This is a genomic window from Halioglobus japonicus (assembly GCF_001983995.1).
Lineage (GTDB): Bacteria > Pseudomonadota > Gammaproteobacteria > Pseudomonadales > Halieaceae > Halioglobus > Halioglobus japonicus.
The window spans coordinates 1,784,935-1,842,605 of record NZ_CP019450.1 but is presented as its reverse complement, the minus strand read 5'-3'; the positions used below and the strand labels follow the sequence as shown (position 1 = coordinate 1,842,605).

At 57.0% G+C, this 57,671-nt stretch carries 51 protein-coding genes and 2 pseudogenes (2 of these 53 only partly in view); 2 read left to right on the top strand and 51 right to left on the bottom strand.

Going from position 1 to position 57,671, the window contains the following annotated elements; all coding sequences use genetic code 11:
* Positions 1-13, bottom strand: partial view of an antitermination protein NusG gene (locus BST95_RS08690; RefSeq protein WP_066058262.1) — the 5' portion only. Its footprint begins 608 nt before the window's first position; 13 of the gene's 621 nt are visible here — the first part of the coding sequence; the start codon lies at positions 11-13; its stop codon lies off the left edge, out of view.
* Between the two features lie 145 nt (positions 14-158).
* On the opposite strand from BST95_RS08690, the gene BST95_RS08685 reads away from it, so the two are divergent.
* Complete coding sequence (locus BST95_RS08685) at positions 159-740, top strand: Fe-Mn family superoxide dismutase (RefSeq protein WP_084198930.1); 582 nt, start codon at positions 159-161, stop codon at positions 738-740.
* Between the two features lie 92 nt (positions 741-832).
* Here BST95_RS08685 and BST95_RS08680 read toward each other — a convergent pair whose 3' ends face one another.
* From BST95_RS08680 to BST95_RS08660, 5 genes and pseudogenes are all read right to left on the bottom strand, one after another.
* A complete protein-coding gene (locus BST95_RS08680; protein WP_084198929.1) occupies positions 833-1,534 on the bottom strand; it encodes a crotonase/enoyl-CoA hydratase family protein in 702 nt (233 codons plus the stop codon).
* 288 nt (positions 1,535-1,822) lie between these two features.
* Positions 1,823-3,469 (bottom strand): chaperonin GroEL, encoded by a 1,647-nt coding sequence (gene groL / locus BST95_RS08675; protein ID WP_084198928.1) that lies wholly within the window; start codon positions 3,467-3,469, stop codon positions 1,823-1,825.
* Between the two features lie 50 nt (positions 3,470-3,519).
* Positions 3,520-3,809, bottom strand: a pseudogene (locus BST95_RS08670) (co-chaperone GroES).
* A 197-nt stretch (positions 3,810-4,006) separates the two neighbouring features.
* The gene (locus BST95_RS08665; RefSeq protein WP_084198927.1) at positions 4,007-4,432 is read right to left on the bottom strand and encodes an FxsA family protein; all 426 of its coding nucleotides are present in this window, start codon (positions 4,430-4,432) and stop codon (positions 4,007-4,009) included.
* A 56-nt stretch (positions 4,433-4,488) separates the two neighbouring features.
* Positions 4,489-5,400 (bottom strand): DUF481 domain-containing protein, encoded by a 912-nt coding sequence (locus BST95_RS08660; protein WP_169843889.1) that lies wholly within the window; start codon positions 5,398-5,400, stop codon positions 4,489-4,491.
* 89 nt (positions 5,401-5,489) lie between these two features.
* Here BST95_RS08660 and BST95_RS08655 point away from each other — a divergent pair, with 89 nt between their 5' ends.
* Positions 5,490-5,885, top strand: coding sequence for an MGMT family protein (locus tag BST95_RS08655; protein WP_338073415.1), 396 nt, complete (start codon positions 5,490-5,492; stop codon positions 5,883-5,885).
* Here the strand turns inward: BST95_RS08655 and BST95_RS08650 are convergent.
* The 45 genes and pseudogenes from BST95_RS08650 to BST95_RS08440 form a co-directional block, all read right to left on the bottom strand.
* A complete protein-coding gene (locus BST95_RS08650) occupies positions 5,863-7,026 on the bottom strand; it encodes a hypothetical protein (protein WP_084198925.1) in 1,164 nt (387 codons plus the stop codon). The two genes, BST95_RS08655 and BST95_RS08650, sit on opposite strands and share 23 nt — an antisense overlap.
* Positions 7,023-8,276 (bottom strand): AmpG family muropeptide MFS transporter, encoded by a 1,254-nt coding sequence (locus BST95_RS08645; protein ID WP_066058239.1) that lies wholly within the window; start codon positions 8,274-8,276, stop codon positions 7,023-7,025. The genes BST95_RS08650 and BST95_RS08645 overlap by 4 nt, the downstream gene beginning before the upstream one ends.
* A 32-nt stretch (positions 8,277-8,308) precedes the next feature.
* Positions 8,309-10,264, bottom strand: coding sequence for a sulfotransferase (locus BST95_RS08640; RefSeq protein WP_084198924.1), 1,956 nt, complete (start codon positions 10,262-10,264; stop codon positions 8,309-8,311).
* A gap of 39 nt (positions 10,265-10,303) precedes the next feature.
* The gene (locus BST95_RS08635; protein ID WP_084198923.1) at positions 10,304-13,912 is read right to left on the bottom strand and encodes a glycosyltransferase; all 3,609 of its coding nucleotides are present in this window, start codon (positions 13,910-13,912) and stop codon (positions 10,304-10,306) included.
* 69 nt (positions 13,913-13,981) lie between these two features.
* A complete protein-coding gene (locus BST95_RS08630) occupies positions 13,982-14,902 on the bottom strand; it encodes a glycosyltransferase family 2 protein (RefSeq protein ID WP_205737358.1) in 921 nt (306 codons plus the stop codon).
* Between the two features lie 2 nt (positions 14,903-14,904).
* Positions 14,905-15,825: a peptidylprolyl isomerase gene (locus BST95_RS08625; protein WP_169843888.1), complete on the bottom strand. Its 921-nt coding sequence runs from the start codon at positions 15,823-15,825 to the stop codon at positions 14,905-14,907.
* A gap of 85 nt (positions 15,826-15,910) precedes the next feature.
* Positions 15,911-17,416 (bottom strand): hypothetical protein, encoded by a 1,506-nt coding sequence (locus BST95_RS08620; RefSeq protein WP_084198921.1) that lies wholly within the window; start codon positions 17,414-17,416, stop codon positions 15,911-15,913.
* A gap of 97 nt (positions 17,417-17,513) precedes the next feature.
* Positions 17,514-17,954 (bottom strand): hypothetical protein, encoded by a 441-nt coding sequence (locus BST95_RS08615; protein ID WP_084198920.1) that lies wholly within the window; start codon positions 17,952-17,954, stop codon positions 17,514-17,516.
* A gap of 254 nt (positions 17,955-18,208) precedes the next feature.
* Complete coding sequence (gene gspD, locus BST95_RS08610) at positions 18,209-20,404, bottom strand: type II secretion system secretin GspD (RefSeq protein WP_084198919.1); 2,196 nt, start codon at positions 20,402-20,404, stop codon at positions 18,209-18,211.
* Positions 20,405-20,433: 29 nt separating this feature from the next.
* Positions 20,434-21,138, bottom strand: a complete 705-nt coding sequence (locus BST95_RS08605; RefSeq protein ID WP_084198918.1) for a hypothetical protein — start codon at positions 21,136-21,138, stop codon at positions 20,434-20,436.
* Entirely contained in the window at positions 21,135-21,692 is a 558-nt protein-coding gene (gspM, locus tag BST95_RS08600; RefSeq protein ID WP_169843887.1) for a type II secretion system protein GspM, read from the bottom strand. The genes BST95_RS08605 and gspM overlap by 4 nt, the downstream gene beginning before the upstream one ends.
* Before the next feature lie 11 nt (positions 21,693-21,703).
* On the bottom strand, positions 21,704-22,714 hold the full coding sequence (locus BST95_RS08595) for a PilN domain-containing protein (RefSeq protein WP_084198917.1): 1,011 nt from the start codon (positions 22,712-22,714) through the stop codon (positions 21,704-21,706).
* 13 nt (positions 22,715-22,727) lie between these two features.
* A complete protein-coding gene (locus tag BST95_RS08590; RefSeq protein WP_084198916.1) occupies positions 22,728-23,585 on the bottom strand; it encodes a type II secretion system minor pseudopilin in 858 nt (285 codons plus the stop codon).
* Entirely contained in the window at positions 23,582-24,187 is a 606-nt protein-coding gene (locus BST95_RS08585; RefSeq protein WP_084198915.1) for a prepilin-type N-terminal cleavage/methylation domain-containing protein, read from the bottom strand. Before BST95_RS08585 ends, BST95_RS08590 begins: the two co-directional genes overlap by 4 nt.
* Positions 24,184-24,561, bottom strand: a complete 378-nt coding sequence (locus tag BST95_RS08580; protein WP_082850218.1) for a type IV pilus modification PilV family protein — start codon at positions 24,559-24,561, stop codon at positions 24,184-24,186. Before BST95_RS08580 ends, BST95_RS08585 begins: the two co-directional genes overlap by 4 nt.
* Positions 24,551-25,015, bottom strand: a complete 465-nt coding sequence (locus tag BST95_RS08575) for a pilus assembly FimT family protein (RefSeq protein WP_084198914.1) — start codon at positions 25,013-25,015, stop codon at positions 24,551-24,553. Before BST95_RS08575 ends, BST95_RS08580 begins: the two co-directional genes overlap by 11 nt.
* A gap of 23 nt (positions 25,016-25,038) precedes the next feature.
* Positions 25,039-25,482, bottom strand: coding sequence for a type II secretion system major pseudopilin GspG (gene gspG, locus BST95_RS08570; protein WP_084198913.1), 444 nt, complete (start codon positions 25,480-25,482; stop codon positions 25,039-25,041).
* 12 nt (positions 25,483-25,494) lie between these two features.
* Positions 25,495-26,703: a type II secretion system F family protein gene (locus BST95_RS08565; protein WP_084198912.1), complete on the bottom strand. Its 1,209-nt coding sequence runs from the start codon at positions 26,701-26,703 to the stop codon at positions 25,495-25,497.
* A 3-nt stretch (positions 26,704-26,706) separates the two neighbouring features.
* Positions 26,707-28,446: a type II secretion system ATPase GspE gene (gene gspE, locus BST95_RS08560; protein WP_084198911.1), complete on the bottom strand. Its 1,740-nt coding sequence runs from the start codon at positions 28,444-28,446 to the stop codon at positions 26,707-26,709.
* A 106-nt stretch (positions 28,447-28,552) separates the two neighbouring features.
* Positions 28,553-29,755, bottom strand: a complete 1,203-nt coding sequence (locus tag BST95_RS08555) for an acetyl-CoA C-acyltransferase (protein WP_084198910.1) — start codon at positions 29,753-29,755, stop codon at positions 28,553-28,555.
* A 26-nt stretch (positions 29,756-29,781) separates the two neighbouring features.
* On the bottom strand, positions 29,782-30,573 hold the full coding sequence (locus BST95_RS08550; protein ID WP_084198909.1) for an SDR family oxidoreductase: 792 nt from the start codon (positions 30,571-30,573) through the stop codon (positions 29,782-29,784).
* A complete protein-coding gene (locus tag BST95_RS08545) occupies positions 30,570-31,772 on the bottom strand; it encodes an acyl-CoA dehydrogenase family protein (RefSeq protein WP_066058196.1) in 1,203 nt (400 codons plus the stop codon). Before BST95_RS08545 ends, BST95_RS08550 begins: the two co-directional genes overlap by 4 nt.
* A complete protein-coding gene (locus BST95_RS08540) occupies positions 31,769-32,941 on the bottom strand; it encodes an acyl-CoA dehydrogenase family protein (RefSeq protein ID WP_084198908.1) in 1,173 nt (390 codons plus the stop codon). The genes BST95_RS08545 and BST95_RS08540 overlap by 4 nt, the downstream gene beginning before the upstream one ends.
* A gap of 74 nt (positions 32,942-33,015) precedes the next feature.
* Positions 33,016-33,903 (bottom strand): SDR family oxidoreductase, encoded by an 888-nt coding sequence (locus BST95_RS08535; RefSeq protein WP_084198907.1) that lies wholly within the window; start codon positions 33,901-33,903, stop codon positions 33,016-33,018.
* A 14-nt stretch (positions 33,904-33,917) separates the two neighbouring features.
* Positions 33,918-35,066: an acetyl-CoA C-acetyltransferase gene (locus BST95_RS08530; protein WP_084198906.1), complete on the bottom strand. Its 1,149-nt coding sequence runs from the start codon at positions 35,064-35,066 to the stop codon at positions 33,918-33,920.
* Between the two features lie 15 nt (positions 35,067-35,081).
* Positions 35,082-36,128 carry an acyl-CoA dehydrogenase family protein gene (locus BST95_RS08525; protein ID WP_084198905.1) on the bottom strand — a complete coding sequence of 349 codons (1,047 nt, stop codon included), beginning with the start codon at positions 36,126-36,128 and terminating at the stop codon, positions 35,082-35,084.
* Between the two features lie 3 nt (positions 36,129-36,131).
* Entirely contained in the window at positions 36,132-37,298 is a 1,167-nt protein-coding gene (locus BST95_RS08520) for an acyl-CoA dehydrogenase (RefSeq protein WP_084198904.1), read from the bottom strand.
* Positions 37,299-37,307: 9 nt separating this feature from the next.
* Positions 37,308-38,063: an enoyl-CoA hydratase family protein gene (locus BST95_RS08515; protein WP_066058179.1), complete on the bottom strand. Its 756-nt coding sequence runs from the start codon at positions 38,061-38,063 to the stop codon at positions 37,308-37,310.
* A gap of 12 nt (positions 38,064-38,075) precedes the next feature.
* Entirely contained in the window at positions 38,076-39,140 is a 1,065-nt protein-coding gene (locus BST95_RS08510; RefSeq protein ID WP_084198903.1) for an NAD(P)H-dependent flavin oxidoreductase, read from the bottom strand.
* Between the two features lie 3 nt (positions 39,141-39,143).
* On the bottom strand, positions 39,144-39,944 hold the full coding sequence (locus tag BST95_RS08505) for a CoA-transferase subunit beta (RefSeq protein ID WP_084198902.1): 801 nt from the start codon (positions 39,942-39,944) through the stop codon (positions 39,144-39,146).
* 17 nt (positions 39,945-39,961) lie between these two features.
* A complete protein-coding gene (locus BST95_RS08500; protein WP_240500283.1) occupies positions 39,962-40,741 on the bottom strand; it encodes a CoA transferase subunit A in 780 nt (259 codons plus the stop codon).
* A complete protein-coding gene (locus BST95_RS20440; protein WP_240500282.1) occupies positions 40,690-40,833 on the bottom strand; it encodes a hypothetical protein in 144 nt (47 codons plus the stop codon). Before BST95_RS20440 ends, BST95_RS08500 begins: the two co-directional genes overlap by 52 nt.
* A 14-nt stretch (positions 40,834-40,847) precedes the next feature.
* Positions 40,848-41,312, bottom strand: coding sequence for an Lrp/AsnC family transcriptional regulator (locus BST95_RS08495; protein ID WP_066058167.1), 465 nt, complete (start codon positions 41,310-41,312; stop codon positions 40,848-40,850).
* Positions 41,302-41,796 (bottom strand): Lrp/AsnC family transcriptional regulator, encoded by a 495-nt coding sequence (locus tag BST95_RS08490; protein ID WP_084198901.1) that lies wholly within the window; start codon positions 41,794-41,796, stop codon positions 41,302-41,304. The genes BST95_RS08495 and BST95_RS08490 overlap by 11 nt, the downstream gene beginning before the upstream one ends.
* A complete protein-coding gene (locus BST95_RS20435) occupies positions 41,793-42,044 on the bottom strand; it encodes an AMP-binding enzyme (protein WP_240500294.1) in 252 nt (83 codons plus the stop codon). The genes BST95_RS08490 and BST95_RS20435 overlap by 4 nt, the downstream gene beginning before the upstream one ends.
* Before the next feature lie 234 nt (positions 42,045-42,278).
* Positions 42,279-43,369 (bottom strand): annotated as a pseudogene (locus BST95_RS08485) (AMP-binding protein); the annotation flags it as partial.
* Between the two features lie 161 nt (positions 43,370-43,530).
* Positions 43,531-44,367 carry an MBL fold metallo-hydrolase gene (locus BST95_RS08480; RefSeq protein WP_308428307.1) on the bottom strand — a complete coding sequence of 279 codons (837 nt, stop codon included), beginning with the start codon at positions 44,365-44,367 and terminating at the stop codon, positions 43,531-43,533.
* A 2-nt stretch (positions 44,368-44,369) separates the two neighbouring features.
* Positions 44,370-45,560, bottom strand: a complete 1,191-nt coding sequence (gene fabV / locus BST95_RS08475) for an enoyl-ACP reductase FabV (RefSeq protein WP_084198900.1) — start codon at positions 45,558-45,560, stop codon at positions 44,370-44,372.
* Between the two features lie 73 nt (positions 45,561-45,633).
* Positions 45,634-47,409 carry a sugar phosphorylase gene (locus BST95_RS08470; RefSeq protein ID WP_084198899.1) on the bottom strand — a complete coding sequence of 592 codons (1,776 nt, stop codon included), beginning with the start codon at positions 47,407-47,409 and terminating at the stop codon, positions 45,634-45,636.
* An 8-nt stretch (positions 47,410-47,417) separates the two neighbouring features.
* Positions 47,418-48,647, bottom strand: a complete 1,230-nt coding sequence (locus BST95_RS08465) for a glycosyltransferase family protein (RefSeq protein WP_084198898.1) — start codon at positions 48,645-48,647, stop codon at positions 47,418-47,420.
* A 16-nt stretch (positions 48,648-48,663) separates the two neighbouring features.
* Positions 48,664-49,494, bottom strand: a complete 831-nt coding sequence (locus tag BST95_RS08460) for an HAD-IIB family hydrolase (RefSeq protein ID WP_084198897.1) — start codon at positions 49,492-49,494, stop codon at positions 48,664-48,666.
* Positions 49,491-50,387 (bottom strand): hypothetical protein, encoded by an 897-nt coding sequence (locus BST95_RS08455; protein ID WP_084198896.1) that lies wholly within the window; start codon positions 50,385-50,387, stop codon positions 49,491-49,493. The genes BST95_RS08460 and BST95_RS08455 overlap by 4 nt, the downstream gene beginning before the upstream one ends.
* Positions 50,388-50,482: 95 nt before the next feature.
* Positions 50,483-52,105, bottom strand: a complete 1,623-nt coding sequence (gene aceF / locus BST95_RS08450) for a dihydrolipoyllysine-residue acetyltransferase (protein ID WP_084198895.1) — start codon at positions 52,103-52,105, stop codon at positions 50,483-50,485.
* 15 nt (positions 52,106-52,120) lie between these two features.
* A complete protein-coding gene (gene aceE, locus BST95_RS08445) occupies positions 52,121-54,772 on the bottom strand; it encodes a pyruvate dehydrogenase (acetyl-transferring), homodimeric type (RefSeq protein ID WP_084198894.1) in 2,652 nt (883 codons plus the stop codon).
* A 230-nt stretch (positions 54,773-55,002) separates the two neighbouring features.
* Positions 55,003-57,671: the 3' portion of an insulinase family protein gene (locus BST95_RS08440; protein WP_229801665.1), read on the bottom strand. It continues 196 nt past the right edge of the window; the window shows 2,669 of its 2,865 coding nt (coding positions 197-2,865); the start codon falls outside the window, past its right edge — the gene reads right to left on this strand; the stop codon is at positions 55,003-55,005.

Here is a 57,671-nt window from a genome sequence, read left to right as displayed (position 1 = left end):
ACTCGAGAATCATGCGATACCCCCCTTTTTAATTGTTGTGGTCGCCCGTTGATTATACACTTGCGCCGGCGCCGCGAAAGGCGCGATTTCTAGCCCCTACGCTTCGTAGGGGTTTTCCTGTTGTACATCCACCACTACCGACATTGAGGACACTGCTCATGGCCTTTGAACTGCCTGCCCTGCCCTACGCCAAAGATGCGCTCGAGCCCCACATCTCCGCCGAGACGCTGGAATTCCACTACGGCAAACACCACCAGACTTACGTCGACAAACTGAATGGCCTGGCCGCAGCCAATGGCCTGGAAGGCAAAACTCTCGAAGAAGTCGTAAAAACCTCTGAAGGCGGCGTCTTCAACAACGCGGCCCAGATCTGGAACCACAGCTTTTACTGGAACTGCCTGAGCCCCAATGGCGGCGGCGAAGCCACCGACGATATCGCTGCAGCCATCGATGCAGCCTTCGGATCTTTCGACGCGTTCAAGACAGCCTTCACCGAAAGCGCCATCAACAACTTCGGCTCTTCCTGGACCTGGCTGGTCAAAAATGCAGACGGCTCCGTGGCCATCGTTAACACTTCCAATGCTGCTACCCCGCTGACTGAAGAAGGCGTGACACCGCTGCTGACAGTCGATCTGTGGGAGCACGCCTACTACATCGACTATCGCAATGCGCGCCCCAAGTACATGGCAGCCTTCTGGGCGCTGGTTAACTGGGAATTCGTCAACGCGAACTTCGCCTGATTTCGCATCGCGAAACAACAGAAAAGGCCCTGCACCGATCCCGGTGCAGGGCCTTTTTTATGAATCAGTGATTTCCCCTGGCGGGAAAATACTCAGGCCATCAGTGCCTTGAGGCTCTCCGCATCCAACTGCTGTGCCTGCTCAAGCGCGGCAAACAGCGGCGCGCGAACGCGTTCCTTGGTGGCCTTGTGCGCAGCCATATTAATGCCAGACAACTGTTCTGCCACAGCAACAGCACGCGCCATCACACCGTCCACATCAACGGCTTCATCCACGTAGCCCGCCGCTACACCACCGTCAGCGTTGTACAATACGCCACAGTTAACGGCCCGATCAAAATGCGCCGGGGCAAGCTTGGCCCGGGCAATCTCTACCCCGAAGTAAGGCAGCGTCATACCGATAGCTACCTCATTCAGACCCAGCTTAAAGGGCCCTGAGGCTCCAATACGGTAATCGGCCGACATCAGCATAATCGCACCCATGGCCAGGGCATGGCCGGTAACGGCCAGCACTACCGGGGTTGGGAAGGTCAGCATACGCCGGGCCAGATCGCCACCACGGGTAACGAGATCCATCATCGCATCGCCACCCTGCCCCATAACGGAGAGATCGAAGCCCGCCGAAAACTTGCCAGCGCGCCCCGCAAGGACAACGACCTTGCCCGCGGCTTCAGCCTGATCGAACGCAGCACCAAGCTGCTCGAGCATCACAAATGAAATGGCATTGGCCTTGCCGTCATCCATCTGGATCAGGCAGTACTTTTCTTCTTCGGTGAAGGTGACGATTTGTGACATGGATACCTCTGGAGGGATTGTTCTGTTCTGAGGGCGTATACCGTAGTGCAAACCGGCGGCAAAGGCCACCAAAACCGGGCCAGCATTCGGGGACAGACCACATTTATTAGGGGACCGACCGCACTCCCCGGGTCGTACCTTGTTCTCTCCCCAAATAAATGTGGTCTGTCCCCTACAGCGCGGTCGATCCCCAAACAATTGTGGTCTGTCCCCAAAAAATGTCCCCCCCAAAAAACGAAAAAGCCCGGCACTGGGCCGGGCTTTTTGGGTTTGCCTGAGAGGCTGGGCTTACATCATGCCGCCCATGCCGCCCATGCCGCCCATGTCTGGCATGGCAGGTGCCGCCGCAGCCGCATCCTGAGGTGCATCGGCAACCATTACCTCGGTGGTGATCATCAGACCAGCCACGGAACCAGCGGCCTGCAGCGCAGTGCGGGTTACCTTAGCGGGGTCGAGAATACCCATCTCGATCATGTCGCCGTACTCGCCAGTGCCAGCGTTGTAGCCGAAGTTGCCTTCGCCATTGCTGACCTTGTCCAGTACCACAGAGGCTTCGTCACCAGCGTTGCCGACGATCTGGCGCAGAGGACCTTCCATGGCGCGCAGCGCAGCTGCAATGCCGTGGTTCTGGTCTTCATTGTCGCCTTCCAGACCTTTGATAGCCGCAACAGCGCGCACCAGGGCAACACCACCGCCGGCAACAACACCCTCTTCCACCGCAGCGCGGGTCGCGTGCAGGGCGTCTTCAACGCGGGCTTTCTTCTCTTTCATTTCGATCTCGGTGGCGGCGCCAACCTTGATGACTGCAACACCGCCAGCCAGCTTGGCAACGCGCTCCTGCAGCTTCTCACGATCGTAGTCGGAAGAAGTGTTTTCGATCTGGGTGCGGATCTCGCCCACACGCGCCTGGATAGCAGCAGCTTCACCAGCACCGTCGATGATAGTGCTGTTGTCTTTGTCCATGGTTACGCGCTTGGCGGTGCCCAGGTGTTCCAGAGTGGCGGACTCGAGGTCCAGGCCCACTTCTTCAGAGATCACAGTACCGCCGGTCAGGATAGCGATATCCTGCAGCATGGCCTTACGACGGTCACCGAATCCAGGTGCCTTACAGGCAGCAACTTTAACAATGCCGCGCATGTTGTTCACAACCAGGGTGGCCAGGGCTTCGCCTTCAACATCTTCGGCGATGATGACCAGCGGCTTGGAAGCCTTGGCAACCTGCTCCAGCAGGGGCAGCAGTTCGCGGATGTTGGAGATCTTCTTGTCTACCAGCAGGATGAAGGGCGCTTCGGATTCGACGCTCATGCTGTCCTGGTTGTTGATGAAGTAGGGAGACAGGTAACCTCGGTCAAACTGCATACCTTCAACCACGTCCAGCTCGTTTTCGAGGCCGGAACCTTCTTCAACAGTGATAACGCCTTCTTTGCCAACCTTGTCCATGGCTTCGGCGATGATGTCACCTACCTGGGCGTCGGAGTTAGCAGAGATAGTGCCTACCTGGGCAATCGCCTTGGAATCTTCACAGGCAATGGAAGCTTCCAGGATCTTCTCAACGGCAGCCGCAACAGCCTTGTCGATACCGCGCTTGAGGTCCATCGGGTTCATACCAGCGGCAACAGACTTCAAGCCTTCGTTGACGATGGACTGAGCCAGTACTGTGGCAGTAGTAGTACCGTCACCAGCCACGTCAGAAGCCTGGGAAGCAACTTCCTTCACCATCTGCGCGCCCATGTTTTCGAACTTGTCTTCCAGTTCGATTTCCTTGGCAACAGATACACCGTCTTTAGTGACGGTAGGAGCGCCAAAGGCTTTGTCGAGGATTACGTTGCGACCCTTGGGGCCGAGAGTTGCCTTAACGGCGTTGGCGAGTGTGTTCACGCCGTTGAGCATGCGAGAGCGAGCGTCGTCGCCAAAAAATACGTCTTTTGCTGACATCGTCTAAATTCCTTAAAACTTAATCTGGTCGTGTTCTATTCGGGCGGGTCTTATTCGACCACAGCGAAGATCTCGCTCTCACCCATGATGATCAGTTCTTCACCGTCGATTTCGATGGTGTTGCTGCCGGCGTACTGGCCGAAGACCACGGTATCGCCAATTTTTACGGCCAGGGGCGTACTTCGCCGTTATCCAGGACCTTGCCTTCACCAACTGCAACGATCTCGCCCTGATTGGGCTTTTCCTTGGCGGAACCGGGCAGCAGAATGCCACCTGCACTGGTTTCTTCCTCTGCGTTGCGACGAACGACCACGCGGTCGTACAGGGGACGGATACTCATTTGTCTGTTTCTCCTAGTGACAATGTTATGAGAGCCCTCAGCGGGGCGCTGCTAGGTTCATGGGGCCGCCCCGGAGCATTTCAAGGGGCGGTTAGCACTCTTTTTAAGAGAGTGCTAATTCTAGTGCGAGTTACGGCGGGGTCAAGGGGCTGGACAGAAAGGCCTGAAAGTAAATTTATACCCTTATTTTCAATACCTTATGGCCTCATATCGTCATCGACACGGCGAAATTGCCCCTCGATAACGGAGTCGGCAGACTGATCATACTGGGGCCGGTAGGGTTCTGGCTCGGGAGCGCCAAAAAAACGGGCCACACGCCGGCGCAAGGGGCCAATCATCACCACCAGGGCGGCAATATCGGTCAATATGCCGGGAACGGCAATCAGAATGCCCGCCAGGCCCATCGCCATATCATCCACCAGTAACCGCGGACCAAGGACCGCCCCCTGCTGGGCTTCGCGCAGCTGCTGGAACAATTGCATGCCCTGACGGCGCAAAATAGCCATTCCAAGCACCAGCGTGGCGAGCACGTAAAAAATAGCCGTGAGCGCGGAAGTTTCAATCCCCAGCTGTATTAATGTGAAAAGCTCCAGCCATGGCAGAAGCAGAAAAAATAGTCGCATTGTGTCCTCTCTCTCGCTGAGAAACTATGGGGGCACTCTACGAATTTGCAAGGTCTCTAAAACGCGTAGTTGACGCCCACAGACCATTTGCGGTCGACCTTTTCGATAGCCTCTTCTGCAGGCAGATTGTCGTAGTTGTATTCCAATTGCACCACCGAGCTGAGCTGGCCGCTAATTGGATACTTGAAGCCGGTGAGGGTATTCACCTCGTAATCCGTACCCTCTTCAAAAGACTGCAGCAAGGCGTGGCGGTGGAACATTTCTACCCCGCCCCCATCGATACGCCAGGCAAAGTCCAGATTCCACAGGAATGCCGGACGGCTGCGGGATTCGCCGGTGGCGAAATCCTCGTTTACGTAGTTCACCGTCCCCTTGCCAAGCAGATCAAAATAAACGGTTTCCAGGAACTGATATCCCATCCCCATACCAACGGAATAACGTTCATCCAGCTCCCTGAATTCATCGGTCTCATAAAATCCGTTCCCGGTGACAAACCACTGGTCGGTGAAAAATTGGTCGTACTGGTAGCTGCCCAGCCAGGACTCACGGGTTTTCTCTCCATCGGCGCTTTCGTCCTGATAGCGCAGCGCCAGGGTATGACGGGAGTCCAACAACCGGAATTCACTGCGTGCATTGACGTCATACTTGGTGATATCGCTGTTGCCAGATGAGTCCTCAAGCGCCAGCGCAACCGAGCCCTTCTGCTGCAACAGTGGCTGAGGATCCATCAGCGTTTCCCCTGCCCCCACCACGAGCTTCCAGTCCAATAAGGGCCGCACACCCTCATCACAATGCAAATGCTGCTCATCCAGCTTCACGAACATCCAGCAATTGTGGAGTTCCTCGCCTGTCAGCTTGAGGTCGAAGTGGTCGCCGCTCTCTATGAAATCCACGTGGCGAAGTTCAATTTGTAAATCGCCGAGTATCGCCGACGTCCAACTCACTTTGCCGTCATCTATGCCGACCATAACGCCGGTGATAGACTCTCCATCAGTGAAATATATGCGATCAGCTAATGCATTGTGGGATGTAAAAAGCACTGCCAACAGCAGCAGGATTGATCGAGTCGAAGACATTGCAGAGCCGATCCGGAGAATTTTATGGTGCATGGATTATCTGTTTTCTCGTGGTGCGGGTCGCACGGTTGAACACTGATATCAATGAACGCATCTGGCAGGTCGTATTACTCATTCCCGAAGGCAAGGTGTCGACCTACGGCGATGTGGCTCACAAGTCAGGACTGCCAGGCGCCGCACGGCGGGTCGGCAGAGCGCTTAAGGGACTCCCTGAGGACACCCTTATTCCTTGGCACCGGGTAGTTAACTCGCAGGGGCGCATTTCACTTCCAGAAGGTTCTGCATCGCAGTATACCCAAAGGGAAAGACTGGAGGCAGAGGGTGTGGGCTTCAAGGCCAATAAATCTATCGATCTTAATCGTTATCGTTGGGACTAGCTGCAACCTCGTCGTCTTCCGGATACAGTTCACGCAAGGCCGCAAGCTCACCCTCCCGTGCCAACATCTCGGTCGATAGCCGCTTCACCTCTCGCGCAAGATGCTGTCGGTCGGCCTTTTCCCGCTCTAACAAGCCCAGCAGGCCATTGACCAGCGCGGCAACATAGCGCGGTGCAACCTTGTCCGGCTCAGGCACATCCGATTCACCATCACTGGCCTGTACCTGTGCAAACTGCGCATCACCGGGCAAGAACTGATTAACCAGTGCAATTTCGTGATTGATTGCAGCCGCTTCTTCATCATTGAACTTCACATCGATGGATAACGGCGTATCTTCGATTTCCCGCATCAGGCGATGCAGTAGTTCCTGATGCTGGGCCATACCCCGCTCCGGGTTATAAACCCCATCCAGATAGAGGGGGTACTGGCCGTTAAGCTGCAATAAGAGTGAAGTGCCGTTGAAACCCAGCGACGTATTGCTGGCGCGCTCAGTTGCTATTGGCAGCGTCAGATACCCCAGGTCGATCGAATGTAAAAAATCATCGACAGGGTTGCCACCCACAAACTGATCGGGGTCAAATGCCCGCACTTTCAGCCTGTCCTCGCCAATCGCGTTTGCCCAGCGTCGCACGGCGGCAAAACGCGTACGGCGCTTGCAATCCTGCAACAGCGCTTCGCCTGATGACAGCGCATCGAGCTGCTTGACTGCCTGCTCCCAACGACTCTTGATAGACGTCAGCGGATGACGCACATAGATAACCGCGACACATTCGTCGAAGAACGGTTCGGCGAAATCCAGAAACGCACGCAACTCATCGACAAAAAATTGCTCTAGCCCCTCTGCGGAGACAATTGCCGTACCCTCGTCGAAGGAGGTAAAGAACGCGCGCCATTGTTCTAGCAATCGCTCTCGCTCTTCTTCCCAGGCCTCATCTGACGGAGGGGCAAATTGGCGATAATAGAACCCGACCTTGGGGTTACGGCGAAACAGGGCTGCCAGTTCATATGAGTGGTTGTAGGGCCGCCAGCCCGGGTAAACCACATTGGCTGAGCGCAGCTCAGAGGCCATCTCGCCCAGGGATTCCTGAATGGTCGTGGTACCAGTTTTAGCCATGCCGGCGTGAATCACCAGACGCTTCACGATCTGACACTCTCATCGCTGCGCCAGGGGGCCACCCAGAACAGGAGTAGCATGCCCGGCAGAGCCAGCACGGCACATAGCACAAAAAATTCTACCCAGCCGATCTGCTCGACAATCCATCCGGTACTGGCATTAGCAAACGTGCGCGGCAATGCAGCCAGCGCGGTAAACAAGGCGAACTGGGTCGCTGCGTACATCTTGGAGGTTTCCCGGGCAATAAAGGCAGTAAAAGCCGCCGTACCCAGGCCGACCCCCAGATACTCAAAACCAATCACCAATGCCAGCAACCAGAGCTTGGCCCCGCTGGCCGCCAGCACGGCGAAGCCCAGAATGCTGACCACCTGAACGACGCCGAACAACCACAGGGCGCGATTAATACCGAGCTTAATCATCAGCCCGCCACCGAGCAGTCCGCCGATGATCGCCGGCCAAAGTGCCGCATTCTTGGCAACAAGACCTATTTCGGTCTTGGTGAAACCGAGGTCCAGATAAAACGGGGTGGATAACGCCGTCGCCATGTTATCGCCGAGCTTATACAGGAACATAAAGCACAGAATAAGCAACAAAGCCTGCCAGCCCTTGCGCTGCAGATACTCCTTAAACGGCGCCACCACAGAGCCATACAGTCCCATCGCCGGAGGGCGCTCCGTTTCAGGTTCAGCAACACACAACGTCATGCCAATGCCCGCCAGCATGAATCCGGCGGTAATCCAGAATACTGACTCCCAGGGCAGAATGTCGGCCAGAATCAGTGACAGCGACCCCGGAATCAGGCCGGACAGCCTGTAGGCCTGAACATGAATAGAGTTACCTAGCCCGAGTTCCTCATCCGGCAGGATTTCGCGACGATAAGCATCAATGACAACGTCCTGGCTGGCTCCGAAAAACGCGACGATCAGCGCTGCCCATGCAATCGTGGCGGTCTGAGAACCGGGCTGGAACCAGCCAAGTAGCCCGATCGACAGCAGTAGGCCGAGCTGAAAGAGCAGTAACCAGCCGCGACGGCGCCCCAGCAGAGGCAATTCCCAGCGGTCCAGGAATGGCGCCCACAAGAACTTCCAGTTGTAAGGCATAAGAATGAGCGCGAAGAAGCCGATCTCGGTGAGGGACACTCCCCCCTCGCGCAACCAGGCCGGCACCAGCTGAATCAGTACATACAGCGGCAGGCCTGAGGCAAAGCCGGTAAAGATACAAATCAGCATGCGGCGATTAAAAATCGCCTCGCGCCAGGGCGTTGCGGGGTTACTCACTGCAACCCTCCCGGTGCCTCAGGGGCCGATAGTCAATCGACATCGAAACCCATCTGACGGACAAATTCGATATCGGCAGGGTCAAACTGCGACAGGTCCTGATCACGGAAACGGCCTGCGGTTGCAGGGGCACGCACCGACGCGGCAATGTCGGCCATGTCTTTTTTACTGATCTGAATCGCCGCAAATTCCCGCAGCGCTTCCAGTTCTCCCTCGGGATCGGCGCACAGGCGATCAAAACTGAGAAAATGAAGACGGTGCCCCAGACGCTTGCGGAAGCCCTGCATCCTCTTGTGGCTCGCCACCCAATAACGCAACGCAGCCGCCGGGCCAGGCTCAAGCTTCTGATCGAGCATCAGCTCACCCCAGAAATACTTGAGCTGGTTCTGGTTGTTACTAAAGGCCATATCCAGACCATTGCGCACCACGAAAACGTATTTCATGTCCTGGAAGCAGCGATCCAGCTGCGGCAGCATGATGTGTGAATTCGGCTCCTTCCAGCCCCAGTGCTCGTGGCGACGATCGTGGGTTGGACTGTGTAACAGCGAATCGCGGGCGCGCTGCAAATGCTCTGCCGGCACGACCGGCGCCCGGTCAAGCGCTGTGGCCTCGTCAAGAAGAACACGCAGCTCTTCGGAAAGTTCCACGCCGTGGCGCATGGCATTGGCAAAAATCCAGCTCAACTTCTCGACTTCGTCATCCGATTTCAGCAATAGCGAGCGACGCAAAAACAGCAGGGTGAACCAGAGATTATCCAGCGAATCATTAAGCTCGCCGCCAAAATGCACACCCATGCGGCGCAGCAATGTCACAACCAGTCGAGTACCACTGCCGCCGAGACCGCCGATAACAACAGGCGCAGCGTCTTCCCGCGCGATGCGGTAAACCGGTACCGCCTCACCAGCTGCCAATACACTGTGGGACAGGAACCGGGCGGAATGTCTGATCTGATAGGCCAGGTCATCCTTGTGCGCGTTAATCTTGTCCGCCAGATGCCGCATTAACTTGGCATCCTGACCTTTGATATAAGTGGTAATCTCCTGCGCATCAGCCCGCGACAAGTCGATCCCCTCCCAGGGCTCATCGCCAGCAGGCTCTTCCTCGTAAAACAGCTTGCCGTCGGCCCGCCCGAAGTAATCTCGGGCAATCACTTCATTGGCATGCGCACTGGCATCGAGGATTTCACGGCGCTGAGCCGGTGACAATAATGACTGACTGGCAAAATAACTGGTGGAAGATTGGTCTTTTTCAGCCGAGAACTGCATGAGCAACTGATTAAAGCGCCCATTCTTCTTGGAGTCAGTCACCAGCGTATTAATCATCCGCTTGTACTCGCCTGCGGCCAGTGAAAGACGCGGGTTAGAGTTGCCGCCTTTCAGGCTGAAATTATCCTCGGCGATGTCCTGACGAAACACGTGGTACATGAAATCGCGGCGGATATCCCCTTTGTGGAACTGTTCACGCTCATAAGGGCGCACAATCAATTTGCCAGGTTCCAGGGAATCAGCCCAGGGGGCCAGCACTTTCAGGTAGTCGAAGCGTTCCTGCTGTTTCCGGTAAATCAGATCGATGCGACGTTTCTGCGGCCCGGCCTTAATCTGCTGGTTGTAGCTGGCCATGATGATGTTGTCCTGTCGGCGCAGGTATACCACCACGTGCACATCAAACCAGGCTGACACCTGTGCACAGAAACGGCGAGCTTTGGATTCCTCAGCCCAGGCCATAAGCTCCGAAGAGAGCAACACATTTCCCTCGGCGCAGTCGGCGAGCTTAGGCGCCCACTCTTCCACCGTCTGGAAATTCCACTGGTCTTCGAGGAAACGGGGGATATGCGGTGACAGCAGGTGGTGCGCGTTGGACATAATGCCCTGACGCGGGTAGCAGATATCCAGCTCCTTGAGAGCCTTGCGGTTATCCCAGAAGAAATTCTGCAATGCCGTGGTACCGGTCTTACCCATGCCGATATGCACGTACAACTTCTTCTTCATTCTTCCTCTCTATAACCCGGATTAAGCACCGGGTTCTCGCTATACGGTTGCGTGTAATCCTGGCTCGAGCAGCGCGAGACGATAGGCCTCGTCATGTTTTTCGGCCAGTACCGCAGGATCAAATTTTTCGGCCGCAGCAGGTACCGCTGCATGCAGTGAAGCGTAATAGTCAGCATCTCCCGCCAGGCGCGCCATTTCACTTGCCAGACGAGCGATATCAATTTCGTGGTCATCCAGGGGGACCACCGCACCCGCTGGCCCCTGACTGCTGTCCAGCATACGCGAAATTTCACCCAGATCAGTGGCCAGATAAGGCACGCCTGTCTGCAGGCATTCAATAATCACCAGAGGGAAACTCTCACCGCGGAACTTCGACGGCAGAAAGCCCACATCGGCCACGGCAAAGTAGCCGCGCACATTGCGCTGAAAACCTTCCAGGTGCACGTAGTCTGGCAGCTCACTGGTCGCAAGACGATCGTATTCAGGGCCGTCACCCACCAGCAATAGATGGATATCACGACCGCTTTGCTCGCGCGCGACGCCGGTGGCGGCAATAGCCTCAGCCCAGCCCTTTTCCGCCATAGCCCGGCTGACGAGCGTAAAGACAAACGCGTCTTCGGGCAGCCCGAGCATCTCGCGGCTCAGCGGCTCGAAGTTTTCAAGCTCCAGGGCGTTGTCGATACAGCTGGTACGCGCGTACTGCAGCAGACCGTGGCTATTAATCGCCTCCAGGTTCTTCTCGGCAACATATATCAAGCGCGCACTGCGCTTGACCAGGCGCGGAAGAATGGGCCTCAGGTCATATTCGTTAATAGTCTCGTACATGCCGTGCAAGGTCACCACGGTCTTGCAATCTACATCTTCCGGCAGCAAATCGAGAATCGTGCTATCCATCCAGGCATGGTGTGAGTGCACCAGATCGATGTCGAAATCCTCAATAATCCGCTCCAGCTGGCCGAAGTCGGATACGATGGGAATATCCTTGCGAAGCTTACCGTACACACCCTCCATCCGCGGTTCACGGGCGCAGTCCAGGTAGGTCACGTTATATCCATACCGCTTCATGATATTCGCCAGACTAACCGGGAAGGTTTCTCCACCACCCGAGCAGAACGCATAGGATGCCATTAGCAGGTTGGGCGCTCTCTGCTCGGCCTCGGACGCTATGCGGGCCAGGCTGTAGCAGTTCTCCAGAGCCTCATCACTATAATCACCGCGTGTTTCGCGCCAGTGAATCTCGAGATTGTCACGCAACTGCTCAAACACGCTGGCCGGGACATCGAAATAGCGCTGCACAGTCTTGGCGACCAGCTCATGCTCACGATAGAAAGCGTCCTGTGAATAGGAGCTGACCGACGTATTCTGCCCGTGAATCCGATAGTAATTACAGGCCTCCGGGGAATAGGCCAGCATCCCGCCACGCATCAGGTGCAGGTACAGTACCCAGTCGCCGCAGGTGCGCATTTTCCGCCACTCGGGATCGTCGAGAATTTCCAACTGCCGCGGAGTACGGAACAATGCCGAGCTAACATTTGGCACGATGTTCTTAACTGCAAAGGCCTCACGCACAATAGCCGGCCCTGTTTCGATAATCGGCGCGTTCCAGCGCTGCGGATCGATATCGTGCAGGTACTCGTTGATCGACCAGATCTGTCTTTCACCGTCACCGTCCATAAACACGGTGCGCGCATAGGCCAGGGTAATGGCCTCGTTTTCGAAATACGGCACCAGCGTTTCGAGAAAATTCTCAGTACACCAGTCGTCACTTTCCGCTATCCAGACGATGTCGCCTTTGGCCAGATTAAGCCCGCGCTCCCACTGGTGGAATACACCGCCAGAGTTCTGCTCGTTGATGACCAGCGTGGATTTATCGGGATAGCGATCGTGAAATTCCCGCAGCACTCTGGCACTGTCATCGCTGGAGGCGTCGTCCAGCAGAATGACCTCAAAGTTTTCGTATGACTGGGAGAAAATGGACTCTAACCGCAGCGGCAAGTACGGCGCGTGATTAAAGTTGGGCACAATCACAGATACCAGCGGCGCATATCCTTCACTCTGCTCCTGCTGCTGGTAGCGCATAGGGGTTAGCAAACCAGGACTCGCAGACGTGTGCATGTCACGCGCTTCCACCTTGGTCAAGCGATTGGCCAGCCGGAAGAACGGCCTTACCAGACGACGAATAGTCCAGGCCAGCGCCGGATAACGCAGACTCATGCGGTGATAGATCAGGATAGCTTTTAATCGGAACTGCACCCATTGACTGGCGCTCCAGGCCCTCAGGCGCTGAATGCGGAAACTCGCGCTCCGCAACGGGCGGGTCAAACGCCAGGAGCTGGAGTGTTCCATCTCGTGAATGCGTTCACCGAGGTAGTCACGCTCTTCACCCAATACGGTGATCTCGTTCCCCAGCTCATCGGCCTTGCGCGACCACTCTTCGACCTTGCCTGACCATTCCGCCCTGCTCTCTTCCAGGGTCGTCTCCAATTTGCCTATGTTCGCCCAGTGCTCCTCGGCAACCTGGTTAACCCGGGTAATTTCAGTGCGCTGCTCGCTCAATTGTGACTTGAGCTGGCGGGTGCCATCCTGCAGGCTCTTTACCTCCACCTCCAGCGGCTCCAGCACTGCCTGGTGGTCAAGGCGCATACGCTCCGTATTGTCATTCAATTCGCGTGCCTGCGCTTCAAGGTCGGCGATGACTTCCTCACCGCGCCTGCGCTCCAGCCTGTCGTCTCTACATGCCTCGCTTAATCGCGACAGTGCAGGGCTGACCGCTGCCACCATCGCCGCCCGGGTTTGCGAATCGCTGGCGATTGCAAGGCAGGCATCTACCAATGCCGGGGCATGCTTACCCGTATCGAGAACCGGATGCAGAGTTGATTCGTATGCAAGCACCTGGGGAAGCGTTGCGCGAACCTGCTCGCGAGCATCGTCACTGGCGCTGCTGCGATACAACGCGCTGTCGACAAACCCTTCACAGTAGTCGCGGACGCTGTCGGAATCCGCCTGCAAGCCGGTGAAGGCCGCCAGCCCTTGCAGCACTTCGTCAGGGCTCGTCATAAGCCCCGCGTAAGACACATAATGAACCGCGTCTTCGCGGGTAGCCGCCATCGCCTGGGCCGTTAGCGCAAGCCACAGTGCAGCGCCCTCGGCCAGTTCTCGGCCGAATTCATAGAAGTCCAGATTCGACTGTGCCCGGCTACGCTGCGAAAGCGCGACTTCAACCGGGTCGCGCAGCGTATGAACGTAGAAGGTATTTTCCGGGGCAACGCCAGCTGCAATGAACACCGGTTTCCAGAAATCCAGCAGCTGGCAAATACGGGGGTCTTTGAGAACGACAGCCTCAGCCGCGCCGTAAATCTCAGTAAACAACGCCCTGGCTTCCTCAGCCCAGTCATCGAGCCTGGCAGCGGCGATAGCCTCACTGCCCTCGAACAAGGGATTGTCCCAGCTCCCCCCCAGGTGATTGAGCAGCCGGTCATTAAAAGCAACGATATCGGGGTGTTCGAAAAAACCTTTGCTGTTCTCAGCATTGGCATAGTGCTCACCCAGGCAGGCACTCGCGCCTAGGGATTCTATCGCAGCTGCACAGAGCGACGTACCAGAGCGGTGCGCGCCCAGCACCACAATCAGCTTTTCTGGGTTGGACATATATTCAGAAACTAGGACAAAGAGCGGGAATTAACCATTAGTTATGCCCACGCATTATACGCAAACTGCTTAGATTTTCTTTAACAAAGTGGCGGCAAGAAGCCCAAAATTACCCCAACTGGTTTGGGCATAGAACCCACCGCTGCGCAATGCCTTCATTCGACTGAGCACTCCACCTTCACGCATCTCAGTGTAGACCTCTAAAAGGCGTTGATTTTCATCGGTAAGCAAGCCCCTGACAGACGAAAGCGCTTGCAGATTGCGCGCATTCCATCCTCGATTGCGGCCTGAGAGAAAGCAGAGGTAGCGTTGGCTGCGGTTGAGCATGCCCGTATTGGCACCAATAGAATTGGCGCTGTGCTGTCGATAGGAAAGAGACGGCGACGGATCGTAGATAACCTTGCCACCAGCACCGGCCACCAGCAGATAGGTCCACCAGTCGTGGCTTACCACGTCGACCACACCAGCGCGCTGCAGCAGTTCATGAGCAGCCCTGTTAAAGACCATAGTGTTGCCGCCACCGATATTGTGGATCAGCGCATTGGCAAAGGACGGCGGACGCGTGAATAGCGGACTATTCCCCTCAATATCACCTCTCTCCGAAACCGTCCTGGTGCGACCGCAGTAGAGCGCGGGTTCTCGCGCGTCCAGCCGGGAGAGATGCTCGAGCGCCCGGGCCAGTTTGTCACTGTCCCAAAGGTCATCCTGGTCGGCGTAGGCAAAGTAGTCAGCATCAATGCCGGGCGCGCATACCAGCGATAGAAAGTTGGCTGCGTGCCCGCGTCTTGGCCCTGCCCTCACCTCGAGCGGCAGCAAGGAACCTCTGGCATAGCGCTCCAGCACCTCAAGTGTGTTATCGGTGGAAGCATCGTCCGACGCAAAGACAGCACCGGAGTAACTGTCCGGGATTGCTATGGAGTGCAGTTGCTCCGCCAGATACCGCCCCCCATTGTAAGTACATAGAAGGACGGCAAGGCGAGGCAGCTCCAAGATCACTGCTGTGGTTGGTAAGGCGCCAGAACGCGAGTGACGACCTCTTCGTCAATCATGACATCGTCACTAAAATTAAATTTGGTAACAAAGTCCTTCATAGAGAGCTTGATGAATTCGTTTTGGAGATCAGTCACGATTTTGCCAGCAACCTCTTCAAAAGGCTTGTAGCTTTTTTCCTGAATACCGTCGAGGCGAATGATGTGCAGGCCAAACTGGGTTTGAACCAGGTCAGAATAGACACCCACGCCCTGAATTGCGAACAATCCTTCCACGTAAGGGGCACTCACACCTGCGTCACCGTACCGAATCCAGCGGTCGAACTTGCCCTTTCGCTGTGAGGCACCGGGCTCGTCAGAATGAAGCGTCACCATCTCTTCAAAATCGGCGCCAGCACGCAGTTCATCGAGTACGGCCTGAGCTTCTTCCCTGACCACATTGCGGATGTCAGCAGATGTTCCAGGCCGAACCTCAAAAAGGATATGAGACGATAGTCGGGTTTCTGGAACAACCGCATATTTGTTTTTATTAACGACGTACTGCTCTCTAGCCAGATCGGTAAAATCTGGACTCTCGATGCTGTCTTTGTAGGTCCGCAGTACAAAGTCACGCTTGAAGCCCTCAAGCGCATGCTGGTATTGATAGTACAGCTCGGGGTTATCGCTCACGAGTTCATCCGCCTCAGCGGCAACGCGCTTGTTGGCCATCATCAAATTCAGCAGCTCCAGGCGATCGCCTTCATCCTCAGCGGCGACGCTGCGCATTTGGCCTGTCCATGTCGTCACAAGATACGCCAATTCCTGTTCTGTGATCACCACATCACCGTCCTGTACCGCAACCGGGTTGTCTTGCTGGGGAGAGGCCGATGCGGTTGCGGACAGAAGAACAAGCAGCTGCAGGACTGTTATCTTGAGTAATTTCATTGTTAAACCAATCTGTTTCATAAAAGGGGGGTACAAAAAAGCCGACACCCGAAGGCGTCGGCTTTTGAAGCGAATAGCCTACAGCTTAGCTGGCGGACTGTACGCGGCTGTGCTCTACGATGCGGCCGTAGTTTGCAGCAGGCAGGGAAGCGAAAGCACGCTGCCAAGCTACGAAACCAACAACTGCAGCGTCGCCTTCAGCGGCTCCACAAGTGTAGGGATCTTCGGTGGAACCAGGTGCAAATGCAGCCAAATTCCAATCACACACCATCAGCATGCCATCAGCAGGCTCAGTCTCAAGAGACGCCCAACCAAAGACTGCACCGGGAGGAGTCGCCAGGCCAGTGATCGCTACGGGAGCGTTCAGTACAGGAGTCTCGCCCCACTGGATTACGTTAACCTCGTAAGGCAGTTCGAGAGTTGGAGTGTCGATGGGAGGCTGAGGAGAAACTACCAGCTCGCCATCTTCAACCACGATGCCCTGCTCTTCACGATCGTAAACAGTGATAGCAGCGGTCATGGGGATGTCACGGAAGTCACAAGGAGCCGCGGTACCCAGAGTTAGGTCAGACGTACGCTTACAGTCAACGTCTTCGTCAACCAGGCTAGTCAGGTAAGTCGGCAGAGACAGCATGGCGTACTGGCCGGGGTAAGTGATAACCCAGTCAGTGTCGACGGTGAAGTCGCCAGCAGAGTTCTTGGACCAGTCGTTGATCAGCTGCTCTGCAGCCAGGATGCCACGTAGTTCGTTGTACTTGCCACGGCTCGCGGGATCAGTCAGCGGTACACCACCGTTCAGGTCGGGGTAGTCAAAGCCGGACAGGTCGCCGGAGAAGATACCTTTTTCCTGGTTGGTCATAGCAGGGGTGTCAAGGAAGCCAGCAACGTGTACAGCGTTGTCGCCGAATTCAACACCAGTCTCATCTGACTTAATGAAGTATGAAACCTTCAAAGAGTCGGGAGACGCTACGTAGGTCGTTACAGGATCGTTGGTGGCGCTAGGAGTGGAGTTATCCATCGTGGTGAAGTGGTTAACGTTACCGTAGTCCTCACCTTCCATGTCGAAGAAGTTTTCGCGAACCGCGTCGCAGTCTTCGGGAATGCCGTCGCTATCGTGCAGGGCGTTGACAGCCAGGTTCATGTCTTCATCTTCGGGAGAACCCATGGAGATGATTTCGATGTAACCAGTGTCGGCGTCTGCACGGTAGATGCCAGGCATTGTGAAAGTGTTGCCGTTCATCGCAGGCACGGTACAGCTGTTGTCGTTAGACGTCCAGGTGATATCGTCGCCAGCAGCGGACAGGAAGCCGGTGTACATGTCGTAAGGAGACAGTACAACGTTAAAGTCCAGAGCGTCCATGGAATCAGTCGCGCGACGGAAGCGGAACTTGATGACCTGGGTCTGGTTAGCAGTGTTGATGATATTTACGCCGGTGGCATAGCCTTCCAGTACTGTGTAGTAAGGAACGATAGCCAGGTCGCCAAGCTCAGTCGCAGATGCGTAGGACTGTGCATTCGCAACACCTGCGTAGCCAGCGGTTGCAGTTGCAACTGCAGCAGCGAGGCCGAGAGGCTTAAAGTTTGCGTTCATAGGAGACTCCTAATGTTTAGTCTTGTTTACAACCTAAAGTAAAAGTTGCTAGCGCTATTATTGCTAGCTGCAGCCAGCTGTCAACTTACATAAACAGCTAATAATTGGCACTAAACCACCACTCACCGTCGACAAGGATCCACCTTTCGTGCAGTTCGCGTGGCATCGCACCAATCGCTTTAGCCGCTGCAGAGGTTTGTTTGGTAGGTGAGGACATGACCCGCACCACCACACTTGCCACAGCTGCAGAGGGATCATAATTGGTGACTTCCAAACCTGTCAACTCCCAGTTAGCCGTATATGAAAACTTTTTTACATACAGGTGTTTAGGAAAAACTTCTCGGTAAGCGGGCGAGGTGTATTCCCAGGCCTTTTCCCAGTCGTGAGCAATCCTGGCTCGCCACCGTTCTTCGACACGAAGTTCAAGCGCATTACGCTGCGCATCAGTGAGTTCCGTTGACTCTTCAATGGGCTGATCACAGGCCACTAAAAAGGCGGGAAGCAGCAGCATCAGGGGCCGCATAATTTTGGCTAACATACTGTTTTTCTTGATCATTTAAGTGGAAAGGGGCGCGATTATACGCGATGAAATAAAAAATTGATATGTGAGCAGTGCTCACCAAAGGCTGACCGTGCACAGTTATGGGGCAGAGACGTGAATCGGTGCGGATCAACCGCGGCTTTCGTCCACCGCAAACGAGTGAGGAAGGCCGAAGAACCGGTGGCGATCATCGCCGCATGAGCGCGATAATCGCCGATGTGTAAAAAAATACCAATTTATCTTCTAGGGCCTTACAGCGGCCCGGTTTCGGGTTCAATGAGATCCAGATTACGGATCCGCGAACGAAGCTCTTTGCTGACGTCGCGCAGCTCGGATTCGTTGTAGATTGCCTTCGGGGTGATAATCACGAGCAGCTCGGTACGGTCTGTGGTGTCGGTGTCGGTGCCGAACAGGCTACCCACTACGGGTATGCTATGTAGAAATGGAACACCTTGCGACGCCGTCCCGGAGTTTTCACGGATCAGCCCACCCAGCACCACTGGCTCACCGGAGCGGACAGCGACCCGGCTCTGTATATTGCGCTCCAGAAAGCGGCGCTGGCCGGAGGCATCGTCAATCGGGCCGACATCAGTAACAGACTGCTCTACATCCATCGTTACCAGACCACCGGCATTGACCGACGGTTTTACTGTGAGCTTCACACCCGTGTCGCGATAGGATATCGACTGGGTTACGCGGTCATTATCGGTGGCCAACGACTCTGTCTGGGAATCAATAATCGGCACCTGCTGGCCCACGTGAATATAGGCCTCGTGGTTATCCAGCACCATCACTGATGGCGTGGAAATGATATTTAGCAGACTTTCCTTCGCCAGGGCGTTAAGCACTGCACTCACCTGCGCGGCACTATTTGTGATGGTGTATGAAAAACCAGGAACAATCGAGGCTGGCGAATTTGCCCCCTCAATACTTGAGAGAAAGCCAGTGCCACTGTAATCACTGCCAAGGCTGTTCTTAAAATTCCATTCCAGGCCATAGCTGAGCTCGTCAGTGAGGGTGACCTCAACGATGCTTGCCTCAATCATGACTTGAGTCGCCACTACATCCAGTTGTTTGAGCGCGGCTTCGATAATCCGGTACTGCATCGCAGTAGCGAATATCATCAAGGAGTTGTTTTCTTCATCGGCGACGACGCGCACATCGCCAACCATCTCTGCGCCGCCCAGACCGCCACCGGCGTCCATGGAGATACTGGAACTGGAGGTCGTCGCGGCTGCACTCCTACCCGTATTGCGCGTACTGCTGCGGGTACGGAAACTGCTATTTGAGAGGCTGCCACTGCGGGTAGAACCGAGATTCTCGGACGTCAGCCCAGGTGCAACGCCACCGGCATCACCCACCCCTTGGTTGTTTTGACGAGGGCTGCTCTGGCCCATGTAGAGGCTATTGATCAGGTCAGCAAGGCGGCTGGCCGTGGTGTTCTGAACGGGGTAAACGAACAATCGCTGGGAAAGCTCTGAATAGTGAGCCTCATCCAGGCGCTTGATCCACTCCTGTACAGTATCGAGATAGTGGGAGCGCGGCGTCACAATCAGAATACTGTTGAGGCGCTCCACCGGCACCACACGAATCAGATCCTTGAGGTTACTACCCTCGCTGGACAGCAGGGTCTCCAGGGCCGTATTAACCTCCTCTACGCTGGAGTTCTCCAGCGGGAAGAGACCCACTGACATGCCCTGCAGCTGATCGACATCAAAGGTGCTGACGATATCTAGCCAGCCATCCAGCTGACTGCGCGTACCTGCCAGCATCAGCAGATTGCGGCTGGTATCGATCCGCACAAAAGCAGATTCTTCCGCGACCGGGCGCAGGATTTCCGCCATATTATTGGCACTGATATAGCGCAGCGGCACGATAATGGTGGAGTAGCCGGCTGCGCTGTTGCCTGCATTCGAGACAGTGGGATTGAGTTTGGTACCACGCCCAACACCCGTGACGAGATAGCGGCCGTCGCTGTCCCGTATCATGATCGTGTTGTTCGCCTTGAGTAGCGATTCCAGCACATTCAGCAACTGGTCGCGGGGAATCGGCGTGCGCGTGCGCAGGGTCACCTGCCCCTGGATCTGGTGATCCACGACGTAGTCGAGTTTGAGGATATCGCCCATGATGGCATGGGTAACCTCGGAAAGCGGAGCCTGCTCGAAATTCAAGCTGACATCGTCGCCCAGGAAGCGCACTGCCTCCTCCTTGGCAGGCAGCCTGACCACTCGATCGGTACCCTTGTAGACGACCGCTTCTCTTTCTTCGCTGGATTCCTGCTCTCCCAGTTCCGCGGCTTCGGCAAGATCCTCGGCCGTTGTGGCCAATTGGGGCTCGGCGGACGAAGGCGCCGAAGCGCTCTCTGTATCCGCACTTTCATCGAGGGTTGCACAACTGGCTAGCGCCAGTACCAGCAACATCGACAAAGAATATCTCACTGTTTTCATCCCTATAGGCCTTTGATTTTTAGTCTGTTTCACTTCTTATCGCCCTGTCTGTCGCGGTCCCCACCGCCCAGTCCCAGGCTTGATCGCGCAGCGCTTCCGCCAGATGCGGCGCGCTGCCGCCGCCCTTCTGATGGGGGCGTCCCTGCTTTGGATGCAGCGTTCTTTTTGTTACCACCGTTTCCGGCAGATTCAGTCACCTGCGCCACGAGTTTGCCGCGCTTGAGCTCCAGAACCGCCTCCCGGGCACCGTCAACCAGGCGTACCTGGGTCGGCTCTACCGAATCCAGTGTCCATCCGTTCACATCGTCACCGACCATCAGGCGGCGTTTCTTGCCCTTGGCCAGAACAATAATACCAGCGTCCTCGCCAGCGCCGAAGACACCCTTGAGCGTTACGCCCTTAAGTGGCTTTGCCTGAGCGGCAACCGGTGCTTCCTCGACCACTTCAATAGCGACCGGTTCCAGCGGCGCCCGACTCTCCCAGAACAGGGGGCGGGCTTGAATTTCTTTACGTTGCTCAAGTGTCGGTTCACCAGCATCGCTGACGGGAGTCACCAGCAGTGAATCACTGGAGGGCGGAATGGGCGCAGCCAGAGCTGGCGACACCGCTCGGTAGCCACCCCAGATCAACAACAGCAGCAGCATAGCCGCGCTGACCAACAATACCAGCTCTGCACGCCGCTCACTGCGCAGGGGCTCCTGGGCAATCGAATACCGCTGTCGCAAAGACATCATAGCAATGCCCTCAGCGCGACCAGTTCAATGGTGGCCGTCACCTGTTGAGCCTGTGGCGCCCCCTTACTACGGCGCTGGCGTGTGGGCCAGGTATCGAGCATCGCCAACGTCACCCGCGGGGAGAATTCCATCAGTGAAGCCAGCGCTGCATCAAAAGCAGGCATTTCTCCGGCCACCGTCAATTTCAGACTGATGTAATCAAACTTTTCTTCTTCCCGCACCGGCAGCAGCTGGCTATTGCTCACGGTCAGCCCGGCGGTGGCCATCAATTGGCGAATATCTTTTTGCAGTGACGCGCCCGCTGAGGCAGCGTCGATGGTGGGCGGATAAACGAGGCTGGAAATCTGATCCTGCACGGTTCCTGCCGATGCACTGAGTTCACCCTCAAAAGCCTGTACGCCCTGCATGCGAGCGATGCGGGGTTGCAGGCGCTCAATATCCTCCTGGTAGGAGGCGCGAAGTCCCCAGGCATCAAAAACCAGGCTAAGGTAGATAAGTACCGGAATCAGCAGAGTTGCGCCACAAATAGCCGCACTGCGTTGGTGTGTTTTCACCCAGGCAATCATTAACCCGGTTCTCCCATGCTGATTTTCAGGTGGAACTGCTCTTTTTCCTGGCCCGGTGCGCGGCGAATAGGGCTGGCGGCTGATACAGAGCGGTAAACGCCCTGCTCCGTGAGCAACTGCATGAGGCTCGAGGCATCGACGGCCCGGCCCCGCAGATCAATATTCGTCCCGTTCATCGAAAACCGTTCAATATAGGCGTCATCGCCGACCAGTGCAGTTAAGCGCGCCAGCTCCAAATGTGCACTCGGATGGGCAATCTGCAACTCATTGATAACAGCAATAGCCTCGTTGGCCTGCCCCAGGGCAGCGCGCATTTGCGAGGCATTGGCTGTGTCGCGCTGGGTTGTCTGGGCAATTTCCTGAACAGCGCCCAGCTCGATATTCTTAAGACCCGCCGATATCGCGATAGCCAACAAAAACACCAGTGCTGCGCCACCGAGCAAACCACTGACCCACAACAGCCGGCGACGATAGCGCTCCAGTCGCTTACCTTCGCCAAAGCCTTCGATCACCACTTTAACCCCGTTGCTATTCACCCAGAGTTCCTGGGCGTGAGGATCGTGACTGCCATATTGCTGAGCCACATAAGTCATGGCAGCACTGCGGGAAACAATCGCCAGAGCCACCTGCAAATTCTGCTCGTCACGGCCCACAACACGCCACCCATAGGCGGTATCGTCGGCGGAGAAAGGGCTGTTGGCGTTGACTTCGAGAGCGATGACAGACGGCAGCTCACTCTCAACGGCCAGCGGCATGCGCAGCAACCGATCGAGCACCAGGTCGTCGGGCAACAGTACCGCGCTACATTGGGCGGACACATCATCACAGACGTCGCCGGCTTGATAGAAGGACACGCCATCTGCTGACTGCAGGCGCACCGCTTCATCCAAACGGTGTCTTACAGGAGAATCATACGCCCATAGAAAATCTCGCCAGGCAGCACTGAAATGCCGCCCCACGTTGCGCATATCGTAGCCGAACAGTTCCCAATTCTGTTCCGACTCAAACATCAATCCGTCTCATTTATTCTCTATCCCGTATCCCTGCCTCCACCACTCTGGGAGGTTCGGTACGCACCACGCGCCACGGCAGAGCCGACTTATTGCCGGGAGTCATACTAATCCAGCGGCGCCGCAACCAGGTACGACCACCATACTCTACCAGAGCGTCTGCGCGGTAAGAGTCTACTCCTCCACCTCTCCTGAGACCCGCGTTTGCGCCGTCCGTTCGTGCCAAATTTTCACGTCTGTCCCGGAGCATTTTGGCGCGCCCTGGATTCACATCATCAAGCAAGCCCATGATCGCCTCAGGTGAGGAGTTCCAATCTATCCCACCAGAGGCCCAGGGCCCGACCACGACATAATCTCGAATGGAATCCAGTAGGCCACGTGTAACCCCGTCTACCCGCAGCAAATCTTCGGGCGCATAGAAACGCTTTGCGCTGGCAACGCGCAGATTACGACCAGTCACCTTTGGCTTGCGCCACTTTACCACATTGTCTGCCAGTATTTGCGCATCGCCGGGGTCAATCGCACCGCCGATCGCGAACAGCCCCGCGAGAATTTTATCCGGTGCATTGTTGAGGTTGACGAGACCATTCGAGGGAATCAACTGCACCTTGACCTGCACATCGCCGAGCGAATGACTGCTCTGCGTCACAACCGGTTGCATTGCGCTGCCCGTGCGATTCTGGGTAAGTTCAACCATTGCCAGAGAGATTGCCCCATCCCCTACAGCGACGGCCTTGGCTCGGGCCAGATGTAACTGGGTCATGCCGGCATCCACCCTTGCTATCGACACAATCCCTGCGACCAGCAGGGACATGCCCGCCAGAAACCAGACCACCAAGGCCAGCGCGACACCCGCCTGCTGCCTTTTCATCGCTGCACCTGCATGATCAGCGGTGGCCAGTATCGACCGCCGGACTTGATGTTCAACCTCACCAGTGCCGGGGCCACGTTTTCCTTGTCCCAGCGATCAACCCAGTCCTCCTTGAATTCAGGGCGAAAAGCCAAAGTAAATTCCTCTACCCCAGCCAACAAACCTCGCGATGGGCTTTCATCCCACTTATCGGGGGCATCGCCGGTTTCAGTCGGCTCTGCCCAACGCAAGACCAATTCGTCGCCCTCAAGCGCCAGTCGCACAACATGTGACCCGCCGTAAGCCTCTCCAAAGAGAATGGTCGACTTCCATTCAACGCCACCATCACGGAGGCGGAAATAAGTTGAGTCACGACCACCACCACCCAGCGTGAGGCCACCTCTCTCTTCACCCACCACGGCGGACTCCATCAGATCGCGCAAAAAGCCGCTGAGCGTACGAATTTCATCGACGCGTTGCGTCTTTCGCTCCAGTGCTACCTGGGTATTTCCCAGCGTGCGCAATCCAGTCACAACGGCCAGCATCACCAGCGACAAAATGCTGATAGCCACCATGACTTCCACCAGGGTGAAACCCTTTGCTCGGTGCGGTGAAGTGGTCATCGATAAGCCTCGACCACAGAATCGAGAACAATTTGCCGAGTCTTACTGCCATCCGCCCAAGTAACAACGACCTTAAGATCATGAAGCTGAGCGCGCATCCGACTACCACGCGCCTGCTCGCGCAATTCGCTACTCACTTCCCAGCGATATCCGCTCGCAGTTTCACCGGCTTCGCCGACGCCACTGGCGGGCACCTGCGCATTTTGCGCCAAAAGCGAGCGCGCCAACTCCACCCCATAGGCATAGCGTTCTGCAGTACGGACATTGCGCGTAGCGCCCGTGGCGGCCTGATAAAGTGCGCCCAACGACAGCGATAAAATGACGATCGCCACCAGCATTTCCAGCAGCGAAAAACCGCGTGCATCAGGGCGCATCAAACGTCTCCTGACTCACACCACCAAGCAGCCAGTCCACTGAGATTCTTACGCCGCGCCCGGTGGGCGACTCAAGCACGACATCGCCGCCACTGGAATTGCCTTCTGGATAGAAACGGATAATGCCGATGCCCTTGCGATTGACCTCGGCCGCGGTAGATACCCCGAGATTAAAGCCTTCGGGCAGCGGTTGCTGGTCATCGCCGAGGCCAAAGGTCATCCGCTCCGGGTCAAACGCAACATCCAGCGCCTGGCCGGTATCGAGGGCGCGCTGGCGAGCGGTACCCAACGTGGTGATGACGTCACGCACCGCCTGACGATATTGAACAGATTCGTAGAAATTAAGTGTGGCAGGTACCGACACTGCCATGAGCAGGCCGACGATGGCGATAGCCACCAGCAGCTCCACCATAGTGAAACCAGCGCCCGGATTGCGATTCGTCGCGAGGTTCATACCCGCCAGGCGCCGGTTTTGGATTATTGCTTCCAGTTACCCACGTCGCGATCTTCACCTTCACCGCCCGGCGTACCATTGGCGCCGTAGGTAAAGATGTCGACCTCGGCGTTGTCACCGGGGTACTTGTAGTTGTAGGGACGATTCCAGGGATCCATGGGCACGTCGGATTTGAGGTAGGGGCCATTCCAGCCGGTGATGCTGCCGGGCTTGCTCACCAATGCCTCAAGGCCTTCCTGAGTCGAGGGATAACGGCCGACGTCCAATTTATACATTTCCAGCGCCTGCTCCAGGTCCTTGATCTGGATGCCTGCGGTCTTGGTTTTTGCCCCGCCCAACTGGTTGAGTACATTGGGGCCTACCAGCGCCATCAACAGGCCAAGAATAGCCAGCACCACCAGCAGTTCCATCAGGGTAAAGCCGCTTTGAAGGCGCCGCCCCAAGCGAGCTTGCTTGTTCAGTTCCATCTTTTTTTTCCTCTAAATGGCCAGGTTATTGACCGACATAATGCCCATTAGAATGGCAATAATAATAATCGCGATGACAAATCCCATGGTGAGAATCAGGACCGGCTCCAGCAACGCCAGACCGCGCTTAACGCCGGACTGCACGTGATCATCGAACACCTTGGCGAGTTCCAGCAACATCGTATCAAGGCTGCCCGATTCCTCGCCCACCCGCACCATCTGTATCACCATGGGCGTGAACTTACCTGAGTCTTCCAGGGCTACCGACATCCGCTGGCCGCCCTTGACCGCAGGTGGCAGCACCTGCAGGGAATCGCGCATGACCCGATTGTCGACGGTATCAATCGCGATGGATATTGCTTTCAGCAGCGACACCCCATTGCCCAGCAGGGTTCCCACCGTTCGAGCGAACTTCGACATCTCAAATTCGAAGACGATCCCGCCAGCCAGTGGTAATTTTAACATCCGCTCATCCAGCGACATCTTGCCCGCATCAGAACTGGCCCAGTTGCGAAACGCTATACCGCCACCGACAACCAATAGCGCCAGCAACCACCCCCAGGACTTGATGAAGTCGGCCCCCGCAAGCACCCACTGGGTGAGTAACGGCAATGCGTCGCCCATATCCTCGAACAGGGCCTCAAACTGGGGCACAACAAAGCCGAGCATGAGCACTACAGACAGCACGGCAACCACCAGCAGAATAGTGGGATAAATAAGTGCAGAAATGACGCTGTCGCGATTGGCCTTGGCGTTTTCCAGATATTCGACCAGACGATCGAGCACCGCAGACAGCTGACCGCTGGCCTCGCCCGCTCGCACCATACTGATGTAAAACGACCCGAAGACACTCTCGTGTGGCTCAAGCGCGGCACTGAGCGGCTTACCGCCCTTCACGTTTTTGAGCAAATCCTGCAGCAGGGCTTCCATGGCAGGATGCGACGCCATATCAATCAGCACCTTGAGGGCGCGATCCAGCGGCAGGCCGGCGCGCAACAGCACCGCCAGTTCGGTTGTCATCGACAGGACTTCCTGCCTGCCAGGGGGCTTGGTCGCTACTTTCTTGGCGGAACCTGCCAGTTTGTCGCCGGCTTCAAGCTTGAGCAGGGTCAGGCCCTGGGCTCGCAACTGGCGTGACGCCAGCTCCAGGCCATCGGCTTCTACGAGGCCATCGCGAGGCTTGCCGTCGCGTCCGACCGCCTTGTAACTATAGGTTGCCACCGCTTAAATCACCGCCTGCTCGACATCCAGGCTCTCGACAGCGGCGACGTCCTCGACAACATCATCGCTCTGATCCTGGGTGACACGCAGCACCTCTTCCATAGATGTGAGCCCTTTCGCCACTTTGCGCAGGCCGTCTTCATACAGCGTATACATACCCTGGCGTCGTGCCGCCGCATGCAGCGTGGTTGCGTCGGCGCCCATCATAATGACCCGGTGCATTTCATCGTCCAGGGGGAACAGTTCGTGAATAGAGGTCCGGCCGGAGTAACCGGTATGCATGCAGTGTTCACAGCCCACCGCCTGATACACCGTTTTCTGGCCAGGCTCGAGGAATGCGGCAATCCCCGACGCCTCCATGTCCGCACTGCCCAGGGGAACTTCTTCCTTACAGTGACTGCATAGAGTCCGCACCAGGCGCTGCGCAAGTACCCCATTGACTGACGAGGTAATCAGATATCGTTCAACCCCCATGTCCTCGAGGCGAGTAATGGCACCTGCCGCGGTGTTGGTGTGCAGCGTAGAGAGCACCAGGTGACCGGTAAGCGCAGACTGCACGCCGATTTGTGCTGTCTCAGTATCGCGCATTTCACCAATCATGATGATGTCCGGGTCCTGACGCAGAATAGCTCGCAGCGCCCGCGCGAAGGTGAGTTCAATCTGGGCCTGAACCTGTATCTGATTCACCCCCTGCAACTGGTATTCGACCGGGTCTTCAACCGTGATGATCTTGAGCCGATCGGAATCCAGTGATGCCAGCGAGGCGTAAAGCGTTGTGGTCTTACCTGAGCCAGTCGGACCGGTCACGAGCAATACCCCATGGGGGCGGGCCAGCAAATCCTGATACTTGCTCAGCGTATCTTCCGAGAAGCCCATGTCGGGCAGACTCAGGCGAATACTCTCGCGATCGAGCACACGCATGACGATGCTCTCGCCATGCACGGTGGGAATAGTGGAGACACGCAGGTCCAGTTCGTGGCCTTTGACGCGAGTCATAATCCGGCCGTCCTGGGGCAAGCGCTGCTCGGCAATATTCATATGTGACAGCAGCTTGATACGGGATGCGATCGCGGCAGACAGATTGGCAGCCGGGGGATCCGGGTGATCCTGCAGAACGCCATCAATGCGGTAGCGCAGATGCAGCCCGTCTTCGAAGGGTTCAATATGGATATCCGAGGCCTGCATGTCCACGGCCCGGTGGATAATCTGGTTCACCAGACGAATGACCGGTGCTTCACTGGCGAGATCTTTCAGGTGCTCGATAAATTCATCGTCACTCTGCCCGCCAAACTGGTCGAAGACCTCGTCTTCTTCACTCTCGTCCTGCTGCAAATACAGCTGCAGGGCACGATTGATGTCAGATTCCAGCCCCAGGGATATGTCGACCGGGCAATCAAGTGCCATACGCAGCGCCTTCGCCAGGAACGGGTCCTGGGGAACAGCCGCGGCGAAGCTGACGCCGGCATCGCTTTTTGCCAGCGGCACCACGTGGTGGCTGAACATGAAATCCTGAGCGAGCGCGTCTAGTTGCACGGGTTCCTCGGGGTAATCCGAGGCGCTGAGCAGGGGGATGTCAATCTGGGTCGAGAGCACATTGGCAAAGTCGAGCTCAGATACCAGTCCGAGTTTGACAAGGACCTGGCCAAACATTTCGCCCATTTCACTCTGGGCGAGCAGTGCCCGCTCTACATCGCGCTCTGAGAGTTTTCCCTGCTCTACCAGCAATTCGCCGATTTTTTTCATTGTGCTCCAGGCAGCTGTTTAAAATTTCATCAGCGCGACCGGAAAGCGGCCACCCCGGATGGAATGGCCGCCATTGTAGCAGTAGATGCAATGACAATGGGAGGTATCAGGCGACCTCGAACAAGCCTGCAGCACCCATGCCGCCACCAATACACATGGTGACAACCACGTATTTTGCTCCGCGGCGCTTACCTTCGATCAGGGCGTGACCGACCATGCGCGCCCCGCTCATGCCGAAGGGGTGGCCAATAGCAATAGAGCCGCCATTCACGTTCAGCTTGTCATTGTCAATGCCCAACTGGTCACGACTGTAGATAACCTGACAAGCAAACGCCTCATTAAGTTCCCACAGATCAATGTCATTAATGCTCAGGCCGTGGCGTTTGAGCAATTTGGGTACGGCGAACACAGGACCGATGCCCATCTCGTCGGATTTGCAGCCAGCCACCGCCAGACCACGATAAATACCCAGTGGGGCCAGCCCCTTCTGCTGAGCCAGTTTGCTGTCCATAACTACACAGGCTGAGGCGCCATCGGAGAGCTGGGAGGCGTTGCCCGCCGTAATAAAGTGGCCTTCTTTCACCCATTGGCCATCCTTGAAGACCGGCTCCAATGAAGCCAGGCTTTCCAGAGTCGTACTGGGGCGGTTGCAGTCATCACGGTCCACCACCGTTTCCTGGAAGGTCGTCTCCTTGGTCTCGCGATTGAACACGGCCATGGTGGCATTCATAGGCACAATTTCATCGGCAAACAGGCCGGCTTCCTGGGCAGCGGCAACGCGCTGCTGGCTCTGCAACGAGTACTCATCCTGGGACTCGCGGCTGATGCCGTAGCGATCGCTGACCACCTCAGCGGTTTCCAGCATCGGCATGTAGGCCGTGGGGTCGATAGCGGTAACAGTCTCAGAGACCGCCTTGTGGGTATTCTTGTGCTTGGTCTGAACCAGCGAGATGGACTCCACACCACCGGCGACAGCAATGTCATACTCATTGCACATAATGCTCTTGGCGGCAGTGGCGATCGACATCAGGCCGGAGGAACACTGGCGGTCCATGGACATCCCTGCCACTGTTTTAGGCAGGCCACCGGCAACGCCGCACAGGCGGCCAATGTTGTAACCCTGGGTACCCTGCTGAGCGGCGGCACCGAAAATACAATCGTCGACTTCAGCGGCGTCGATACCGGCCCGCTCTACGGCAGCGCGCACGACGTGACCACCCATGGCCGGCGCTTCAGTATTGTTAAAACCACCGCGGAATGATTTAGCCAGGCCGGTGCGGGCGGTGGATACGATAACTGCTTCTCTCATGGTTTTCTCCCCTTGAGATAAATGGATCAGGAACGCTGACTGGACACAGAGACAATCTCGCCAGTCATATAACTTGAATAATCGGAAGCCAGGAACATCATGACATTGGCGACTTCCCAGGCCTCTGCTGCGCGACCGTAGGCCTCTTTGGACTCAAGCTCCTCGAGAAGTTCCTCAGAGGCTGACTTACGCAGCATGGGATGCAATACAATCGACGGCGATACAGCGTTAATCCGCACGTCAAACTCTGCAGCTTCCAGCGCAGCGCAGCGAGTCAGCGCCATAACACCGGCTTTGGCCGCGGCGTAATGCGCCTGCTCTTTTTGTGCCCGCCAACCCAGCACCGAAGCGTTGTTAACGATAACACCGCCTTCGCCCCGGGCCTTCATCACCTTCATCATGTAACGCGTCATCCGCATGGTGCCGTTAAGCGTGACGTCAATCACCTTGTGCCACTCGTCGTCTTCCATATCGATCAGCAGCTTTGACGTGCCTAGGCCGGCGTTGTTAATCAGGATATCAACCCCGCCAAGTGTTTCCTCGGCAAAATCGACCAGCGCCTGTACATCCTCTTCTACGGCGACGTTACCGGTCTTGCCATAAACCTCGGTCAGACCTGTATCCTGCTTCAGCTTTTCGACCGCTGCTTCCAGGCGCTCCTCGTGGATATCGCTCAGCACAATGGCGCGGGCGCCCTCCTCTGCGGCCTTGGTTGCAGCAGAAAAACCAATGCCAGCACCGGCTGCTGCGGTAATCAGTACAGACTTACCTTTGATCAGGCCATGCCCGGGGACATACTCCGGCTTTTTAAGACTCATACTGCTTTTCCCTTTGGTTCCTTGGGCATGCCCAAACCGCGCTCGGCGATGATATTTCTCTGGATCTGATTGGTGCCGCCATAAATCGTGTCGGAGCGCACAAATAGATACATGGACTGCAGGCGACTCAGCTCATACGGGCCGCCCTCCAGAATCTCACATTCAGGGCCCATCACATCCATAGCGAGTTCACCCAGACTGCGGTGCCACGTAGCCCAGAACAACTTGTAAATCAGCGCTTCCTTCTGCAGCGAACCATCTGAGCCACTTTGGCCCGACAACATACGCATGGCGTTGTAGCGCATGATCTTGAGTTCAGCGTGTGCCTTGGCAATTCGCTGGCGAATCACAGGGTCACTGGCGGCGCCATTGGATTTCGCAACTTTGACGACTTCATCCAGCTCGTTCTGGAATTGCATTTGCTGGCCCAGGGTGGAGACGCCACGCTCAAAGCCGAGCAGCCCCATGGCCACCTTCCAGCCCTCGCCGGGCGCGCCAACTATATCTGTGGCGTCGCATTCGGCGTCGTCAAAAAACACTTCGTTGAATTCGGAGGTGCCCGTGATTTGCTCAATAGGACGAACATCGATTCCCGGCTGATCCATTTTGATCAGGAAGAAGCCCAGGCCCTTGTGCGCCACAGAATCCGGGTCTGTTCGGGCGATGACGAAACAGTAGTCGGACTCGTGAGCCAATGAGGTCCACACCTTCTGTCCATTGATAATCCACTTGCCCTTTGCTTGGTCAAAGCGGGCCTTGGTTTTCACGTTTGCCAGGTCTGAACCGGCGCTCGGTTCCGAGTATCCCTGACACCACAGCTCAGTACCGGCCACAATACCTGGCAGGTACTTACGTTTCTGCTCTTCGGTACCAAAGGCAATAATGGTAGGACCGGCCAATCCTTCGCCAATGTGTCCTACGCGGCCCGGCGCACCGGCGCGGGCATACTCTTCAAAAAAGATGACCTGCTGCTCGATACTGCAGCCGCGACCGCCGTGCTCCTCGGGCCAACCCACGCAGGTCCAGCCGCCCTCGGCTAGTTTCTTTTCCCAGCCCTGACGCTCTTGCGGATACATGTGCTCATCACCAGGGCCGCCGCGATACTTCAGTTTCTCAAACTCACCGGTCAGGTTCTGGCTCAACCAGCCAGCAATCTCTTCACGGAACTTTTCATCTTCCGGGCTAAAACTCAGTTTCATGCCGCGTCCTCCGCGTCCAGCAGTTGTGCGGCCAGGCGCTCGCGATGCTGCGTACCATTACCCAATAACTGTTCGGACGACTTCGCTCGCTTGAAATACAGGTGCACGTCGTATTCCCAGGTAAAACCAACACCCCCATGCAACTGCAGCGTGTCACCGGCGATAGCGAAGTAGGCATCGGAACAATAGGACTTAACCACGCTCGCCGCCTCGGGCAACTCCGCAGCCAGCTCTGTGCCTTGCAGTGCCTCCTGTGCAACACAGGCGGCGTAGTAAATCGCCGAGCGCGCTACTTCGGTCAGCAGCATCATGTCAGCAGCCTTGTGCTTCACGGCCTGGAAGCTGGCAATGGTACGGCCAAACTGGACCCGCTCACTGGTGTATTCAACCGCGCTATCGAGCAACTGCTGGCAGCCACCAACCTGCTCTGCCGCGAGCGCAATGGCCGCCAAATCCTGCACCTGGCTCAGCACTGCCCAACCAGAGCCGGCGTCACCCAGCAGGGCATCGGCTTCGAGGCGCACGCCATCCAAAGACAGTGCCGCCTGCTTGCGTGTCTGGTCCATGGTGGGCAGCCATTCCCGGCTCAGTCCCGGGGTATCTGCGGGCAACAGGAAAAGACTGATACCGCTTTCTTCCTCACTGCCTACTTCACGAGCAGCGACCACAATCAACTGTGCTGTATGGCCGTCGATCACATAGCGATAGCTGCCATCAAGAACATAGGCATCGCCGTCGCGTCGCCAGGTGGCTGTCACCGACTCCGGTCCCCAACTTGAGACGCCACCATTGCTGGCGATGGTGGCTGTGAGCCCACCTTCACAAAGCTTGCCCAGCCAATGCGTTTTTTGCTCATCGCTGCCGGCCAGCAGCAACGCATTCGCTCCCTGGCAGACCGTGGCAAAAAATGGTGAACACAGCAGATAGCGGCCCATTTGTTCCATCATCGCAACGACTTCGACATACCCCAGCCCCATACCCCCGTACTCTTCGGGAATGTGAATAGCCTGCCAGTACATTTCGCCGCAGATACGCTGCCATAGCTCGGCGTCATAACCGGCTTCAGTGGCCATCGCTGAACGCACGGCCTCGCTGGTAGACACCTCAGCAAGGAAAGCCTCCGCGGTATCGCGGATCATTTCCTGCTCTTCAGTAAATGCAAATTCCATCGTCGTTCTCTAAATGGGGGGACAGACCCCGTTTTTTGCTCTTCAAAAAATGGGGTCTGTCCCCCATTTTTGGATCAGGTACCCCAGACTTTTTGCGCGGGGGATTCCTTGGCCAGCAGCTCTTCCATCGCCTCGCCGATCTCGGCGGGCGCCCAGGCAGCGCCGCGATCGACGCCGTCGGTTGTGCGCCAGCCGTCGCAGATACAAATGCGGCCACCCTCAGCTTCAAATACACGACCGGACACGTTCGCCGCGGCGGGCGATGCCAGCCAGGCCAGCAGGTTGGAAACATTCTCAGGTGCGAAGTGGTCAAAGCTGCCGTCGTCGGGCTTCTTCATGCGCTCGGCCATTTCCGGCACTGCGGTGGTCATGCCAGTACGCGCAGAGGGCGCGATCGCATTCGCTGTAATACCATAACGTCCCAGCTCCGCAGCCTGGTTCAAGGTCAGCGCGGCAATACCCGCCTTGGCGGCTGCGTAGTTAGACTGACCGATAGAGCCCTGAAGACCGGCCCCTGAAGTGGTATTGATAATGCGAGCATCAACGGTATTGCCTTCTTTGGCCTGACCGCGCCAGTAGTGAACAGCATGCGAGCTCATGCAGAAATGCCCCTTGAGGTGCACACTCATAATCGCGTCCCACTCTGCCTCGGTCATGGAGGCGAACATACGGTCACGGTTGATGCCGGCGTTGTTAAGCACAATGTGCAGGCCGCCAAAGCCGTCGATAGCCTGCTTGATAGCGTTAAGGCTGTCGTCATAGTGAGTAATGTCGGAGCTGTTGACCTCCGCCCTGCCGCCAGCGGCAACGATGTCATCGACAACCGCCTGAGCGGCATCAGTGTTAATGTCGTTAACGATCACGGCACAGCCTTCGCTGGCAAAGACCTTTGCGTGGGCAGCACCCAGGCCGCCACCAGCGCCAGTGACAATCGCGACGCGTCCTTCGAGAATTCCACTCATCAATCTATTCCTTCTTACAATCTTTCCAGGATGGTGACGTTGGCCTGACCACCCCCTTCACACATGGTTTGCAGGCCGTACTTACCACCGCTGCGCTCGAGTTCATGCAGCAATGTGGTCATCAGCTTGGTACCCGTGGCACCCAGCGGATGACCAAGGGCAATCGCACCGCCATTCACATTGGTTTTTTCGTGGTCGTAACCGGTTTCCTTCAGCCAGGCCATGGCCACAGAGGCAAACGCCTCATTGATTTCCACACGATCGATATCGCTCATGCTCATGCCGGTCTTTTTCAAAGCGTATTCCGTGGCGGGAATCGGCGCAGTCAGCATCCAGATAGGATCCGCAGCGCGCACACTCATATGCGCGATACGTGCACGAGGGGTCAGGTTGTAGCGCTTAAGCGCCTCTTCTGACACGATCAACATGGCGGAAGATCCATCGCAGGTCTGGCTGGACACACCCGCAGTGACCTTGTCGCAGCCAAACAGATAGCCCAGCTCCGCCATTTTCTCGAGGGTGGATTCGCGCGGTGTCTCGTCCATGGTCACCCCTTCCAGCGGTGCGATCTCGCGATCAAAGCGACCTTCTTTAATTGCCTTCAGCGCACGGGTGTGGGATTCAAGCGAATAGACTTCGAGATCTTCGCGCGACAACTCCCACTTGTCCGCTATCATCTGCGCCGAGCGGAACTGGGTCGGGGGTACATCGCCGTAGCGCTCTACCCAGCCCTTGGAACCGGTGAAAGGATCGCTGAAGCCCAGCGGCTCAGCCGCGATCATCGCAGACGAGATCGGAATCTGCGTCATAGTTTGCACACCGCCGGCAATCACAACATCGTTCACGCCGGCCATAATGGCCTGTGCGGCGAAATGCACAGCCTGCTGTGACGAACCACACTGACGATCAATCGTGGTTCCCGGCACCACATCGGAAAGACCGGCAGCCAACCAGCAGGTACGGGCAATATCGCCCGCCAGCGGCCCGATCGTGTCGACACAGCCAAACATCACATCGTCATACTCATCGTCGGGAATACTGTTGCGCGCTACCAGTGTCTTGAGCACATGCGCGCCCAGGTCGGCGCCATGCACGTGAGCCAGCCCGCCTTTGCGTCGCCCGGTAGGTGAACGCACCGCATCTACAATATAAGCATCTGCCATTTCTAATCTCCTTACTTAGCCGAGCGTGCCGTCGGCACCGAGTGCCGCACCGTCCGCAAAAATGTGTTCTGCCACGCGCTCTTTGTGATACGCAGCGTCGCCCCAGGTATTGGCCATTGCCCAGGCTTTTTTCATAAAGATATGCAGATCAACTTCCCAGGTGTAACCCATGGCCCCATGCACCTGAAGACAGTTCTTGGCCGCAAGATTGGCCGCCTCACAGGCCATCAGTTTGGCCTGCGACACCGCATGAGCTGCAACGGCTTCGCCATGAGCAATGCTGTAAGCCGCGCGATGCACTGGCGCCTTGGCATATTCAAGGCGCACAGCAACATTGGCCATGTGATGTTTGACAGCCTGAAAGGTACCGATGGCCTGGCCGAACTGCTGCCGCTCGCTGGTATATTGAACAGAGATATCGATCATGCGCTGGGCCAGACCAAGCGCTTGCGCCGCGGCGCCGAGCGCCCCACGATTGAGAGCAGCTTCCAGCAGCGTCGCTGCCTGTTCGCCATTTGCTACCGCATCGACGTCGCTATTCACACTCACACTGAACAGCCTGCGTGAGGGGTCAACCGACTCGTTGTGTTGTAGCGTCATCTGCTCCTGGGTCAGCGCATACCAGCTACCTTCTGTGTACCACAGCACCAGGTCAGCCACATGTGCGTCTTCCGCCAGCAAATTTTGCTCAATACCGGCAACAACCCGCGCCTCGCCAGTGGCCACCTGTGGCAACCATTGTTCCGCCAGGTCGCCACCGATGGTCTTCAGGAGCGGCACCGCTACAAGCACACTGTTAACCAGCGGCTCCGGCAGGGCCACGTAGCCGCACTCCTGTGCCAACAATACGAAATCGAGTTCGCTCATGCCCAGCCCACCGAAGGCTTCCGGGACAGTAAGTCCCGTCAGACCCAACTCCGCGAGCTGCGCCCATAGCTCCTGGCTGCGACCCGTCTCGGTATCCCAGCTTGAGCGAATGCGCTCAGGCGTAATTTCGTTGACTAGAAAGTCGCGCACGGAATCCTGGAACAGCAATTGATCTTCGCTAAAAGTGAAATCCATGACTTACTTCCTCGGCATACCGAGCATGCGCTCGGCAATAATGTTTCTCTGGACTTCGTTAGTCCCGGCATAAATGGGACCGGACTGGGAAAACAGCCACCCATCCAACCAGGTGCCCACCCCTTTCGCATCTGGCGCATGGGACAATAGCTCTGCCCGGGCACCGAGAATGCTCATAGCAGTCGCGTGCATGTTTTGATCGAGCTCAGACCAGAAGATCTTGTTCGTTGAGGACTCTGCACCAATTTTGCCGCCTTTGTTCAGGCGACAGGCAGTTTGATAGGTGGTGAGGCAATAGCTCTCTGCGTCCATGTAGGCACGCAACACGGCATCCTTCACCGACGGATCGCGATCCGCCGAGGCGCGATTTTCCTTGTAGAGTTCTACCAGGCGACGGGCGGTTTCCTGGAACCGCGCAGGAGAGCGCAACATCAAGCCGCGTTCAAAACCTGCGGTCGCCATAGCCACACTCCAGCCAGCGCCCTCGTCACCGAGGCGATTGGAAACATCCACTTCCACGTTATCAAAGAATATTTCTGCAAAACCCGGCAGGCCGTCCAGCTGGGGGATGGGCCGCACCGTAATACCCGGTGAATCCAGCGGCACCAGAATAAACGTCAAACCGCGATGACGTTCCGAATCAGGATCGGTGCGGAACATACCAAAACACCAGTCAGCCCAGACCGCCCGGGTAGACCAGGTTTTCTGGCCGTTAATAATGTACTTATCCCCTTCCAGGCGCGCAGTGGAGCGGATAGCCGCCATGTCTGATCCGGCATTGGGCTCAGACCAACCCTGGGCCCAGACCTCTTCACCGGTCGCCATCTTCGGCAGAATGCGCGCCTTTTGTTCTTCGGTGCCGTACTCCATCAGGGTGGGGCCGAGCAGAAAAATACCGTTCTGGTTCACCCGCAGCGGCGCGCGCGCCTTGTAGTATTCTTCTTCGAAAATCAGCCACTCGATCAGGTCGCAGCTGCGGCCGCCCAGTTCTTCAGGCCAGGTCACCATGCCCCAGCGGCCTTCGTTCAGTTTGGCCTCCCACTCGCGGTGCTGCGCGAAGCCCTCGGCTGTATCAAAGGTAGTCAGCGGCTGCGCCGGCACATTGGCCGCCAGCCAGCTACGCACTTCTTCACGAAATGCGTTTTGCTCTTCAGTAAAATTCAGGTCCATTCTTTACTCTCAATCGAATTTCGCGTCGCGCTTCTCAACAAAGGCGTCGCGTGATTCCTGCGAATCGCCCATCGTATAGGCCTCGAGCGTGAAGCCCTGCTCCCAACGATACTTGTCTTCCAGATTGCCATCCTCGATACCGGTCAGCGCCTCTTTGGCGAGCCGGACCATGGCGGGGGATTTGTCGGCAATTTTTGCGGCAATCTCCCGTGCATTGGGCAGCAATTCCTCAAGGGGAACCACCTTCTCGACCGCACCGAGGCGATAGGCTTCCTGCGCATCAATAAATTCACCGGTGAAGTACATGTAGCGCACTTTTTGTACGGGGAACATGCGCTGAAGATGAGCGCCACCGCCCATGGCACCGCGGTCAATCTCAGGCACACCAAAGCGCGCACATTCGGAGCAGACAATGATGTCCGCAGCGCCCGCCATGCCGATACCACCGCCGAGCACAAAATTGTGTAGCGCAACGATGACCGGCTTGGGGTTGCGGTGAATCGCGCGAAAGGTTTCGTAATTCCCCTTGTTCACATCAACGATCTTGCTGCCGTCGGCGGCGAGTTCCTTGATATCAACGCCAGCACAAAAACCTTTGCTGGCAGAGCCGATGATAATCACGCGAACATCATCGTTAACGCCCAGTGCGTCGATCTCGTCGGCAATCGCAAACCAGCCTGCGCTGTCAAAGGCATTGACAGGGGGATGATCCAGAATCATTTCGGCAATGCCGTTCTCGATACTGGTATTAAAGGGCTTGGACATCTTCAGCTCCTGTTATTGAACGCGCTGGGCGAGCGCTGTGAGGCGCGCTTCGGCTTCGCTCACAATGGAATGAATCAGCTCTTCACAGCTGAGCAGTTCGTCAATCACGCCGGCCACCTGGCCGGAGGGCAGCACACCCTCAGAGGGGTGTCCCTCAACCATGGCTTTCTGAATAATCATCGGGGCGTTGGCCGACATCATTGCCTGGGCCGTGGTGAGGTCTGAATCGTTATGCATTTGCCAGGCAGACTTCAGCAGACTCGTGAACGTGGCACCGGTATGCTCGCGAAACGCGAGACCATTGCGCAGGGCTATCATCAGCTTTTTCAATGGCCCGGCTTTCTCAAGATCAGTGAGCAACTCATTCATGATCATGCGTTGCGGCAACCCATCCATGGCTTTAGAGACAATAATCTCGCCGGGGTTGCGACAATCGATATAGCGCTGCAGTGTCTCCCGGGGAACCGGGCTCTCCTCTGTCATCAGGAAGCGTGTTCCCATGGCAATACCATCGGCGCCCCAGGACAGCGCTGCCGTCAGGCCACGACCGTCCTTGAAGCCACCGGCTGCGACCACAGGCACCTTGTCGCCCACCGCATCCACAATCTGGGGAATCAGCAATGTGGTGGGAATGGCACCGGTATGGCCGCCACCCTCACCGCCCTGCACGGTGACCACATCAGCCCCGAGCTCCACCGCCTTAATGGCGTGCTTGGGCAGACCGACTGTAGGCATACAGATAACGCCCGCGTCCTTGAGCCTGGCAATCATGTCCGGGCCCGGTGAGCGCGAATAACTGACTGCCTTCACGCCGTGGCGTATCACCATATCCACGATCCCAGCCGCATTCGGCTGATACATATGGAAGTTCACACCAAAGGGCTTATCGGTCAGCTCCTTGACCCGCAGGATATCGCGCTCCATTTCGTCGGCGGGAATCGTCGCCCCGGCGAGAAAACCAAAGCCACCGGCATTACAGCTACCGGCTACCAGGCGTGGATCGGCCACCCACCCCATCGCGGTTTGCACGATGGGGTATTGGCAGCCCAGCAGTTCTGTCAGTCGCGTTTGCAGCATGGCCTAGCTCCGAACGCCCGGAGGATTGTCCTTGATCTGGTAAGCGCGCTGATTGTGCGGGTCCATTTGCGCGATGATCGCCAGCTGCTCCTCAGTGGGCGCTTCGGTGGTGGGAATGTCGCCTTCGATATGCACGGCATACGCCGTGTTTTCCTGCACCTGCTCGGCGGTGACGCCGGGATGCAGGGATACCAGGCGAATCTGGTGATCCGGCCCACCAAAATCCATAACACACAGGTCGGTCACAATCAGGCGGATATCGATATCGTCCAGGCTGTGGCCCTTGGGCAGACGCTCGGGGTTGTAGCCGATGGAGGAAACGAAATCGCACTCGCCGTCCATGAACACGCGGGTATTGTGGCTGGGCACAAAGAAGCTGTTGGGGTGAGAGATTGAATTACCCGGGAATCCACGGGCGCCCAGCATCATCACCTTGGGCGCCTCATAGGTGCCGCCCAGCGCAGATGTATTGGTCTGGCCGTACTTGTCGATCTGGGTGGGGCCGAGCATGGCGTGACGCTTGCCGCTCCAGACGTTGTCAAAAATGCGGGAAAAGCCCATCCAGCTCTCGTTGGCCTGCATATGGTCTTCGCCGCGCTTGCCAATCGGATTGGGCTCGCTGAGCATCCAGGCCTCTGAATCCGTCATCATCAGGTCGGGGTTGGTGGTTTTCATCGCCAGGCTCGCGGCCAGGCGGGGAATCACACCGATACCGGTCGCGAGAACCTCGCCCTCATCGGCAAAAGCCTTGCTCGCCGCTACGATGCAGAGTTCGGCCAGGGTGTAATCACTTGCTACAGTCATGTTGATCTCCTTGCCGATCAGTAAGTGGGCAATTCAATGGCGCGGATGGCGTCGAGGCCACCGACGTTCTGCTGGTACTCCTCCTCAGAGGCACCCAGGTACTTATCGAAGTACGCCTGGATACCGCCCTCTTTCGCAGAACCTGTGTAGGCCTTGAAGTGGGGCACATCGAAGCCATACATCGGTGAGCAAGAGGTCGGGTGCGCGCCACCGGCAATAGGCACCACACCTGTCGTCTGCGAGCGTTCCCAGTGCACCAGGCGAGCCTGGGCAGGGTCGTGGAAGTATTCGGTGGCAACCAGCTCGTCACAGGAGACAAAGGTTTTGTCGGCGGCGCGAGCGAACCAGTCGTCCATATAATGATCGGGGCCGGCGATCTGGCAGACCCCGCGCTCGTCAGCGCGGTCAGCGTGAATCAATGACGCGTCGAGCTTCAGTGCCGGCATGGCGACCCACTCTTTGTCATCGTAAGGGCTATCAATCACCTTGATGTCGGGGTTCTTGGTCACGATGTCTGTACCCAGACCAACCTCGGTGGGGATGTAAGGCACACCCCAGGCAGCGGCGCGCAGCCCCAGCAACATCATGCCCTCATCAATTTCCATCACCTCGATGGCACCTGACTGACGCGCCTGACGGAAGTAAGGCTCCAGCGGGATAAAATCCAGTGACACAAACGCGAATACCACCTTTTTCACCTTGCCGGCCGCACAGAGCATGCCCACGTCGGCGCCTCCGTAGGACACTACGGTGAGATCCTTGAGGTCAGAGCGCAGGATTTCCCGCACCAGCGCCATCGGCTTGCGCCGCGGCCCCAACCGCCAATGCCGATGGTCATGCCATCTTCCAGTTGAGCGACAACGTCAGCCGCTGTCATCTGCTTGTTCATGTCGTTTTCCTTACTTAACTGACGATCCGCGCCATGCGGTAATCGTGTTTGATGAAATTGACGCCGAGGGTACTTTCAGTGCGACGCACGCCCTCGATGCTGGTAATTCGGTCGTGAATAAAGTGCGCCAGGTGCTCGGCATTGCGGACCATGGTGATCGCCAGGATGTCAGAGCGCCCCAGCATGACGCCGACAAAACCCAGCTCTCCCACTTCGGCCAGTCGGCTCGCTACCTCGCGCGCCTGGTCACTGCGCTCTACCTCGATCCAGATATAGGCCAGCGCGTGATTGTCAAAGCGATCGATATTGGTGACCGCGGTAATGCGCACCTGGCGTTCTTCTTCCATGCGCTTGATACGCGCCCTCACGGTACCTTCACTCACACCCAGGCTCTCAGCAATTTCACGATTGCTGATGCGGGCGTCCGGCGCCAGACGCTCAACAATAGCGGCATCCACCTCGTCCAGCCTACGCGTCATGAAACGGCACCCAGTCCGGTTGATTCTTGAGTACATCGACCGCCAGTGATGGGGTTAACTTGCGCACACCGGGTAAGGTACCTAGGGTGTCACTGAGCAGTGCATTCAGGCCCTGTTGATCAGGCGCCACAACAAGAATCTCTATATCGTGAGCGCCTACTACTGCGTTCACCGAGAACACCTCAGGAATACTGGCCAGGTCGCGGGCAACCTCTTCCGGCGCCCTGCCCTCTACCTGCACACCTACGGCCAACAGCATGTCAAAGCCAGCGGCCTGGGTATCTGTCACGGCGACGACACGCATGGTGTTTGATTCTTCGAGGCGGCGCACCCGGCTGCGCACGGTGGCCTCAGTAATATTCAGCTCTCGCGCTATGGCGCGGAACGCCATGCGACCGTCTTCTCGCAGCAGCTCGATGATGCCCACATCGGTGGCGTCGAGCTCAATCGGCGCAGACTGGTCGCTGGTTGCGGCGAGGTTCATGCCAGCTCCTTTGCCGCCAGGTCGCGCAGGTTATTCTTCAAGATTTTGCCACCGGCGTTCATGGGAAACTCGTCGAGGAATCCGACGCTGCGGGGCACCTTATAATTCGCCATTTGCTCGCGGGACCAGGCAATGACCGCGGCCTCATCAAGGTCGGCACCCGCCTCGCGCACAATATACGCCCGGGCGACCTCACCCATACGCTCGTCGGGCACACCAATGACGGCAGCGCGTGCCACGCCGGGCATGCCACAGAGAATATTTTCGATCTCTGCCGGATAGGTGTTGAAGCCACCGACGATAAACATGTCCTTGATGCGGTCGGTAATGCGCACATAACCTTCTGCGTCCATCACGCCAACGTCACCGGTTTTGAGCCAACCATCGACGGTCACGGTCTTCGCAGTCTCCTCGGGGTTATCGAGATAGCCGCGCATCACGTTGAAGCCGCGGAACCAAATTTCGCCCTCTTGGCCAGCTGCCACAGTAGTCCCGGCGGCGTCGACACATTTCATCTCAACACCGTCCATGGCTTTTCCCGAACTGTGGGAAATGCGCTCCGCGCTGTCATCGGCCCTACAGATCGACACCACGCCGCAGGATTCCGTGAGTCCATAAGCGGTGACGACCACCTCAAAGCCCAACGCCTCACGCATTTGCTCGACCAGCGAAACCGGGACCGGTGCAGCACCAGTCACTGCAAGGCGAAGGCTGGACAAGTCATAGTCAGCGCGCTGCGGGTGCGCCAGCAGCGATTGGTAAATCGTTGGCGGCCGGGAATCATAGAGATACGTTCGCGGGCAATCTGCGCCATTACCGCATCGAGGTCGAAGTTCTTTACCGGCAACATATGAGCGCCGCGGATAATGCAGGCCAGCCAGCCAGCTTTATAGCCAAAGGAATGGAAGAAGGGATTGATGACCAGATAGTTGTCATCAGCGCGCAGACCGACCGTAGCACTCCAGTTTTCAAAGGTCCGGATATTTTGGCCATGACAGGTCACCACGCCCTTGGGATTGCCTGTCGTACCGGATGTAAAGAGGATGTCGAGCACATCATCTGGCGTCAGTTCATCGGCACGGGCCGCCACCTCTTGGGCAGCCACAGAATCGCCCTCGGCCAGAAATATCTCCCAAGACACTCCACCGTCACCCCCGTCTAGCATCACCACCTGCTCCAGCGCGGGTAGTGCCTGCTCCTGCAGCAGTGCTGGGTAGTTCACCCCCAGAAAGTCGCCAACGGTAAAGAGTAATTTCGCGCCGCTGGCTTGCAGCACATAGGCCGCCTCTGCCCCTTTCATGCGGGTATTCAGCGGTACCAGCACGCCGCCTACTGACTGCGCACCAATCGCGGCAATAATCCACTGATAGATATTGGGAGCCCAGATGGCAATGCGGTCGCCCTTCCCAAGCCCGGCAGCAATAAATGCCCGGCCGGCCGCAATCCGGGCCTCATCGAGCTGGGTGTAGCTAAGCGTTACATCGCCATCGGTAATGGCCGTGCGTGCGCCATGAGTGGCAGCGGCCTGGGTGACCAGCTGCGGCAGGGTTCGGGGCTGGTAGGCGTCCGACATGATTGCGGGCATCCCTCTGCATTCGAGTGAGATGCATCATAGGCGCCTTCGACGGGGCCAACAACCGGATTTCGTAGCTATTGGTTCAATTTTCTACGAATAGCGCCATTTATTCTAAGAATAGCGCCCACTATCCGCAGAAGTTCTAAGAAAACAGAGACTTAGCTGTTGACCAGCTCCCAGCTGTCGTCATCCGCGTGCTGCAGGACCTTTTGCTCCTGCTGCAACTTGATCAAATGGGCACTCATCGACAGTTTGGCCATCTCGTGCAGACCTTCATCGACATCGTCGTAAACCACCTTGACCAGCGTATCGAGATTGGCCCGACCGGTGTGCTGCAAGCCCTTGATGACCTTGGCCTCACGCTGCAGGCGATGGTTCACCAGCCACTCCACGATGGCCTTGGAATTTTCCATCACCTCACCGTGTCCCGGTGCAATCAGCTCCAGATCGTACTCCAGCAACAGCTGCAGTGACTCGATGTAGGCCTTCATATCGCCGCTGGGCGGTACGATAACAACCGTGGAACCGTTCATAATATGGTCACCAGCAAACAACATACGCTCTTCTTCCAGAAAGAAGCAGAAATGGTTGCTCACATGACCCGGCGTATGAACCGCCCGCAGCGTGAACTCGTCGCTGCGTAACACGTCGTCGTGCTCAAGCTCCCAGATCGGCTTGAATGTCTCATCCTGAAACATTTTATCTTCTGGCGACATACCCAGGGGCTTGGCGCCGGTGGCGTCGGCAATAGCTTTCCAGGCGGGCGAGTGGTCCGGATGGGTGTGAGTGCATACCACCCATTTGATCTTGTCACCGCCAGCTTCCAGGATGGCATCAATGTGCTCGGGAATCGCCGGCCCAGGGTCAAGCACGGCGATCTGCTCATCCCCCAGCAGGTACGTGTTGGTTCCCGCACCGGTCATCACCCCGGGGTTGGGAGCCACAATACGCCTGACCCTGGCGTTCAGACGAAACGGTACGCCGTGATCAAGCACGATTACACCAGGTTCTCGATGGGCGCAACTGTATCGACATCGGCTTCATAATCAACACCGTCAACCTCGAACCCGAACAGCTGCAGGAATTCGCGCTTGTAGCCAGCGAAGTCGGAAAGATCGTGTAGCGTGTCAGTATTAATATCCTGCCAAAGATCGGCCACCGCCGCCTGCACCGCAGGGTCGAGCTCCTTGCGATCTGCCCGCAGACGACCCTCTTCGTCGAGATAGGGTTCAGCGCCATAGAGCGAATCGCGGAACAGGCCATCAACCTGCTCAATGCATCCCTCATGGGTGCCGTTTTCTTTCATCACCTTGAACAGCAACGCCAGGTAAATCGGCATGGCCGGAATAGCTGCACTGGCCTGGGTCACTACCGCTTTAAGCACTGAGACGCGGGCATCGCCACCCTTGGCCGCCAGACGCTCGCGAATATCGATGACGCGCCTATCCAGATCTTTCTTGGCAGCACCGATGGTGCCGTGCCAGTAAATATCCCAGGTCAGCTTTTCACCGATATAGGTGTAAGCAGTCGTTTTGGCGCCATCAGCGAGCACGCCCGCTGCATCCAGCGCTTCAATCCACATCTGCCAGTCCTCGCCACCCATGACGGCAACGGTGTTGGCTATCTCGTCATCGTTGGCCTGTTCAATATGGAAGTCCTGTACTTCTTCCTTATCGGTGTTGACACCTTTTTGCACGGTATCCTTGCCGATCGGCTTAAGCGTGGAATTGTGAACCTCGCCCGTAACCGGGTGCTGGCGACGCGGGGCGGCCAGGCTGTAAACCACAAGATCCACCTGGCCCATATCAGCCTTGATGGTTTCAATCGTCTTTTGCTTGATGTCATCGGAGAAGGCGTCGCCATTAATACTCTTGGCATACAGGCCCTCTTCTTCAGCGAACTTGTGGAACGCCGCGGAGTTATACCAGCCGGCGGTGCCGGGCTTGCGCTCGGTGCCTTCTTTCTCGAAGAAAATACCCAGGGTGGAAGCGCCCGCACCGAAAGCAGCGCTGATGCGCGAAGCCAGGCCATAACCGGTCGAAGCGCCAATCACCAGCACACGCTTGGGGCCGTCTTCAATCGGGCCCTGCGCTTTCACATAATCGATCTGCTTTTTAACATTGGCTTCACAGCCGGTGGGGTGAGTAGTAATACAAAGAAAACCGCGCACACGTGGTTTGATGATCATTGGCTAAAGGTCCCTGAAATTGCGTCATTATCTGGTCAGAGAGTTTAACACAGCTTCGCTGGCACAAATGCAGTTACAGGGCCCCGGAGTGACCCTCCAGGTTAGTAATCCACACTGTCTGGTAGGGGTGCACGTCGATGACCTCATCGCGGCCGTGATAGTGGGTCCCGCTGATCAGGTCCACCCAATCATCGGTGCCTATCAGGTTAATATCCGACAATGCCAATGGTATAGCGGCATTGGAAATATTGCTGATACAGAACACACTCTGGCGGCGATCCATACTCTGGCGCCAGAAACCGAAAACGGCATCACCCAGATGCAGCGTAAACTGCGTGGCATTGGGGTGAAATGCTGCCTGCTCACGGCGAATCGCCAGCAGCGCCTTGATACGGGCGAACACTTGAGCGTGACTGGAATCCTCGCGCGACAGCACCGACTCCAGCGCCTCATCATCCCACTGATGCCGATTGATCGCGCGATAGTGCCCGGCATTCTCTACACGGTCATAGTCATTGCGCGTACCCAGCAGGCTGTGGATGTAAATGCCCGGTATGCCTTCCAGGCCAAGCATGATGGCATGCGCACACACAAAGCGCTCCACGCCCCACTCATCAGGCCCCGATGTCGTTCCTTGCAGGGCATCAAACAGCGAGATATTGATCTCGTAGGGTTTGCTCTGCCCATCTTCCAGAGCACGGTAAGACACATGACCACCAAATTGCCCCATGGTCTCGACCAATGACGTGAGCTCGGCATCACTGAGCAAACCCTCTGCAGGGCGCAAGCCAATACCATCATGCGAGGCGATGAAATTGAAATACGCCGTGCCGTTCTGGGCTGGAGGCATACTCATCATCCACATCTTCAGATGCTGGCAATTCCCGGTGACCAGTGTGTTGACCAATAGCGGCGGCAGCGAAAAATTGTAGATACAGTGGGCTTCATTGGAGTTACCAAAGTAAGACAGGTTCTGCTGGTTGGGGATATTGGTTTCAGTAATCAGCAGCGCACCGGGAACCGCGTGCTCGACCAAAGTGCGCAACAGCCGCACTACCTCGTGTGTCTCCTCCAGATTAAGACTGGTGGTACCGGCGACTTTCCACAGGAACGCCACCGCATCTAGCCTAAAAATTCGCACGCCGTTGTCGAGATAATGACGGACAATACTGACGAACTGCTTGAGCACCTCAGGGTTGCGAAAATCCAGGTCCACCTGATCGTGACTGAACGTGCACCAAACGTACCGCGTACCCTCGCTGGTCTCCACTTCCCGCAGCAGCTCGGACGTGCGCGGCCGCACCACCTGACTCAGATCATCCTCCGGCGATGCGGTAAAAAAGTACCCCTTGCCCGGCGTTTCACCCTTGAGAAAATTCTGGAACCACAGGCTGCGCGCAGAACAGTGGTTAATGACCAGGTCCGCCATGAGGTCGTAACTGCCAGCGATGGCTTCGACGTCATCCCAGGTACCCAATGCTTCATTCACGCTGGAATAATCGAGCACCGAAAATCCATCGTCTGAACTCCAGGGACAAAACGGCAGAATATGCACTCCTGTCAGCAAGCCCTCGCTGTGCTGATCGAAAAAACGTTTTAATGTCACCAGGGGCTTTTCACCTTCCCTGAGAATGCTATCGCCGTAGGTAATTGCAATGGCGTCGCGCTGGCTCCAGTGATTCACGTACTGCGGCGGTGGTGCTGCAGCAGGATCGAGGCGCATCAGTTCCAGCAGTGATGTAGCCAGGCTGTCCAGGTTCACCGACAGTGGGTTGGTTCGGTATATCAGGTCAACATGGTGTTGAACCCGGTCCAGTAAATGGGCCTGATCGCTGTCACGCTGTTGCATGGTGCCCGCTAGCCCCCCTGCCCGAAATCGCGGTGATCGGCCTCAACCGCCTCGTGAAGCTGTTCGAGCACATCGGGCAAGGCGCTGATCACCCTGCTCCAACTGGGAATAAAGGGACGCTCCATGGGCCGCGCCAGAAACGCTTCGCCTGCCTTCATAATATTCTCGGCAAACATCTCCACCGCTTTTTCCTCATTGTGAATATCCAATGTCAGGCCATTCATTACTGCATCGTTGTGATAGGTCTCCACAAAATCCAGGGCAATGCGGTAGTAAGTGGCCTTCAGGGAACGAAACAACTCTGTATTAAACGTCACACCCCGGGTCGCCAGCTTGCGAATTAACGCCTTGGTGATATCGATGGACATTTTCGACAACCCACCCTGATCATCGTTGGCGGAAAGTTCCTGATGCTTGTGATCATATACATCGGCGATGTCTGCCTGGCACAGGCGATTGTTGGCGTAGTTGCGATACATCTCGGACAGAACGCCGATCTCAAGCCCCCAGTCACTGGGAATACGAATGTCATTGAGCACATCTCGACGGAAGGAGAACTCCCCCGCCAGCGGATAACGGAAGCTATCCATGTAATCCAGGTACTCCATATCACCCAGACATTTTTTCAATGCGCGCAATAGCGGTGTCACCAACAGACGGCTTACACGACCGTTAATCTTGCCGTCGGCAACCCGGGCGTAATAACCCTTGCAGAACTCATAGTTGAATCGCGGATGGGCCACCGGGTAGATCAGCCGTGCCAGCATGGAGCGTTCGTAGGTCACGATGTCACAGTCGTGCAAAGCCACAGATTCGGTGCGATTGGATGCCAGCGTATAACCCATGCAATACCAGACATTGCGCCCCTTGCCCAATTCCTTGGGCGCCAGATCCTGGGCCTGGAGCTGCTCGTCCAGTGCTTTGAGACGCGGCCCATCATTCCAGAGCACCCGGTGGCGCTGCGGCAATTGTCCAAAAAAACCCAGTGCCTGGCGATACTGGTCCTCGGTCGCCCGATCCAGACCGATCACAATTTCCGACAGATAACCGGCGCCCTGGAGTTCGTCCAGTATCTTGGGCATCGCCTCGCCCTCCAACTCCGAATACAGTGACGGCAGAATCAACCCCATAGGACGTTCGCGAGAAAACGCCTGCAGATCCGCCTCCAACTCTTCGAGCGGTCGATCGGAGAGGTTATGCAGCGTGGTAATGATGCCGTTCTGGTAAAAATCACCCATGTATTTCGTTCCTTAATCAATCGTTGTGGTCAGCAATAGCCAGCCACTGAAGCACACCTTCCGCCCAGCCTGCCGGGCCAAAAGCCCGACTGTGCATGAGTTGGTTGACGCGTTTAACCACCGGAAAATCATGTACCGGAGAGCGGATGACAAGCGCGGTACCCGCCGCCTCCAGCATTGCCACGTCATTGCCACTGTCGCCGGCAGCAAGGTCGTCCACGGTAGACGCCTGGAGAGCCTGCTGATAAGCACCGCGCAACCAGCGCAGCGCCCGCCCCTTATCGCAGGCCCCGGCCACGGACAGAAAGCGCCCTCCTTGCAATGGCGTGGCACCCGCGTGACGTAATCGCTCAATAAATTCGCTGCGGTCCTCTACCGAGCCCAACCAGCGCAGCGGTTCGCTGTACTCACGACAATTGGCTAACTCAGCGTCAGCCAATGCCAACCCTGTCCCCTGGGCAATGCCTGATGGCCCCATATCTGCAAAGGTCTCAAATTGTCCGGCGTAGTCCGACCGCAGCGTCTGCAGCTGCGCCTGCCAAACCTCGCGTGGTGCACTCAGTTCATGAACCCAGTAGCTGCCACGGACCTCAGTATCCGCTGGCTGCTGCGCGAAATAGCCAACGGGAATCATCACCGCGGCACCGTTTTCCACGATGAACGGATCGGCGTTGTCCAGGTGCTGGCGCAAGCGCTCTACCTCTGCACGGGTCTTGCTTGTGACCGGAATCAGCGGAATACCCTGCTCTCGCAGTATGGCTAGCACTGGCAAGGCCGGCTCGAAACTATAGGTATCGTGATCCAGCAGCGACCCATCGAGATCGGTAAACACCAGCCTCGGGGTCACAGCCGCACTCCCGGTGCCGCCAGGTAGCTTTCAATTCGCCGCGCCTCATCGAGCGTGAACAGGTGATTCACCTTCCCGGGCAAATCGGCGAGGCATTGTTCAGTAATCCGCTGATAGAACTGTACAAACTGGGCGACACCTTCGGCGGACATCACCCCGCGGCCAGAGCGAAAGGCAGCCAATTTCTGCTCCTGCTCAAGCCGCCAGCGATAAACGCAATCAAATGAGGGTGCCTTGAGCATCAACCACTGGTCCACCAGTGCATAAAGCTCAGGAAAGGGTCTGGCAAGGACGTTATTGACCCGGCGGCGCCACTGGCCGTCAGCATCTTGCTCACGCTCAAGCGCATTGATTGGGGCGACCAGTGCGTCCTCCTCGACAGCTTGCGCCCCCAGGCACCAGCCCTCTAGTAGAATAATGTCGACCGGACGCGCCGGCTGATCCCAATCGCATTCGGGGCGACGATCGTCGATGGCTTTGTCAAAGCGGGGAACCGCCGGATTCTCACCGGCCAGCAGCGCCTGCAGCGTCGACTGCAGCAGGGCCATGTCGTGGGTGCCGGGTACACCACGGGTCAGGAACAGCGGATGACTGTGCTCTGCCAGGGATTGCCGCTCAGCGAGCGTTAGATAGAAGTCATCGAGAGACAGGGCCAGCGCCTCAAGATCGTATTCAGCCCTGAAATGCGCTACCAGGTAATCCGATAGCGTGGTTTTGCCAGAGCCCTGACTGCCATTAACCCCTACAAGAATGGATCGCCCTGCACTACCTTGGTGCTCGACCAATAATTGGGCCACCGGCGCGAACCATTTCAGTGCAGATGGGAGGTAGTCAGGCGGCAGGGCATGCGCTTGCAAAAACGCCTGCTGCCAGTCTTGGCCTCGCTCTGCCATGGTTTAGCCACCTTGCACAATGGAATTACTCCGAATGTAGCAGGTTCTGTGCCAATAGCACCAAAATCGGCCACTGGCACCAGAACGGGGAGTGGCTACATGATGATCTGGCGAATATCGCCCAACAGCGACACCAGCTGACTCATGAACCGGCCGCCGTCACCACCGTTAATCACACGGTGGTCATAGGACAACGACAAGGGCAGCATTTTGCGCGGAGCGAATTCACTGCCATTCCAAACCGGCTTCATGTCCGCCCGGGACACGCCGAGAATACCTACCTCCGGTGCATTGACGATGGGCGTGAATCCGGTACCGCCAATACCACCCAGACTGGACACCGTGAAGCATCCGCCCTGCATATCAACAGGGCGCAGCTTGCGGTCACGCGCCTTGGCTGCCATGGCCAGCACTTCTTCGGAGAGTTCCCAGATCGACTTCTTGTCGACGTCACGAATCACGGGCACCACCAGCCCGGCCGGGGTATCCACGGCCATGCCGATATGCATGTATTTTTTATACACCAGTGACTCACCGCCGTCGGCCAGAGAGGAACAGAACTTGGGATTATCCCGCAGTGCGACAGCGCAGGCTTTCAGAATAAACGGCATGGGTGTGAGTTTAGTGCCACGGCGCTCGGCTTCAGCCTTCATGCTCGCGCGGAACGCCTCCAGATCGGTGATATCGGCGTCGTCGTATTGCGTCACATGGGGCACATTCAGCCAGCTGCGTTGCATGTTGCTGGCGGTAACCTTGTCCATTTTTGAGCGCGCGGTGGTCTCGACTTCCCCGAACTGTCCGAAGTCTACTTCCGGAATGTCGGGAATACCGGCGCCTCCGCTGGTAGATGCCGCCGCAGGCGCCTTGAGTCGTTGCTGCACAAAGCTGTGCAAGTCTTCCTTGAGCACCCTGCCGCGCGGACCGGTTCCGGTCACTTCGCCCAGCGGCACACCAAATTCCCTGGCCAACTTGCGTACTGCGGGCCCGGCATAAACACTGCCACCCGCAGCCGGGGCCACCGCCGGGGTTGCCGGGGGCACTGCCGCGGCGACAGGCGCTGGCGCCGCGGGGGATTCTGCCGGTGCCTCTTCTTGCGCTGGCGCGGGCGCGGACGCAGGTGCAGCTACAACTTGCGCGCCCTTCAGCACGACCAGTTCGTCGCCCTGTTTGACCTGGTCACCTTCATTGACGCGGATCTCTACCACCTCACCGGCAAAGGGTGCGGGAACCTCCATGGAGGCCTTGTCAGATTCAAGCACGACCAGCGAATCACCTTCAGACACATCATCGCCAACGCTGACTGCGATCTCGATCAGCTCCACCGCGTCATCAGTGCCGATATCTGGCACAGGGACGACTTCGGACGCCACCTCTGTAGCCGCAGGGGCGGCTGCAGGTACAGCAGCAGGCTCAGCCGTGGGCGCTGCGTCAGGCTGAGTATCCGCTGGCGCCGGCTCAGCAGGTTCTGCCTCCGCCTCAGCGCCGGTATCGATAACCGCGACCGGTGCGCCCTCAGCTAATTCCTGACCTTCGGCGACCAGAATTTCCACGATCACTCCCGCCGCCGACGACGGAATCTCCATGGAAGCCTTATCGGATTCCAGCACACAGAGGCCCTGATCAACCTCAACTGCATCCCCAACCGCGACGAGAAGCTCGATGACCTCAGCCCCTTCGGCGCCGCCAATATCCGGTACTGTTACTTGTTGCTTAGCCACGTGATTATCCTTTTCTTATACCGTGAGGGGGTCGAATTTATCGGCGGAAATACCGAGATCAGCCATGGCGGCGGTGACCACCGACGCCTCGATAGCACCCTCATCCGCCAGTGCCTTGAGCGTTGCCAGAACGACAAATTCGCGGCTTACCTCGAAGAAATCACGCAAGCGTGAGCGGGTATCGGAACGGCCAAAGCCGTCGGTCCCCAATGCCGTGAAATGCCCGGGAATAAACTCGCGGATCTGGTCGGCATAGGATTTCATGTAATCCGTGGCCACCACGACCGGACCTGACGCGCCGTCCAGCAGCTGAGTAACGTAGGGCACACGCGGCGCCTCCTCCGGGTGCAGCATATTCCAGCGCGTCGCCGCCTTGCCTTCGCGCTGCAGCTCATTGATGGAGGTGAGGCTCCAGACATCCGCATTAACGTTGTACCTTGATTCGAGAATCTCTGCGGCAGCTTCCACCTCGCGCAGAATGGTCCCCGCACCCATGAGTTGAGCACTCAGCGAGTGCCCTGCCTCACTTTTGCGCAGGCTATACATGCCCTTGATAATGCCTTCCTGAACGCCTTCAGGCATAGCCGGCTGCACGTAGTTTTCGTTCATGGTGGTGATGTAATAGAACTTGTTCTCACCCAGTTCGTACATGCGGTGCAGGCCGTCCTGAATAATAACTGCCAATTCGTAGGCATAAGCTGGGTCATAGCTGACGCAATTGGGAATAGTGCTGGCCTGCAAATGACTGTGGCCATCCTGGTGCTGCAAACCCTCACCGTTTAGCGTGGTGCGTCCAGCGGTGGCACCAATAAGAAAGCCCCGTGCCTGGCAATCGCCCGCCGCCCAGGCCAGATCGCCAATCCGCTGGAAGCCGAACATCGAGTAGTAAATATAGAACGGCACCATGGGGTAGGCGCTGGTGCTGTAGGACGTTGCCGCCGCCAGCCAGGCGGAGAAGGCGCCAGCTTCGTTAATGCCCTCCTCGAGAATCTGGCCCTTGATATCTTCCTTGTAAAACATGATCTGGCCGGCGTCATGGGGCGTGTAACGCTGCCCCACGGACGAATAAATACCCAGCTGACGGAACATGCCCTCCATGCCGAAAGTGCGTGCTTCGTCAGGCACAATGGGCACAATTCGCTCGCCAATGGCCTTGTCCTTGACCAGGTTGGAGAGCAGCCTGACAAAAGCCATGGTGGTGGAAATAGCGCGTTTGCCGCTGCTTCCCAGTTGCTTGGCAAACGCATCCAGCGGCGGTGTTTGCAGCAGTTCCATCTCGCTGCGGCGCGCGGGAATCATGCCCCCCAACTCCTCTCGGCGCTGGCGCATATAACGCACCTCGGGGCTGTCTTCGGCAGGCTTGTAGTAAGGCACGTCGGCGAGGGCTTCGTCGCCGATAGGAATACCGAAACGGTCGCGGAAAGCCTTGAGGCTGTCCATATCCAACTTTTTAAGCGAGTGGGTTTCATTGTTCGCCTCGCCGGCTTCACCCATGCCATAACCTTTTACTGTCATGGCCAGAATCACCGTGGGGCGCTCGGTCTCCGCCACGGCCTGGGCATAGGCGGCGTAAACTTTATAGGGATCGTGACCGCCACGGTTGAGGTACATAATCTCCTCGTCTGACAGGTCCTTCACCAACTCAAGGCTCTCAGGGTATTTGCCGAAGAAATGCTCGCGGGTGTAGGCGCCACCATTGTATTTGTAGTTCTGCAACTCACCGTCGCAGACCTCATCCATACGCTGGCGCAGGCGACCGGACTCGTCCTTGGCCAGCAGTGAGTCCCATTTGCGACCCCAGATGACCTTGATCACATTCCAACCAGCGCCGCGGAACACGCCCTCGAGCTCCTGGATAATCTTGCCGTTGCCACGCACCGGGCCATCGAGGCGCTGCAGGTTGCAGTTGATGACAAAGTTGAGGTTACCCATTTTTTCGCGGCCCGCCAGAGAGATGGCGCCCAGAGATTCGGGCTCATCACACTCGCCGTCGCCCATGAAACACCAGACATTGCGATCACCGTGATCCACCAGACCGCGGTGCTGCTGATACTTCATGACGCGCGCCTGGTAAATGGCCTGGATGGGGCCAAGCCCCATGGAGACGGTGGGAAACTGCCAGTAGTCGGGCATCAACCAGGGATGCGGATAAGAGGACAGGCCATTGCCGTCGACTTCACGGCGGAAATTATCCAGCTGCGCCTCACTCAGGCGCCCTTCCAGGAAAGAGCGGGCGTACATGCCCGGTGCTGAATGGCCCTGGTAGAACACAAGATCTCCGGGGTGATCGCCGTCACTGCCACGGAAGAAATAGTTGAAACCCACATCATAGAGGGTGGCGCTGGACGAGAAGCTGGAGATATGGCCGCCCAGACCTTCGTCATTGTCGTTGGCCCGCATCACCATGGCGAGGGCGTTCCAGCGCACCAGTGAGCGAATGCGCCGCTCCATGAACAAATCACCTGGCATCCGCTTCTCGTCGTCGGCGGAGATCGTGTTCACAAAGGGCGTGGTGATCGAATCAGGCAGCTTGACCCGGTTATCCAGTGCATGGCGTCCCAGGGCCATCATCAGGTAATTAGCCCTTTCCGGACCACTATTGCGAATCACTTCATCGAGGGCATCCAGCCACTCTTTGGTTTCAATCGGATCTTTATCGTCTGCCATGCCCTACACCTGCAAATATGGGGGATCTTGAGGGTATCTTTTTAGAACTTAATAAAGAAATAGCCGCCATCCCAGTATAGTAAATACGAACAAAGCCGCCGGGAAATCGCTTCCGGGCGGCCTTGTTTGTAAAAATATTACTCTATGTGCGACCAAAATGGAATATTAGTTCCATTTTGGCATGAAAAATAGCGTCGTTTATTGCCGATTCTGTAGTTTTGTTACAAGAATCACTGAACCTGGTAATAACCGTGAGATGCCTTGATATCGGCAGCCGAGGAGTACCGAGTTTGCTCACCAGCGGGTAATTTGCCCCACTTGCCGGGCGCGACAACTTGCAGTGAACGCGCCTCACTGAGGAAGTGTTCCTGGTAGTAAGCGCTCCAGGATTCCATGGTCAGCGCTTCAACCGCGGCCGCCAATTGCTCACGACCATCAAACTCGAAGCGTTTTTTGGCAATAGACTGCCAGTAGAACTCGGCCCGCTCCCACAGGTTCTTCTGTGGGCGATTGATTTCGTTCACCAGCGCGCGTTGATGACGGGCAAACTGGGCCTCATCCAGATCACCCTCGACTCCGGCCATAAAGGCCTGCATGGCGGAGGCGAGGCTGGCACCGTCAGCCACCGGTGACTGAATCAGCATCACCAGGCCGGGCACGTCAAACTGCGGCCACGAAAATGCCTGGACGATATAGCCTAATTGTTGCTCGGTACGCAGCTGCTGGAAGAAGCCTGACTTCATGATCTGGGCAGTAAGCGCCGTCGCAGCGCGATCATCCCAGCTATTCCCAGCCCCTTGCAGGTACCACGCGAGCACGGAGTCGTCATGCTGCACAGTCACCGGGTATAACGCCTGCTCACCTTCAGTCAGGCGGGTCACCTGCAGCAGAGGCAACTGCGGTGGCGCCCCCTCGGGCACAACCATATCGAGCATCTTCGCCAGTTCTTTGGTAGCGGGCAGCTCATAATTTCCGTACACCAGCGCCTCGGCGGTGGCACTTTGCCAGAAAGCCTCGGCATAGTTGCCCAGCGTTGCCTGATCGGTATTGCGCAGGGCATCGATCAGCGCCTGCTCACCCCACTCTCCGCGCAACAGTGATTCTCGTAAATCGTCGAACACCTGGCTGGAAGGTCGCTTGGCAACCGCGTTTTCCAAACCCCGGATCATATCCTTTCGAATGTTCTCAACCCGCTGCGCTTCAAAGTCACCCTCAGCAATGTCTTCGAGGATGTCTTTGAGCAATACAAACTGTTTGTCGGTATAGCCACTGATGCGCAGGCTAATCCCCTGGGCGTGCTTGTAGAAGCTGAAATTCAAACCCGCCAGCAAGGCCGGATAGGTGTATTCATTCACCTGATCGCGTATTACCGCGGTGTATAGCGATGCCCGCGCAGCCTGCTCTGCACTCTGGCCCGCGAGGGGCGAGCGGAAATTGACGTACAAAGCCCCCTTGGGAATGCGAAATTCATCGTCCTGAGCAAACCATATCCGCTTGCGCGGCTCATTCAATACGCGCTGCGGATTACCGACCATCTCCTGATCGACATCAACCAGCGCCACATTGTCGACGATAAACTCATTGGGCTCTGGTAGGGCCAGCGCGACATCCCCCGGGCTTGCTTCCCACCCAGCAAGCTGCGCCGCAGACGCGGGAGCCAGCGAATAGGGAACACCGTAGTACGGCGAGACCTTGTCCGTGCTCACACTCTGGTCATCGAGTACCACGAGTGCGTTGTCCGGGGTCAGCTGAGCAACCACTTCCCGAAGCATCTGCGCCTGGTAATCCGTCATCATGTAGTTACCGCGCAACACATCCTCTGGCGCAAAGTAGTGCATGCTGCTGGCCAGTGAGGCAACGTAATTGATCGGCTCGGCGCGCTCTTTGAAACGGAACGCCAGGTCAGCCACGCGGGCCTGCTCGTCATACAGCCACTCTTTAGGGCCCGCTTCACGAACCACCTCCAGATAAGCGAACAAGAGCTGAACGACGCGGTCATAGTTGGCGACGCCCTGCTCGGTCAAGGTTACGGACACGCTGAACAATGAGCCGCCGCGCCAACCCAGGCCGGATCCGGCTGCCAGAGATTCAGCCAGACCTTCGGCCTTGAGTTGGGATAAGAGGCTGCCCTCTCCCTCATGGCCCACCAGATTCCCCAGGTAGGACATGGGCTTGGCCTGGTAGTCGTCGCGGTAATCTCCCAGTGGAAACAGTACCTGGAGCAACCGGCGCGTCGCCTGTGGTTGAATCTGTAACAGTGCTGGCAGCTCGCCTGAAGCAAACAGAGGTGCGTCTATACTCTGATGCTGGAACGATTTGTTCGGCACCGGTGAAAACATGGGCACGACCATGGCCTCAAGCTCATCCAGCGACTCTTCCCCAAGCACCACCAGGCGCATGATATTGGCCGAGTATTGGCTATCGTAGAACGCCAGCAACTCATCGCGGATACTCGAGTCGGGACGATCAGCAAGCGTCTCCAGGCTACCTACCGTAAACTGGCTAAAAGGATGTTCCGGGTTCATCGCCTGCTGCAGTACATCAAGCCCGCGGCGCGAATCGCTCTTCAATCCCATTTGATACTCGGACTGCACCGCGTTCTTTTCTTTATCGACAAGGGCCTCATCGAAACGCGGCGAGATGAAGAACTGGGCGAACCGATCGAGCGCCTCGGGAAGGTATGCAGCATCTACATCAAAAAAGTAGTTGGTGTGCTCCATGCTGGTGTAGGCATTGCGATTGCCGCCGTGCTCGGTAATAAACTGTTCGTATTCAGCGGGGTTCGGGTATTTCTCGGTCCCCAGAAACAGCATGTGCTCCAGAAAATGAGCGAGGCCGCCACGGCCTTCGGGGTTATCACCGCTACCGATATTAATATCCAGCGAGGCCGCCGCCTTGG

Excerpts from the sequence above, each read along its gene's own strand:
- BST95_RS08685 (WP_084198930.1), top strand. The coding sequence starts at position 159 with ATGGCCTTTGAACTGCCTGCCCTGCCCTACGCCAAAGATGCGCTCGAG.
- BST95_RS08680 (WP_084198929.1), bottom strand. The coding sequence starts at position 1,534 with ATGTCACAAATCGTCACCTTCACCGAAGAAGAAAAGTACTGCCTGATC.
- groL (WP_084198928.1), bottom strand. The coding sequence starts at position 3,469 with ATGTCAGCAAAAGACGTATTTTTTGGCGACGACGCTCGCTCTCGCATG.
- BST95_RS08665 (WP_084198927.1), bottom strand. The coding sequence starts at position 4,432 with ATGCGACTATTTTTTCTGCTTCTGCCATGGCTGGAGCTTTTCACATTA.
- BST95_RS08660 (WP_169843889.1), bottom strand. The coding sequence starts at position 5,400 with ATGGTCGGCATAGATGACGGCAAAGTGAGTTGGACGTCGGCGATACTC.
- BST95_RS08640 (WP_084198924.1), bottom strand. The coding sequence starts at position 10,264 with ATGAAGAAGAAGTTGTACGTGCATATCGGCATGGGTAAGACCGGTACC.
- BST95_RS08635 (WP_084198923.1), bottom strand. The coding sequence starts at position 13,912 with ATGTCCAACCCAGAAAAGCTGATTGTGGTGCTGGGCGCGCACCGCTCT.
- BST95_RS08625 (WP_169843888.1), bottom strand. The coding sequence starts at position 15,825 with ATGAAATTACTCAAGATAACAGTCCTGCAGCTGCTTGTTCTTCTGTCC.
- BST95_RS08620 (WP_084198921.1), bottom strand. The coding sequence starts at position 17,416 with ATGAACGCAAACTTTAAGCCTCTCGGCCTCGCTGCTGCAGTTGCAACT.
- BST95_RS08615 (WP_084198920.1), bottom strand. The coding sequence starts at position 17,954 with ATGTTAGCCAAAATTATGCGGCCCCTGATGCTGCTGCTTCCCGCCTTT.
- gspD (WP_084198919.1), bottom strand. The coding sequence starts at position 20,404 with ATGAAAACAGTGAGATATTCTTTGTCGATGTTGCTGGTACTGGCGCTA.
- BST95_RS08605 (WP_084198918.1), bottom strand. The coding sequence starts at position 21,138 with ATGATGTCTTTGCGACAGCGGTATTCGATTGCCCAGGAGCCCCTGCGC.
- BST95_RS08595 (WP_084198917.1), bottom strand. The coding sequence starts at position 22,714 with ATGTTTGAGTCGGAACAGAATTGGGAACTGTTCGGCTACGATATGCGC.
- BST95_RS08590 (WP_084198916.1), bottom strand. The coding sequence starts at position 23,585 with ATGAAAAGGCAGCAGGCGGGTGTCGCGCTGGCCTTGGTGGTCTGGTTT.
- BST95_RS08585 (WP_084198915.1), bottom strand. The coding sequence starts at position 24,187 with ATGACCACTTCACCGCACCGAGCAAAGGGTTTCACCCTGGTGGAAGTC.
- BST95_RS08580 (WP_082850218.1), bottom strand. The coding sequence starts at position 24,561 with ATGCGCCCTGATGCACGCGGTTTTTCGCTGCTGGAAATGCTGGTGGCG.
- BST95_RS08575 (WP_084198914.1), bottom strand. The coding sequence starts at position 25,015 with ATGAACCTCGCGACGAATCGCAATCCGGGCGCTGGTTTCACTATGGTG.
- gspG (WP_084198913.1), bottom strand. The coding sequence starts at position 25,482 with ATGGAACTGAACAAGCAAGCTCGCTTGGGGCGGCGCCTTCAAAGCGGC.
- gspE (WP_084198911.1), bottom strand. The coding sequence starts at position 28,446 with ATGAAAAAAATCGGCGAATTGCTGGTAGAGCAGGGAAAACTCTCAGAG.
- BST95_RS08555 (WP_084198910.1), bottom strand. The coding sequence starts at position 29,755 with ATGAGAGAAGCAGTTATCGTATCCACCGCCCGCACCGGCCTGGCTAAA.
- BST95_RS08550 (WP_084198909.1), bottom strand. The coding sequence starts at position 30,573 with ATGAGTCTTAAAAAGCCGGAGTATGTCCCCGGGCATGGCCTGATCAAA.
- BST95_RS08545 (WP_066058196.1), bottom strand. The coding sequence starts at position 31,772 with ATGAAACTGAGTTTTAGCCCGGAAGATGAAAAGTTCCGTGAAGAGATT.
- BST95_RS08540 (WP_084198908.1), bottom strand. The coding sequence starts at position 32,941 with ATGGAATTTGCATTTACTGAAGAGCAGGAAATGATCCGCGATACCGCG.
- BST95_RS08535 (WP_084198907.1), bottom strand. The coding sequence starts at position 33,903 with ATGAGTGGAATTCTCGAAGGACGCGTCGCGATTGTCACTGGCGCTGGT.
- BST95_RS08530 (WP_084198906.1), bottom strand. The coding sequence starts at position 35,066 with ATGGCAGATGCTTATATTGTAGATGCGGTGCGTTCACCTACCGGGCGA.
- BST95_RS08525 (WP_084198905.1), bottom strand. The coding sequence starts at position 36,128 with ATGGATTTCACTTTTAGCGAAGATCAATTGCTGTTCCAGGATTCCGTG.
- BST95_RS08520 (WP_084198904.1), bottom strand. The coding sequence starts at position 37,298 with ATGGACCTGAATTTTACTGAAGAGCAAAACGCATTTCGTGAAGAAGTG.
- BST95_RS08515 (WP_066058179.1), bottom strand. The coding sequence starts at position 38,063 with ATGTCCAAGCCCTTTAATACCAGTATCGAGAACGGCATTGCCGAAATG.
- BST95_RS08510 (WP_084198903.1), bottom strand. The coding sequence starts at position 39,140 with ATGCTGCAAACGCGACTGACAGAACTGCTGGGCTGCCAATACCCCATC.
- BST95_RS08505 (WP_084198902.1), bottom strand. The coding sequence starts at position 39,944 with ATGACTGTAGCAAGTGATTACACCCTGGCCGAACTCTGCATCGTAGCG.
- BST95_RS08500 (WP_240500283.1), bottom strand. The coding sequence starts at position 40,741 with ATGGCGCTGGTGCGGGAAATCCTGCGCTCTGACCTCAAGGATCTCACC.
- BST95_RS20440 (WP_240500282.1), bottom strand. The coding sequence starts at position 40,833 with ATGAACAAGCAGATGACAGCGGCTGACGTTGTCGCTCAACTGGAAGAT.
- BST95_RS08495 (WP_066058167.1), bottom strand. The coding sequence starts at position 41,312 with ATGACGCGTAGGCTGGACGAGGTGGATGCCGCTATTGTTGAGCGTCTG.
- BST95_RS08490 (WP_084198901.1), bottom strand. The coding sequence starts at position 41,796 with ATGAACCTCGCCGCAACCAGCGACCAGTCTGCGCCGATTGAGCTCGAC.
- BST95_RS20435 (WP_240500294.1), bottom strand. The coding sequence starts at position 42,044 with ATGCCCGGCGTGGCACGCGCTGCCGTCATTGGTGTGCCCGACGAGCGT.
- fabV (WP_084198900.1), bottom strand. The coding sequence starts at position 45,560 with ATGATCATCAAACCACGTGTGCGCGGTTTTCTTTGTATTACTACTCAC.
- BST95_RS08470 (WP_084198899.1), bottom strand. The coding sequence starts at position 47,409 with ATGCAACAGCGTGACAGCGATCAGGCCCATTTACTGGACCGGGTTCAA.
- BST95_RS08465 (WP_084198898.1), bottom strand. The coding sequence starts at position 48,647 with ATGGGTGATTTTTACCAGAACGGCATCATTACCACGCTGCATAACCTC.
- BST95_RS08455 (WP_084198896.1), bottom strand. The coding sequence starts at position 50,387 with ATGGCAGAGCGAGGCCAAGACTGGCAGCAGGCGTTTTTGCAAGCGCAT.
- aceE (WP_084198894.1), bottom strand. The coding sequence starts at position 54,772 with ATGGCAGACGATAAAGATCCGATTGAAACCAAAGAGTGGCTGGATGCC.